The following is a 57,671-nucleotide window of genomic DNA, read 5'->3' on the forward strand; positions in this document are numbered from 1 at the left end:
CTTCCCTTCACTTCTACAAAAAAATAGTAGCACAAACCGTGGCCTTGGTTTGTACTACTAATGTTAGTATGTTTCCGCGGGCATGACTTCAGCCTCCTCGACGAGCAAGCTCGTCTCCGGGGTCTTCAGTTTATGCTATTCCCGTCAGAGTCGCCGCCATCCACTGCAATGGATTAATGTATTTTCATCTGAAAACTCTTCAATTTCTTCTAAACCTAGCATGCATAAGTGAGAAAAAATTCTCAAAACTTACGAAAAAATTATGCAAACTTCACCTAGAGCCTCTGTATACATAGCTAAACCATCATATGATAGTTTTATAAAGAATCGGTAAATCTATTATTCTTGACAGTCCAATTAAAACCTAATTAAAGATAGTATATATGCATTTTTGTACCTAAATTTAGCAATTGTAGTTGAAGATAGTGAATACAAATAAAGATTTACCAATAATGTTTTTAAAATTAACAATGCCAAAACTTATGGAAGATACTATACCTATTAATTGTTCGTATATTTGTTATTACTATCTGGATTTTTTCAGTAATTTGCTGATTGTAATGAAAGCGGCGACTCCTGGGAGATCAGCAAGAACTTTAGACCCTGGACTGAGCAACGCGAAGGAAGCGGCTAAAGCCTTGCCTCCCGGAAAGCGTCCGCTGCAATGGAAATCAGCTACTTTTGCAGTTGCAGTCTGCATGCGAAAAATTGAAATACTTGTACCTATTGATTATTTCATTCAAAGAGATCTTGAAAAATTCGCATGGTTATTTAATTCCTTCACATACTAAATTTATTAGCAGTAGAGTTTTAAAAAACAGGAATTGGGTATTAGAAAAGGTAATCTAAATTAATTAGGACAAAACTCGCATTTTGTCGAATCGTGGTACAGTTCACGCTTTTATAATGGTACAATTAATCTTCAAGATATTGAGTAAAAAGGAGCCTTTCATGTATATTCAATGGACTAAACTTCCACAAATAAACGCGCTCCGTATTTATGGACCTGACTCTCAAGAGACGACGGGCATTTTTTATGACTCGCGTGATGTTAAACCACAATCAGCCTTTTTCTGTATTATTGGTGAAGAAACAGACGGGCATTTGTACATAGAAGAAGCTATTGGAAACGGGGCCACTTCTATTGTTGGTTCCGATCTACATAAATTCGTTGCGATATATGATGCCTATCCACATATCACATTTATTGTTGTTCAAGATTCTCGCCATGCTCTTGCTTATACGTCTGCAGAATATTATGAGCATGCACATGAAGAATTAATCAAGATTGGTGTGACTGGTACGAACGGTAAAACGACCGTCTCTACTTATGTTCGAGATTTATTTAACTTAGTTGGTCTTCCATGTGGACTTATGGGGACGAACGGTATTTTTACATCAAAAGAAAAATTAAATATTAAAAAGAGCACACCGACTACTCCTATGTCTTCAGATGTTCACTCCATTTTTAGACACTTAGTTAATGTTGGCGATCGAGCGGCTTCTATGGAAGTATCTTCAATTGCGCTAGATCAATACCGAGTTGGCGCATTCGAATTTGATGTGGCGATCCACACTAATATTTCTGAGGAACATATGGAGTATCACAAAACGTTTTCTCATTACAAAGCATGTAAACTTCGTTTATTCAAACAAGCTAAAGCTAGTGTGATTAATATGGACGATGAAGGAATGGGACGGGATATTCTCAATTCGATTGATAACGATCACTTAACTTATTCCAATCAAATGGATTCACATGCAGATTTAATCTGGACGAATGTCGAGCATTTTGCGGAAGGAATAACATTTGATTTGTATATTGAAGATCAAGTGCATCACTTAGCAGTGCCAATTTATGGTGAGTTTAACGTAGGGAATTTAGTTGCTGCTATTGGAGCGGCTTTGCTTTCAGATGTTGCTCTCGAAACCATCATTGCCGCTTTGCCAAAAATGACACAGGTTGAAGGTCGTTTCCAAGTGATTCATGGTCCTGAAGATCGTAAAATTGTCTTAGATTATGCCCACACACCGGTTGCTTTAGATGCTATGATGGCTGCGGTAAAACAATTGCCACATCACCGATTAATTACTTTAATCACTGGTATTGGAATTCGTGATTTTGCGAAAATGCCGAAAATGGCCAAAACTGCTCAAGGAAAAGCAGATGTTCTCGTCGTATCGGTCGATCATCCAGGCTATAATGATCCTTGGGAAGTGGTAGATAAGGTTTTAACAGGATTTTCAGAACCTTATTTACAAGAAGTTCTAACTGCACCTTCTCGTAAAGAAGCCGTTATTAAAGCTTTGGAAGCGAGTCTTCCTGGAGATATCGTGTTGCTGACAAGCGGTTGTATAAATGGATGCCAAATTGTTAAAGGGGAATATATTCCTCACTCTGACGAAGACATTATCGAGGATTATTTTAAAAACTTACAGTTACAGGCTAAATAGAGTGTTTAGAAAGGCTTACGACAGTTGTCGTTGGCCTTTTTCATTTCGGTGGATGTTGTTATTCTCGATTTCGCGGGTGTTATTCAAGGATTCATGAGGTGTATTCAAGGATTCGTTGGTGGCATTCTATATTTCGTTCTGCCTATTCAAGACTTCGAGGTGCACATTCTAAAATTCACTTTTTTCACACAATTTGACGCGCAAAAATGGTGTCATTTGGCTAGACCAAATGACACGTTTTCTGTTGGTTTCTTACCACTTCGTTATTGTTGCTTAATAATCCTCGGACTAAATCCTCCAAGCTCTACTAAATCTTGTTTATCTCCATACATCACTGAGTAAATATCTTCTTTATTAGTCAAATAAACCTCTTCGATTTGAATGCCTTTGGCAGCATAATATTGCATGATTTCAGCTCGAGCTAAATTCGATACTGAATTTGGTGATTGTTCATTCGTATGTATGTCACTTTCTTCTACGACTATTTCTTCGTCTTTTTCATTTTGTTTATTCACCAGTTCCTGAAGGAGTTTGATGATCTCACTAAGTCCTATTAGGATTAGTCCGATTACAATATGACCGATGAACAACGAAATAATGAATCCACCATCTACTTGTACATATTCAATTCCATAATCTGTCGTAATCGCTCGATTACTGGCCATAATAATTGAGAGTAAAATCCCTATCACTATGACAATAAAACCTGAGTACAGCAGGATCTTTCCAAGAATGTTTTGCACAGTTACACTTCCCTTCATACAATCTATATTCTTTACACGGATTAACAATTCCTGCCATGTGAATGAATTGTGTGAAAAAGATGAATTTTAGAATAGACCCATCGAATCCTCGAAACACCCTCACCAAATGGAGAATCAATCAAAAAAGCCAGACACTCACAAATTGTGTGAGTACCTGGCACCTTATTATTTATCTTTATTTTTGCGTTTGATTGCTGCATCGATGTAAGCTTTGAAAATTCGTTTTGACGGTTCGCAACCATCCATAGCGAATTCTTCTGGGTGCCATTGGAAGCCGAATACGAATGAGTGCTCCGTGCTTTCTACACCTTCAATGATACCGTCTTTCGCACGAGCCACAATACGAAGTGGTTCCGTTACTTCGTGACACGCTTGGTGATGGTATGAATTCACTTTAAATTCATCTTCTTGTAGCATTTCGTACATGCGGCTATCTTTTTCTACTTTCACTGGATGCGAGCGATGTGTTCGCTCAGCCGTTTGTTTATGCTGCATGACTTCTTCTTCTCTTTGAGAATGGATGGATTGATAAAGTGATCCACCAGTAGCAACATTAAGCATGTGTAATCCACGACATACACCGATATACGGTTTATCTAATTCCAACATTTTTGTAACTAGAGCATGTTCCATCGCATCAAGTCTAGGCGCAATTTTGCCTAAATGGACATGTGGATCTTGTCCGTAATAGCTTGGATCAATATCTTCTCCACCCGTTAAAAAGAGTGCATCAATTTGTTCACACATAGCATCTATATCTTCTTCTGGAATAAGTGGTATAAGCATTGGAATTCCACCAGCTTGTGTTACTGCGTTTGCGTAAACAGGTGGCATGTAATAACTATTATCCTCTTTTACTTCTGCTGTAATCCCAACGATTGGTTTCATCTATATTCTCCATTCTTTTATAAACTTAATTTGTCTAGTAATCATTATACCCATCCCCATTTTTTAAAAACATGTCTGTTAATTCGGATAAATATTTACTCTCCTATCTATTTAGTTTTTAATTTTCGAAGTATAATTAATTCATAATATCGCAAATCGAGGTGATTCCAAGTGAAACTTAAAGTTCAAACTATTTTTATCATCGGAACCTCCATGGTACTCTTCCTTGCTTTCTTAATGGTGACGACTCGTCCTTTATTAATAAAAGATGGGAAACATCTTGATGAAATTCGGATGGAACAAAAGTTAACTCGCTTAGAAAATTATTTGCATCTTGAAGGCGAACGATTACAACGATTGACATTAGACTGGGCTATTTGGGACGACACATATGACTTTATTGCTGGAAAAAAACCAATGTACATTGAGTCGAATTTGCAAATGGACACCTTTGAAAACAATGAAATCGATTATATGTTTTTCTATGATAGAGGCGATGATTTATTATTTGGAAAAGGTACTGAAGTAATTCCAGCACAACTGAAAAAAGTGGTCCAAAATCTAGTGGTTACGTTTGTGGAACAGGACTCAGCTTTTATTATTAATACAACAAAAGGACTTGCCTACGTCGATATTAAAGACACGTACCCTAGCTCTGGAAAAGGCCAACCAAACGGAAAATTAGTGATGGTCCGTTACATAGATGAAGCATTTTTAAATACTTTGGAAAATGCACTATCTTTAGAAATCAAAGACATATCGATTGTTGAGAGAATTGCTTTTCCTTCCCATGAAATCCAGTTGCTGAACGATCAAGAAATGGATGGATCTGTCTTTATTCCAGTGACTACAGAAAATGAATTTGCCCAATTTGTCCTAGTAGATGACCGAGATTATTTCCTTCAAAAGTCTAAAAGTTTGAATGACCTATTTATTATCTTTCTTTTGATGATTTTGTTTTTAGTTGCTCTTATTTACATCTTAATGGACCGACTGATCGTATCTCGGGTGACAAACCTCTCTATTCAATTAAAAGATATTAACAAATCAAAAGATGGATCTCATCGATTGATGCATAGTCGTAAAAACAAGGACGAAATATTTCTGTTAGAACGTACTACCAATGAGCTACTTGAGTCCCTAGAACAATCTCATAAAGAAATAAAGCGTCTTGCTTATCATGATTATTTAACGGGCTTACCGAATCGGTTTAAACTGAAAATGGACTTTGATGAAATGAGTAAAACAGACAATTCGTTTGCTCTGTTCTTTCTAGATTTAGATGGATTCAAATATATTAATGATGGATATGGGCATAGTGTTGGGGACATGTTGCTTCAAGAAGTCGCCTCAAGACTGACAACAAGCATTATTCACGAGAATGCGATTATTTCAAGGTTTGGCGGGGACGAATTCGTCATTTTAGTTCAGCAAGTAAGTTACCTTGAGCTCGAAAAATTGGGTGATTTATTAAATGAAGTCATTTCTGAACCTTATGAAATTAATGGTATTATTGCTCGTATAACGACTAGCATTGGTATTAGTCGCATGCCTGAGGATAGCGAAACTTTTGATCAGTTAATTCAACATGCTGACCAAGCGATGTATGACTCGAAACGTAATGGTAAGAATCAGTTTGCCTTTTATATGAAGCATAACGAAAGCCCTTCGGAATAACCGAAGGGCTTTTCTTTATACTCTTTGTGCGAGCCAGTCTTCAATTTCTTGAATCGGCAATGGTTTTGAATAGTAGTAGCCTTGAATGATTTCGCAGCCGATGTCACGAACCAACTCGAGCTGTTCCTCTGTTTCAATTCCTTCTGTTATGACCCGAAGTTTTAAATGTTTTGCTAGCTCAACAATCGTTTTGACAATCGCAAAACTCTTTGGGTTTTCCACGATTTCGCGAATGAAGTTTCGATCGATCTTTATTTCTTGAATTTGAAAATGTTGCAAATAGACGAACGCAGAGAAACCTGTTCCGAAGTCATCAATACTGACTGAAAATCCTAAGTCACGTAATTCTTTTATTCGACCTTGCACGGCAACATAATCTTTCATTGCCACATTTTCAGTGATTTCAATCATTAATTTGTCTGGATGTATTTCGTATTCTTGTAAACAAGTTTCTAAAAATGGAGCAAGTCTCTCGTGTAAAAAATGACGTGGTGAAATATTTACGGAAAGCGTAAATTGATTTCGCCCTTGTTTTTTCCATTCTTGTAACTGTTTAAACGCTTCTCGAATGACCCATTCCCCAATCGGAAGAATCAAACCCGTTGATTCTGCTAATGAAATGAATTCAATTGGCGGTACGAGGCCCCGCTCCGGATGGTTCCAGCGAATCAATGCTTCAAATCCCATGACTTGATTGGTTTGGCAGTTCGTTTGTGGTTGATAAAACAACATAAATTCGTTGAAATCTAAGCCTTTTCGTAAATTCATTTCCACTTGGAGGTCGGATTTTGAGACCTCTATCATATCTGGAATAAAGGCAGCAGTTACCCCGCGAGACAAATACTTTCGGCCATCATTTAAAGCAATTTGAGCTCTTTGCAAACACTCTTTTGCGTTAAACCCGTGTTTAGGATATTCACTGACTCCGTAACTATAGGTTATGTATACTTCCTGGTTGTCGATTTGCATCGGTTTTTTTAAATCCAGAAGTTGTGTTTCATAATGAGGAACCCAGGTTTTATTGAAACAAACCGCAAAATGATCGAATCCGATTCGAGCCACATGCGCAGGTTCTGGGAAAATGTTGGTCAAACGACTCGCTGTTTGTTTTAACACTTCTTCCCCATATTCAAAGCCCAATACATCTTGAATATTGGAGAATTGGTCTAGTTGTAGATAGGCGAAAATCATGTCTTGGTTCGTATCTAATTCGTCATTGGCTTTTGAAATAAAAGCATTCTGATTTGGCAAGCCCGTTAATTGGTCGATATAGGCTAAATCTCGCACTTGATTTTCGGCTTCAATACGCGAAACTCGCTCATATAGAAACGCAATCATGTCTGCTAATGTTCCGACAAGCGTTTGGTCTAATTCCGTCCATACGCGCTTCGTTAAGGATTCACAACATAATACGCCGCCAATGCCAGTGCTCAGAATAATCGGAGCATCCAGCATCGATTTGATACCGCCCATGCTTTCAAAATATGCCGGGTACAATTCACTGACTCTCAAATCTACCGATACATCATTTACCGCAAGTGCCCTTGAACTTTTAACAGCTTGAAAATAAATCGGGAATTCGAGGATATCTAGATATGCTGCATTCGAATGCGAAGAAAAGCGACGATCATAAATATTTTGTGCGGTTAATACGTGATGATTTTCATCAAATAACCAAATGCCAATTCGCTCACAGTCAATTAATTCACTAACGGTTTCACAAACACTTTGTAAACTATCAACCATCGTTTCTCGCGATATATTACGTGATTTGGCCAATTCAAATAATTTCGTTTGTTGATCTCGTAATTTGATTTCTAATTCGACTGTATGTTCAACGCTTCTTTGTAATAGCGGTGTTAATAAACAAATATATTCGTTTGCATTAAATTGACCAAGTCTCATTTCGAACGTTTGCGAAGCCATTTGTAAATTAAAGTTATTAAAATTAGCAGTATGTATTTTTTGCAAAATAATGTTTTTAATTTCTTCGTTATTAAATGAACTGGTTTTCCCATTATTCATTATATTTGTGATTTCATGCGTAACTGCATTTATATGAAGTACCGTTATAGATCGTTGCATAAGAAATAGTACCCCCTAAGTTCGATTCAACTCTGCACCTAATATACCACCACTTGTCAGAATTTTCATCAAAATATTTCATTTTTCGACATATTGTTTATTTACTAAATAATTACAATTTTTTTTGAAGTTAATCTTTTTTTAGGTTTCATTCGTTAGCTATTTATTACATCTACAGAAAGAGAGAAAGGGTGATCAAGATGAGACAATGTAGCATCTTTTTCGTGTTAGTTTTTAGCTTGTTTGCATATACGTTGACGGCAAGTGCTCATGCTGATCTTTCATCAAGTTCACCTGCTCAAGGTGACGTTCTTGAAACCATGCCAAATGAGGTTTGCTTATCCTTTACAACGTCTATTGATCCTACCGTATTCGAACTTGACGTTCGCACTCAAGGTGGTGGATCTATTCTTAAAGGCGACGCTAAGATTAATTCAAATAAAAATGAATTATCTGCAGCACTTATACCCGACGCATCGGGGCAAATCCAAATCATTTATTCCGTTATTTCTAAGGATGGTCATCCTATTAAAGGTGTCATTGATTTTAGCGTGAATAAAGCAGGTGTAGTTGAGGAGATAGAAACCCCTACTAAGGAAGAAGTAATGACGGAAGAAAAAATTAGTAATGAAGATATGAACATGACGTTAGTTAGTGAAGAAAAATTATCAATAAATGATACGGAGCAAATGACCTCGAGTGTTTCAACTTTATCAGCCATTATAAAATTTATGTATATCACGTCGTTACTGTTGTTATCAGGTCTATTAATTTGGAAATCAAGAGGTTTTCAGACACGCTTTATACCGGCTAGTCAGTTGCTTCATTTAGCTTTACTCTTTTTATTCACATGGTCACAAGCACGTGATTTCTTAACAGTTTTTGACCACCTAACTTGGGGAGATTTGTTTTTACGAACTGAAGTTGGTCAATATTGGACAGCTGCTCTTGTCGTAACTGTAATTGGTTTATATGTGGTTGGACGAAATCGAAGTATAGATCTTTCCTTTGTCGCGCTTCTGCTTTTATTGAAGAGTTTAAACAGCCATGCTGTTGCTTCCGACTTTCCTTGTGTAACGATTGGTCTGAACTTCATACACCTCGGATTAGCGGCGGTGTGGATTGGTGGAATATTCATCCTCTTAACTTTATGGAAACAAGGTGAGGCGAACACTTTCCTTCCTGTATTCTCCCGGGCAGCACTGTTCAGTATTTTGGCTTTGAGTGTCACTGGAACGATCTATGCACTCATCTTAGCACCGTCTATTGATGCTTTATGGACAACTACATGGGGCTACTGGCTATCAGCTAAAATCGTCACTGTGTTCGGCGTCTTTATTGTCGGAGGTTTTATTCGACGAAATATGAGAATTAATAATGATTTCACTAATAAAAAGTTTTTGTATTTCGATAGCGGACTTGCAATTCTCATCCTTCTTATTGTGGGTGTGTTAACTCAGTTGAGTCCTTCTTGATGGTACCTGATACATAAACAATTGTGTTTGTTTACACTTTCGTGAATTTCATGAATGTTTGGGTACCTGGCACTTTGGGAATCATTTGGGTATGAAAATACTCAAGGAGGATGATTTAAATGAAAGAAGAAACGTTAAAAAAAGCCGATGAAAAAACACATGGTCAAACCCAAAATCAGCAGCCTGGTATAGAGGCTGAAATGACTCCCGCTCCGATTTATGATGATCCACAATATAAAGGCTCGGACAAATTGAAGGGCAAAGTAGCCATTATTACGGGTGGTGATAGTGGGATTGGTCGCGCTGTCGCAGTGGCGTATGCGAAAGAAGGCGCAGATATCGCGATTGTTTATTTGAATGAAGATGAAGATGCGGACAAGACGGCGAAATTGATTGAAGGGTATGGCCAAAAGGCATTGAAGATCGCAACAGATTTGAGTAACGATGAAAATTGTCAGGATGTTGTTAATCAAGTGATGAAGGAGTTCGGTCAGGTTAATATCGTTGTGAATAATGCAGGTAAGCAATTCCCGCAAGATGATTTCTTAGCGATTACACCTGATCAGTTACAAGAAACATTCTCGACGAATATTTTCTCCATGTTTTATTTAACACAAGCGGCTTTACCACATATGACAAAGGGTGATGCGATTGTGAACACATCATCGGTCACAGCTTATCGTGGATCGCCAGGATTAATCGATTACTCGGCAACTAAAGGCGCCATTACGTCCTTTACCCGCTCTCTTGCATTGAATCTCGTAGAAAAAGGCATTCGAGTGAACGCAGTTGCACCTGGTCCGATTTGGACACCGTTAATTCCAGCCACTTTCGATGCAGAGAAAGTTGAAAAACAAGGCGAGGACACGCCGATGAAACGACGTGGACAACCAGCAGAAAATGCACCGGCATTTGTCTTCTTAGCTTCAGCCGATTCGACTTATATGACAGGTCAAACCATCCATGTTGATGGTGGAGACTTTGTTGGATCTTAATTAAATTTGAGCCGCAGTGGAATTTGTCCACTGCGGTTTTTTGATGGAGAGATTCATGGCAGATTGATTGTTCGGGGACATTTGTGACGTGGTGAATTGTGTGAAATCGTGAATTTTAGAATGCGGGGCTTGAATCCTTGACTAGGCTTGGTGAGTTATAGAATGGCTGTATCGAATCCTTGAATGTGCCTTGTGAATCCTTTAATGAGGTGCACGAAATGGAGAATGCATCCCCTTCCTTGCCTGTTTATAGACATTACCTTGGTGTCTTTATGAACATGATGAATTGTGTGAAATCGATGAATTTTAGAATGTGTGGCTTGAATCCTTGAATAGGCTCGGTGAATTCTAGGAAACGTTAATCGAATCCTTGAATGACCCCGGTGAATCCTTGAATACACCCTACGAAATGGAGAATACCTCCACTTCTCCCTCTATTCACATTCTAAAAATCTACATTTTTGGATACATTGCTTGTAGGGGGTGTATTCAAATGAAGAATTGGTCGTGGAAGAAAATCGTATTACTCGTCGCAGGTGTTTTATTAACCTTTTCAATCATACTGCTTTCCTGGTTTTATTCCTCCATCAAAAGCACTGCTGTGAATATACATGAACCTCTTCCGTTGCAGGTGAATTCGCGTCAAGTTGAACCACTCTCCGTGAAAGAATTAGAGCCAGTTTCCTTTTTGTTGTTAGGCGTTGATGAGCGGGAAGATGATCGAGGTCGCTCTGATACGATGATTGTCGTTACAGTCAACCCTGAGACTAAAACAACCAAAATGCTCAGTATTCCTCGCGATACGTATGTGCCGATTGCGGGACGACCTAGACATGATAAAATCAACCATTCATACGCCTTTGGTGGCGTTCAAATGTCGCATGAAACGGTTCAAGATTTTTTAGATATTCCAATTGATTATGTGATTTCGCTTAATATGGAAGGATTCGTCGGGCTAATCGATGCTTTAGATGGTGTCCAGGTGACGAATTCGCTCGCTTTCCAGGTAGATGAATTTCAATATCCAAAAGGGGAAATTCAGTTAACCGGTGAAGAAGCTTTGTCCTATGTTCGCATGCGATATGACGATCCAAATGGAGATTTCGGCCGTCAAGAACGGCAAAAAAAGGTCTTGCAGGCGATTGTGAATAAAGCCGCAAGTTTGCAAAGCGTGTTCGCGTATCGAGAGGTTTTAGACTTAGTGAGCGATCATGTTCGGACTAATTTAACCTTTGACGAAATGAAATTCATTCAAAAAAATTACGTAGATTCTTTGAAAGAGGTCGAGTCCCTTTCATTTCAAAAAGGTACTGATGAAATAATGCAGCAGATTTGGTACTACTTAGTGGATCCTGCTGAGTTAGAAGAGCTACAAACCGTCCTTCAAGAACATTTGGACAAAGAAATAACCACTCAATAGAGGTTGAGTGGTTTTGATTCGATTATGCGTTTGCATTGACTCGCTCGTCATACGCCAATAAATCAGTGTAGTATTTGTTCATTGTCGAGGTTGAAACTTTGAAGTGCTCAGCAATTTCTTTCACTGTCCAGTAAGGACCTTCAAACAACTCTTTTTCTTGACCGAAACGAATGGCTCCAGCTGCAATCGCAGCAAATTTACGTGCATTTGGCTGTTGTTCAATTAAAAAGTCTTCCGTGATCTCGATTAACGCTTTTGATTCACGACCACGCTTATCTAAGAAATCCATCGCTTCTAGCAGAACACCCGCTTCGAAATCGGTAAACTCCCCTCCTTGATATCCATCTTTACAAAGTTTCAGCCAGAAATCGAGTATCTGATTCTTCATATATTCGAACGAAGACTCTTCTGTTTGCGCTTCGAATTCCTTCACAAATTCTTGGACCATTTTTGTGTGATCTGTTGGAATAAAGACTAAACTTGAAACTGCTAAATAGTGATCTTCTTTTAACGTCACATCCGGCAAAATAAAACTGAATAAGTGCACGCCAGTCGGGATAGGCTTCGGACTTTCACGGCGTAACTGCAATGTTTTATTCGATAGAATATTTTTCACAATCATATAATCCGTTTCTACTTGAATGACTTCCCCAACTAAACCATCCGGCGTTTTCCACGTTTCTAGTAGATTTTGAACGGCTGGACGTACGGCTTTTTTATGTTGCTTTTCTATATATTGACTCCAAATTTCTGGTTTTGTATGAAAAAAGAATTCATCTATTGCGATGGCTTCAATCATTTCCCCTTCTAAATATGGTTCTAATTGAGCTTTCCACTTCGTGATTACTTCTAATAACGCGGGTAAGTCACTTCGCTCTGGATATTCATCATAGAAAGTTTGTAACACTCTTTCTAATTCTTCGGCTTGAACCGTTTCAATTGTAATAGCTTGTTTTGATTCGCAACATTTTTTAAATTTCTTGCCACTGCCACATGGGCATGGGTCATTTCTTCCTACCATATTTACACGTCCTTTTCCTTACAACATCAGTTGTTTAGTCTACCATATTTGGCGGGCTGGTTGTAGAGGACGAAGGAAATGAAATGAATGGGTTATATTTCTGTCATGAATGAAATAATGCCTATTCTTTTTTTATTCGCAAAAAAACCCCCTCTTTGGAAGGGGATTGGTTACTAGCTTTCTGATTTATGATGGAATGGGCATTTGCCTTGGATTGGTTCGATGTCGTCTCCAATGAAGGATTGTTTCCATTCGTTATGGGTTGGGTCGCCAAAATGTCCGATGTCCGGATGCTTCGGTAGTTGATCCCAAGCTTCCACACGTTTACGAACTTTCTCACGTGACATGATGCCACCTTTTTCAGTTCCTTCTAAGCCTTCGAATATTTTACGAGGTTGGAATCCTAACACCATTGAATTTCCTAGATGACGTGTTTTTCTCTTCTTGTAAGCGGGTGCGTTACCGAATACGAAGATTGGCTCTCCGTCAAATCGGAAATCCCATAAGTAATGATCTGGGTCTCGCGGACTGTCTTCTGGCCATTCTACTTCATCTTGTTCGTGCAAGTATTGAAGGATATCCCAAAATTGCTTGCGGTAATCCTCTATCGAACCTTCTTGTTCAAACGGCTCAACAAATACAAATAGCCCGTGTCGTTTGTAGTTTGGTAATTTAAATAAATCTAAAAAACCAGAGACTGCTGCTGGTAAGTTACTCCAGTCTTCTTGCGTAATGTATGCATAGCGGAGCTCACCTTTTAGTTCGCCACTCATTCCAAAAAAACATGGAAACGTCTTATCCGTCACCGTGTTATGAAATGTTTCGTATTCTTTATATAGCCAGTCTGGTAAGTCGGTTCTATTTTGGAAATCATCTTTCGTTAATAACGCTTTTTCCTTGGTAATCAAGTGATCGCCTCCACTATCCTTCTTTATTTACAAAAATCATATTGGTTAGTCTTTACCCAATCCGAAATTTCATGAAACTATCGTATTCGAAAAACTGTAAGAAATTTTTTCAGAAATAGGTTATGAATTGAAAAATTAAGGGAATAGAAAAGGAATGAGTTTTTGAAATTGGAGGATGAGACATGGAGAAGTTAATACAAGAACAAGCACAGACACATTGTGAAAGTGAATATGGCACACTTCAAAAAGTAGTCTTATGTGAGCCTCAATTCATGGAAATTAAAGAAGTGATTAATGATGTACAAAAAAAATATATGGATGAAAATATCGACCGTTCTCTAGCCATATCACAACACCATCAATTTGAACAAACACTACGTAATGCTGGTGTGGAAGTGATTAAACTACAACCGAGTAAGGATCATCCGGAACAAGTCTTTACGCGAGATATTGGTTTCACGCTTGGCGACCAATTGTTTATTTCAGAAATGGCAAATCCTATTCGCAAAGGCGAAGAAAAAGTTTTAGCAAAGTGGATGAAAGACCATGACTTTGCGTATAAAAAGTTATCTACTCATTCAATTGAGGGTGGCGACGTCATTGTCGACGGTCAACGCGTGTTTATTGGCATAAGTCACCGAACATGTATGAATGCGATTCAAAATTTGCAAAAAGAGTTGCCTGACTTTGAGATACTTCCGATTCCGTTTAATCCAAAGTATTTGCATCTTGACTGTGTGTTCAATATTCTTTCGCCGACTGATGCGTTGATTTTCCCTGCTGCTCTCGATCAAAAAGTCGTCGACCGTTTATCAAAGATGTACAATTTGATTGAAGTGAGCGAAAGTGAACAGTTCTCTATGGGTACGAATGTGTTATCGATTGGTCAAAATCGTGTGCTTAGTTTGCCTGTAAATATTGATGTCAATCATCAAATGAGACAGCGCGGTTATGAAGTGTTGGAAGTCGATTTTTCTGAGATTATCAAATCAGGTGGATCTTTCCGATGCTGTTCGATGCCGATTGTGCGTCATTAAAAATTAGTTGAAACATCTTGTTCTTTCATGGACAAGATGTTTTTTATTGGCAGAAAAAAGCCCTTTAGAAGTATTTTTCTAAAGGGAAGTTCCGTTTTAAAGTTTACGTTTTCTTACGATTAATTCACCAGTTAAAACTTTTTCTTTAATGACTTGAACACGTTCTTCAAATATGGGCACTCGGTATAATTCTTCGTCTGAATTTTCTAGTGTTGTCGATGTCGGTTCTTCGAAATTTACGTGTTCCACATAAATTTCATCATGGTAAATTGGATAGATCGTGTCTTCAGGAACAAATTGATTGTCTTGCGTTACTAATGGACGACTAGTCGTTTCGTTATATGTCGTCTTTGGAAGTTCAGTGTTTGTTGTTTCATAATACGACATCGCCTGTTCTTCGTTTGCATATCCACTGTCCGTCTCATCAGAAAAAGGTTGTCGTGGCGCATCTTCGCTAGCAAGTAAAACTAAATCGCCTTTTTCAATTTTATAGACATAAGAACCAACGTCTTCAGCAGAGACTCCTGCGGATTTTAAGACACTTGCCACACCAGAATGTTGTGTTTCATAGTCTAATGCATAAAATACTTTACTGAAAAACCCAGTGCTATGTGGCTCTGGTTCCCCGTTTTCCGGGATTTTCTCTGCTTGGATCCCTGCTTTATTTACAATCGACTCACTTCGATGTTCGTTTGCTAAAACAAATATCGAATCCTCATTATGGCCAAGTGCTTTAAGCTTATCAATTTCCAATAAAACCGCCGCTTCACTATTATAAATACCTACCACACGTTTTTTCATATACCGTTCCTCCTACCTTATCTTATTGCTATGTTCTTTTTTACCCATAACTCTAGGGTATCTAAACACTTTGATGGACTGGTTTTCGTGGATTCAAGGATTCGAGTGTGTCATTCTCGATTTCGTTGGGGCTATTCAAGGATTCGTGACGTCTATTCAAGGATTCAACGTCCTATTCTCCATTTCGACCCTTCTATTCTAGATTTCACCCAAATTAGACGCGCAAAAGTGCCAGGTACTCAAACATTCATGATTGTTTGTGTACCTGGCACTATTAATTATTGGTATTGTTCCATTTTCTTGATTTGATGTTTAAAGTATGGGATTTCTCTATTTTCTTAAATTCTTTTAGTCTTCTTGCAGCAATTTTAAAAACTAATTCTCTATTTCTTTTTTCTATAGATAGAACATAGACAACGCTTAATACATCTACAATCTGATTAGAAATTCGAAAAATTATTCTTATGCCAGCTTCTCTTAGTTTTATTTCCTTACATCCGTGAAGTCTACCAATCTTTGTATTCCCTAGTACTTTTCCAACTTCATCAGCCCGAAATTCTAGTTCATCTATTGCTTTATTGACCATACGTAAACCAGAGCCTTCTAAATTCTCATATTCTTTAGCAGCATCTTTATCTAAACGTACATCAAATTTTTTTATCATCAGTCATCAGTCAGACTTTCTAACATCTTTCCAAGACAGAGCACTGTCGGGACTTTCTTCAAGTCTCTCGATTCTTTCAGCTATCATTCTAGCTTCTTTATCTTCAAGTTCTTGTAAGCGCATGTACATGGTTTCATAATCCGAATATGCCAACACGACTGTATCTACTTCGCTATTATCTGTAATGAATTGTGGATTAATTTTTGCTTTCCCTCGTATTTTCCCGAAATTTTTGGCAGCTATTGTAGCTGGTACTAACTGATCCGCTGTAAATTTAGGTTTTTCATTCATATTCACACCCACTTTCGACACTTCCTTCCTTTAGAATATGTATTTTCCGAGTAAATATACGTACTATTATACGTATTATAATACGTATAATAGCGTTATTCAACTTTCATTACCGTACATAACGCAAAAGTGCCAGGTACCGAAACATTCATGATTGTTTAAACATTCATGATTGTTTGTGTACCTGGCACCAATTTATTTTTGTCCATATGTTTTAAATTTTTCGGCCATGTGCTGCATTTCTGCGTCGTCTAGTACGACTGGTTCACCAATTGCCTTAGCTCTCGTATAGATTTCGCAGCAGAATTCGATTTCTTCAGCTACGGTAAATGCTGTTGCGATATTCGCTGCTCCAGCAAGTAAGCCGTGATTAGCTAGTAAGACGGCTTGACGGTCCACCATGGCGTCGAAAGCATGGTCAGCGAGTTCTTGTGAACCAAAGCTCGCATACTCAGCACAACGGACGTTCTTGCCCGAGAAAGCGACTAAGTATGATATGGCAGGTAGATCCCAGCGTAAGGAAGCAATCGTCGTGGCAAATGGTGAATGCGTGTGGACGATGGCATTTAAATCACTACGTTTTTTGTAAAAAATCGCATGCATCGGAAATTCACTTGATGGTGTTTTATTGCCATCCACTAAATTCCCTTCTAAATCCACAACTACAACATCTTCAGCGGTCATGACATCATAGTCGATTCCACTTGCACTAATAATCATAAGTCCGGACTCTCGATCGAAAATGCTGATATTGCCGCCAGTCCCTTTCGTTAAGCCCCGCGTCATCATCAACTTACAATAATCTACGATTTGTTGACGTTCCTTCATAAACATATGAATCACCCCAAAAGTTTCGCTAAATTTTCTTTAAATGGTGCACGGACGATCCCCTTTTCAGTCACGATTGCTGTGATATGTTCAGCAGGTGTTACGTCAAATGCTGGATTATACACATTGATATGTGCCGGAGCGGTTAACTTACCGAATCCTTCAATGACTTCTGATTTATCCCGTTCTTCAATCGGTATTTCAGCACCTGTTGGCGTTTGTAAATCGATGGTAGGCGTTGGAGCTGCAATATAGAATGGAATGCCATAGTGCTTCGCTAAGATCGACACTCCGAGGGTACCAATTTTGTTTGCCGTATCGCCGTTTGCTGCCACTCGGTCGCACCCGACGATTACTGCTTGAATTTTGCCTTGCGACATCACCATGCCAGCCATCGAATCGGTAATAACCGTCACATCAATGCCTGCTCTGCTTAACTCTAAAGCGGTTAACGTCGACCCTTGCAAGCGCGGGCGAGTTTCATCCGCAAACACTTTAAAGTCCCATCCTTTTTCTTTCGCCAAATACATCGGAGCAGTTGCTGTTCCGTATTTAGACGTTGCTAACGAACCCGCATTACAATGCGTTAAAATGCCCATCCCATCATTTAGAAGGGTTAATAAGTTTTCTCCAATGGCTCGATTGATTTCTTCGTCTTCTTTATGGATCGCTTTTGCTTCTTCCAATAAAGCCTCTTTAAGACTGTCGCTCTTGACCGCTTTCATACGATCCAGTGCCCAGAATAAGTTAACTGCTGTTGGACGTGATGTTGCTAAATAATCTGCGTGTTTTTGAACTTCTTCTTCTATATTACTCGTGACATCGCTAACGCCAAGGTACACACCGTATGCTGCAGCCACACCAATAGCGGGTGCTCCTCGCACTTTCATCGTGACAATGGCGTCCCATACACTGTCTACGGTCGTAAATTCTTCATAGACGATCTCATTCGGTAATTTCGTTTGATCGAGTAAAACGAGTGCATCGTTTTTCCATTCGATTGGATTTAGTGGTTCATTCATTTCATTTCCTCCTGCAGTGCATTTTGGAGTGCCACAATATAAGCTTCTCCTGTATCGAACTGTGCTTGATTCATAATTAATTCAGTCGCCACGCGCAAGCAAATTCGTTCTGCCTGTAAGCGTTTTTCAAGGGGCTCGATACTCGTAATATCTTTTACTTTCGCTAATCCGACAATGCGTCGTGCGAGTTCTAGTCCCGCCATACCAGCAGTGTCTTGAAGGACTTCATTCAAATAGTCGAGTTTAAAATCCTTGTTTTTTGCCGTTAACTCCGTTGCATAGGTATCCCATGTTGTACAGAATTTATTCGAAAACAATTCAATGACATCAACTAGCGTATGTTCAGTCCAATTGGTGAACTCTTGGTTTTCGTAAGCATGACTACGAGCCCATGCAAAAATCAGATTCGCCATCACATTGCCGATATCGTACCCCATCGGTCCGAAAAAGGCGAATTCAGGGTCAATGACTTTCGTATCATTTTGGTCAATAAAAACAGATCCCGTATGCAAATCTCCATGAATCAAAGCTTGAGCATGATTCATGAATTTGAATTTCAATTTAGCTACATGTACATGTAAATCTGCATCATCATATAAAAGGGTTTGAACAAACGCTTCATTCCCAGGGGTAATTTCATTGCGATTAAACTGGTTATGGAAAGGTTCTGTAAAGACAAGGTCCTCTGAAATCTCACAAAGCTCCGGATTGCTATAAGCTTGAACAAGTGCTTTTTTGTCTTTATGATTCATCACGACGTCCGATGTTCTAACAAGCGTATTCGCTAAAAAATCTGTGATATGTTCTGCAAATTTCGGGAACGTTTCAAAGCGATTGAGTGCCGTCCGCATTATCGTTAAGTGGGACAAATCCTCCATCACACAACAGCTCATCGTTTCGTCTAAAATGAATATCTTTGGCACTAACCCTGGTGCTAGCTCATGCTGTAACTGCAACGCTTCCGTTTCAATCTTATTGCGACTTGTAGATAAGACAAACTCGTCTGAAATGCGCGCAGTTGTACCCGCTTGTTTTACGATGACGGATTCATTCGAGTTTTTATTCACAACTCGGTACACATAATTTAGATTTCCATCCCCGATTTCTTCACAGCTTATCGCGTCTGCATTCACATCTTTAAAAGAATCCACATGCTTCTTCACATAATTCATGACATCTTGGTTATTCATTAAAAAGTACTGATTGAACGTCTGCATATCGTAAGATGCTCCTTTATAAATCTTTTTTTCTATCATACCAAATGCGAGGATTCTTGAGGGAATGACATTCTATATTTTGAGTGTGTTATTAGAGGATTTTTGGGTGCAAATGAAGATTCAACTTATATATTCTCGAATTCGTGCGGTAAATTCAAGGATTCACCTGTTTCAGATGCAAAAGTGCCAGGTACACAAACAATTGCGTTTGTTTAAACAAACGTGAATGTTTGTGTACCTGGCACCGATTTAAAAGATTAAGTGTTTCATATAGAATTTCCAACCTGCATCTTTAACGGAATCCATTGTAGGAAGATCCATTGGCATAGGGAAGAAAATGGCTGGAGCATATCGGTAGTCGCTAATCGATGGTTCATATACGATAACCGATCCGGCTGCTATTCCCTCACTTAAAATCGATCTTGTTTTCCAATCAAATGCAATTTTAACAGGTGTTTTAACAGCAAAGCCATTTGCAGAGACAATATGAGCTATTGCATCCTGTTCAAATCGATCGTATAACCAAGCCGAATTGACTGACACCGCATCTTTCGCTTCATGCACCAATATAAGTGAGTTTGTATTGTTTCCGAAAGGCAATGTTTCAATTGGCTCGTTTGGCTGAACACGTACTTCATAATAAGCTAACGGATTTGCTTGTTCTTTTGGATCTAATGCTTGATACGCTTTCAACCATTCAGAATCTGTCGCCGGTACTTGAGAAACAGAAAGTACAACGCCTTCAACTGATGTTTCTAATCCGTCCGCTTGAATTCTTACGCGATCATTTGCTTGAATGTCTTGCCATTGTTCGTCGGTCGCATACGTCACGATGACTTTCTGCGAGCTATAAAGATCGACAGCTAATTGTCCGTTCTCATCTCGAATTTCTGATACGACGCCTTCGACTGGACTAATAATGGCTGTTGCGCCTTCTTGTGCAAGCTGCGCATCCACCACAACCAATTGTCGATTTACTTCAGCTAGTTCTTGCTCCGCTTGAGAAATGGCTTGGGCAAAGGCACCGTCTTGTTGTACATCAACTTCTACATCCACGTTAATGTCCACTTCGATAGGCTGCTCTTCCGTACCTCCAATAATGCTATCGGTTTGATTGGCATCTGAGGAATTGTCAGATTGCGCTTGTGAGCGGTCTGACTCAAGTGAACTGATCGTACTATTAATATCCGTTAGTTGACGTTCTAATGCTTCACGCTCTGCTTCCCAAATCGCGCGTTGCTCATCTGCAGAAGCCGTATTTAGCTGGGCTAGTTCAGTCCCCGTTTGGACTACATCGCCTTCTTTTACAAGCCAACCATCAACTGTGTTTTCATCTTTGACATACACAGTTGTTATTAGTTCAGGAGCTACTAAAGATTCCTTCGGTAATTGCTCTTCGAATGTGCCTGTTGCTACTCTTTCATAATCATGAACATATAGTGTTTTTGGAATGATGCTTTTCTCACTAAATAATAAAATTGCGTTCGCACCTAAAAATGCTGCAATTGCGATTGAGAGACCAATCGTTACCCATTTATTCAACGTCAGCACCTCCTTCAATAAAACGGACATACCATTCTTCAAATGGAATGAAGCCAACTGCCGCTGTAATAAGTGCCATCAAAACATGCATAACTAGCACTAACAAGAAGATGTGTGAAGATTTGTAATCTGAAAATGCTCGAATGAAACGAACTTGAAGTGCAATAATGAGTGCTGTAAAAATAGTTAACTGATTAAAGAAAAAGATGAAGAATGGTTGTTCTAAAAAGGTCCCTGCTAGAGGTCCAAAAGAAAATAGGGACACTGGCGTGGTGAAACCTAAAAGGACAAAGATGATAAACATTAAAGCTTTTTCTATTAATAGAATGCCAAGTACATATAATTGCAAAACAGCGAGTTTAGATAACTCAATGTGCGTAAGTTTGTTTAATAAAAATGCAATCCCGAAAAAGTGAAATGCCATATAAATGAAAGCCCATATCAATATACCCACTAAAGATAAAATGCGAGCCAAAGTAAATGCGTCACTTCCAGCCACCACGAAAGTTGATGTAAGATTTTCTGTATTCATTCCCCAAAATTCACGTACAGCGAATAATAGAAGACCCAGTAAACCTACCATCCAAACGCGTGTCTTAAAGTCTCTCATTTGTGCATTTGCAAGATTATCGATTAACTCTTGCTGTCTAGAAAAATATCTCCAAAATCGAAAATCAAAAATCATGTCATCGAAATCCCTTCTCATACCTACCATATGCTTTTAATCTTTCTCTACTTTACCAAATAACGACAACGCTTGTAACCTACAAAGGGTCGTATTTTAGCAAATCTGATGAGAAATACTCAGTACATATGTCATACGATGCATAATTTTAAGGGATTTTGACGTTTTTTTACTTTATTAGGAGAAGTGAGACCTAACCCCCCTAGGCTAGGCAGATGGCTTTCTCCCATTCAATTGGCCATGTCTTGCGAATGGGGAAATAGGAATGAGATCTATCGAAATTTGCAAGATCTATGTATGGAATTAGCAATCTCTATAAATCTTCTACCCTAATGAAGAGGTTTATAGCTCATCTTTATTATATAAGGAAGAATCTTAAAATGGAATATATTACCTTAAAGTTGTATTTTGCCACTCCATACGACCCAAATTAGTATTTCGACCATCAAATAGGGCGGAAAATTGAATTTTGCCTATAGTCAATATAGTAATTTTAAAATTATATTAAAAAAACAAGTTTATTTTTTTATTAATATGGGCATTCTTCTTGTAACATTCAGTATTTTAATTCGTACAAATAGATATAAAAGGACCGTTCAATCGGAACAAATTAAGGAAAGGAAGTGACATCATGAACATTGAAAAGTTCTTATCAGTTAATAAAGAAGATATTGTCTTTGGCATTGTAGGTTCAAGTGTTTCCGTGCTGTTGTTATATATAATTTCTTCTATATAGGAGTGATAAATAAATGGAAAAGCCAACATGAAAGCCCTTCCCCGTTAAATGAACCGGAGAAGGGCTTATTTTCATGCTTATTTTGTTTTTACGATTGTAATAGCATCCGTATTTTTCACTTTAAATGTCCACTTCGAACCTTTTGATGTAACAGGAGCGTTTTTCCACTTTCCTTTTTCATCAAGCTCAAACGTTTTCATATGTCGGTGATCGATTGGTTCGCTGAAATTCCATACGAACGATAAATGTCCAGTTAGTTCAATTTCATCACCACTCGCATCTGTCATTTCAAATGCAAATGGATCCACCAATACGGTTTCAGAATGCTTGCCTTTACTACTTTCTACATATTCAGCGTCGGCCGTTTGGTCGTACGTAAATGTGACGGCACCGTCTGCTTCTTGTACTAATTTTGCTACGTGATTTGGATCTAGGTTCACTTCTAATTGTCCATAGTCAAGGACAACATCTTTGCCGGATTCCATTAATGAAGTTAATTTGTCTTCAGAAACAGCAATTGATGTTTCTTCAAATAACTCGTTTTCAGGAATCGTGATACGAACTTCTCCGTTTGTGATTTCCTCTTCCCATTCCCCTTCTTCAACCACACCGTCTGCTGGTTTTTTTAATGAAGTACGAATTAAAATCGGGTCATGGTCAGACGCGCGACCATGCTCTTCCATATAAAGTGCATTGATGTGAATCATATCAATCACTGTTTGATCAGCTAAGTTATTCGTTACTAACACATGGTCAAGAACTTGTGAGTTCCCTTGGTAATAGTAAGAGAAACGCTCTCCTGCTGGTACTTTTTCTACCATGTTTGTTAAAATGCCACCTTTAAGTGCTGCAAGAGCTGGTGTGAATTCGAAATCATTCATATCCCCAGCAACAATTACTTTTAAGTCTGGATTTTGTGCTTGCCCTTTTTTAATAAAGTCATTAATCATCGTTGCTAGTTCAATACGTTCAGCTTCTGAACCAAGATATGGTGGTTGGTTTTTGCCGAATAAAGGCTGGTCCCCACCTTTTGAGTTTAAGTGAGTCCCTATAACCACTACTTTTTCACCTTGGAATTCAAATTGTGCAGCTAATGGCTTACGTGTATTTTGTTGAGGTAAATCAAGAATGCGGCCAGGGTTTAATGTTAACTCCCCATTTTCCCAAGCAACCGCTTCAGTTGAGCCACCTTTTGTTCCTTCAGATAGTGAAACACGCTCTGGATTGTACAAATAGCCTACACGAATGTTACCGCCCGGCTGTCCGCCATCTTGATCATATTCTGGTGCTATGTCAGTCCATTCATAAGCTGGTCCACCTGCTGCAGTGATTGCTGCGATTAGACGTTCATAGCTAGCAGAAGCATCTGAGCTTCCTGAAGCAGTTGGTCCGTCATTATCTTGAACTTCTACTAACGTGATAATGTCTGGTGATTTCATGTTTTCTACGAACGATTTTGCGATTTTTTCCACTTTTTCATCTGGTGTATTGTTTGTATTTGTAGAGAAATTCTCCACATTATAAGCAGCTACCGTTAATTCATCTTCTTTAAATTCAATATCGGTCACGACATCTGGACGTTCTGAAACATTAAGTTCCGGAAGATCTGATTCTTCTGCCCAAAGCTTATAGTTACCAAAACCAAACCCGAATACGCCAACGATTTCTCCCGTATAGAAGTCTCCTGCTTTAGCAATATAGCTTTCATTATCAAAATCAACAACAATTCGTTCTGGGTTGTAATCATTTGCCGATAAATTAATACCGCCAAAGTCGTTGAACGTTGTATTCGAGTCACCTGAAACAACAATTACTTCACCATATTTTTGAGGTCCCACTACTTTTGCATTTGATACTGCAACACGCATTAACTCCACTGATTCATAAAAATCGATTCCATCTTCTGCTGGATCAAATAAAGTTAAACCATCGTTATCGATGATTTCAGTTGGTGGGAAAATGTCTTTATTGATTATTAATGGTGCTGGTAGTTCGTGAGTTCCATTAGCAACAGTAGTTGTTGCTCGAATTCGTGTAATAGGCAAATCATTATCTTTCATATCTGAATAGCCTTCGTAATACCATTCTTCAACAGTACCAGCGACTGTTACAACATCGCCTACTTCCATGCCATTCGCTGTCTTATTTACCATAATCGCTTCCGATGTTGTGTTGTCGTCATCTGGAGTGATGTCTTGAATCACAAAGTTTGCTGAGTTGTATAAATGAGTAACAACACCTGTGATTTCATTTACAGTTGCATCCGTGTAATCCGAGTAATGACCGCTTCCTTGAATATCGCGGATTTGAAGATCATTTACTTTCAACACATTGTAAGTGAATGAGAACACGTCAGACGTTGTATCACTTACAGCAATGGCTTTAATTGTTGTGTCTTTAGTTAATACAATCTTGCCTGTATATTCAGGACTTGCTGTTGTTGGAGTTGACCCATCAACTGTGTAGTGAATTTTGGCTCCTTCAATCGGAGTAATTAAAGCAATTTCAGTTCCTTCAGAAACTGTCCCTGGATAAATATCCGTGTAAACAGCGGGTTTATTCACCAAGTCAAAGCTCTCAAGACCTAAAGTTTTTACTTGATAGGTTGTATTGTATATAGAGGCTATACCTGAGATATTAACAAGTTCGCCTTCCTTATAACGTTGAGCAAATGTAGCATAGTCTAATCCATTACGGTTATCGTTTCGAATAACAACCGATTCACCGTTTTCATGAGTTGCAGTAAACTCGAACGTTCCGTAATCGTTTACTTTTTCTAAGTTAGTAATGACAACATTGTTCAATTGAATACGTTCACCTTGCGTCTCTTCATTGACACCAGCTGGCGTTATTTCTTGTGCAGCTGGTAAAGTGTTTCCTGATGAAAGTTTTGTGATTTTCGATGGTTGAATTTGAAGTTCGCCACTGTAAGGACTTACTTTTCCTTCAAGTTCAACAATGTCTCCTGGATTGACGTCAGCTGCTGTTGTATAAACGTAAATGCCAGCCGTTCCGTCTTGTATATAGAATGCTTTACCACCCCAGAATCCCATTCCTGTTGTAACTGTTCCAGTAACACTGATAAGTTTGTCAGTGTCTGTTACTGCACGAGCAGCAGCGATGTTTTCTAACACCTCAGCTTCAGGTGGAGGTGGTGGTGTCTCACCTTCCGAAATAATTGTAAATGCATTTGCACTTCTTAAACCAGGAACCGTAAAGTATGCACCAAGCGTTCCTGAAATCGTCACTTCGGCTTTGAAGTTTTGAGGGTTATCTACTAAATTGATTCCTGTACGAACTGACCCTGAAGGTAATTGAACAGGAAGAATCTTAGACGCATCCGTTTCATTTGGGTCGTCTGCTAATCCTAAATTAGTAGCGGATGTAAACGGTGCTTCTTGATCATAGCTTGTCCCGCTATTTGCGGTTCCTACAATAAAACCTTTAACCGTAGCCGCTCCCGAATTATTGGCTATAGCCTCTGCCACCGTTATCGGCTCGGCTGCTTGTACATTTGTTGAAGTAATAAATGGTGCGATTGTTGACATGACAAGTAAAAATGAGAAAACGATTTTACTAAAAACGCTTGTCCAATTGCTTTTTTTCATCTACTTCCACTCCTCGACGATTAGTTTTTACACGATCTGATTCTATCAGACGTTTACTATGGGAATATAAATGTTGTGTAAACTTATTGTTATGATTGACTAGAATGAAATATTCCCTATTAAAATAAACTCCATCTACTAGTGTAAATTTTCTGAGAACTTTTTATAAGGCACTCATTACCTTATTTTGAATGCATGCCAAATAGCACGTTAGTTGTAAAAATTCTACAAATAACAACACAAAAACACCTATCGTTTTTTAACATTCGATAGGTGTTTCTACTCAGTATGAAATTTCAATGTCATGGCCTCCACGGTTATTGAATTAGTTTTTGAAACAAGCCTTCATCTCTATTTGCTAGAGCGTAATCTATCATTCGATCACGGTATCCCTCTTCTAAAGAATGAATTGCTTCTCCCGCTTCTTCTAACACGTCGGACATAATTTCTGAATCCTCCATCTTTCCATGTTGCAAAATTGTTTGCAAATGAATATGGATATCTGACACAAGCAATAATTGATAGAGTGGTAAGCGGATAAAGCGATTTCCTTTTTGGAACACAAACACTTCTGACAAATTTTCCACTTGATACGTATTAAGATTTACAATGATTTCTTTTCCTTCTACAGGAATGAAGTGAAATAACTCTTCATCTTTTCGAATTGAGAAATACTGATAGGCAAATACCAGTTTCATTGTTTGACCTTCCTGCTTTGTATAAAACGGTTTCATTAATTGAACATGTAACATTTGTTCCCCCTCCTTTTTTAGCAGAATATTCTGATTACTATTAGTTTATCACACTATACCCTAAAACGTGCAGGATAAATCTAGAAAATTACAGTTTGAAATGAAATAATTTGAGACTATCAAATTATTTATTCCTCACCCCTTATAATCTATGAATCATATTACAAGTTATGAAGAAAGACCATTTAAGTGGATGCCGCTTTAAGATGTTTCCGAGGAGAAACTACAAAATAAAAACAAGTTAATAGGTTCTGAGTATTCCTTTAGAGGTCACTGTGACCTTTTACATTATCAAAATAAAAAAAAACTGTAACCAAGCTACTCAATAAGCGCTTGGTTACAGTTTGACCTACCTTCAATAGACCGAAGTGTGGATGACTTATTTTCCCGGTCTCCCACATGTGAAAAATGCAATTGACTGGGTATGATATTGAATTAAAAATCCGGTTAAAATATTTTTTAATAATGCAGGAATTTGATCATCTAATTTTGAATTACTTTCAAAAGAACAAATACTATTTGTGAAATCAATTTCTAAATTCATTATGGTACAACAATCGAAGTTCATCGTATGTATGATTGTTTTTCCATTCCCCTTACACTGAACGATTGTCGACTTCCTTTTCCCTTTAGGAGTCACATAAACGAGGAACTCCTGACGACCAAACTGATTTCTCTTTGAACTCTTTTCTAATCCCGGTAATTGCACTTCATAGCGTGGGCATACAATCAACCTTTCCGTGGCAAATGTTATTAGTACATTAATAACAAATATTAGAATATTTGTTATATTCAATCATATCAAAAATCCTTTATTTCCGAAATAGAATTTCCATTGTAGAAATAAGAATTTCCAATTCTTCATTTTCGCATTTTAAAGCCATTGTTTTTTGTATGGTTTGTGTTAAAAGGTGGAGATGAAATGGAAATTTATCAACTAATTGTTCAGTACAGAGATATGTCTGGAATGAGTCAGATTGAGGCGGCTAAGGAGTTAAGTATTACCCCTTCTGCATTATCAAAATACGAGAATAACAATGCACAAATTTCAATTAAAATGTTCGTGCAAATGTGTAAGATTTACGGGATTCCAAAAGATGTTTTTGTCAATGCACTTCTCCATCCTGAAGAATTGACGATCAGAAACCTTCCTATTGCTAAGGAAAAATCAGATGATTACGATGAATTTTCTACTGATCATATTTTGGATCTGTATAAGGCCAATCCAATTTACTTTCAATATTTCCATGTATTTAATGAACTACCGGCCGATAAACAAGAGCCTTTTATTCAAATGTTGAAATCATTTATTGCATTTCAACGCTAATTCTTTCCTCATTCATTTACGGATGCACCATTTTACCCGTATAATGAAAGGAAAGTTTTTTTTTGGAGATGTTATCTTTGACGCAATCCTTATTTAATTTAACTGTGCGTTATCAATCGCAATTAGAGCGATGGATGGCGACAATATATGATACATTGCATCCTTCTCATTCGGAAGATGAGGAGCTTGTCCGACGTGCCGCCTTTATTGTTCGCAATGGGGCTATTAAAGTTACCAATTACGACCCTTATAATCATCGAATTGACGGAGTTGTCCAAGATGTCGTTCCTGTACAGGTTCGTCTCTTAATTACCGAAGAAGCGTCATTTTGTTCATGTCCTGCTGATGAGTTTTGCAGACATCGGTTAGCCGTTATTTTTAGTTTGTATCAGCAAAAGTCATCTTTATCCGATTGGCTACAGCAATGGCGTCTTAAGAAAACCGAACAACTATCTTTATTAGCAAATGAACGGACACCTGAAAGTTGGAAGACGGTTGTTGAAGCTACTTTTCACGCAGTCTCTGCAGATGCTAATTGGAAAGAAAGATATCGTATAGACTATTCCATTCAAAACATTCAACAGCGAATTAAAAAATTCACACCTTTTGAACGGGAATGGCAGCCCTTATACCGTCTATTCACTAGTACAGTACTTTTACGAATTCTCCTTACCCAAATCGAAGAAAATGAATTGTTCCATCTAAGAACTACTATTCAATCAGAGATCGAAAACATTCAACATGAAATGCAATCTCTTGCCAATAAACCGCGATTATTTGCAGCTGATCCTTTTTACGACTCACTAGCAAAGCAAATTCGAGAAATTGCACAAAATACGAACGGACTTTTCGCTTTAAGATTTCAGTTAGTGCGCTTATTTTGGGAACATCTATTTACTGAGAAGAAAATGCGTGAAAATGAAATCGCCTTTTTCGAAACGAATCGAAGTGATTCTTCTCTGTATTTAGCGCTCTTCTATGTTCTTCTACAAAAAAAGGATTCACTCGAGACTCTTGTAGAAGACATTAACTCTTCACAGTTAGTCGAATGGATCTATGTAGCAAAACTTGCAGAGTCATTGAACGATCCAGATTCATTGCAAATTTTGTTAACAGCAATTCGTCCTTTTATACACGAATTTGTTAATTCGAGTTTTTCACCTTGGAATCGATCACAGATCATTTCTCAGTTGTATGGTTTATATAAGCAAATTGAAATGCCTGACGATCAGCGAGAAGAATTGTTTTGGCAATTCGGTTCATTTGGATTACGTGCATACTCTGACTTCTTAATTGACCAACAACGTTTTGATGACTGGGTTGCTTTACACCATCGATTCTCCTCGACACTGGATTACGCAGAATCGTGTGGAATGAAAACGGTCATTCAAGAATCGCCTGAGAGTACATTACCTCTTTACCATGTATTAGCTATTAAAGAAGTGCGTGAAAGAAATCGTCATAGCTATAAACAAGCAGTGCGCATATGGAAGAAGATGAAAGCGGCTGCGAAGAAAAGTGGAAAAGTAGATTATTGGAATTCCTATGTACAGGAAATTCAATCAAAATATAAGCGTTTACGCGCACTACAAGAAGAGATACAGAAAGGAAACTTATCATTATGAAAAACAATCCTTCTCGTGTATCACCATTCTTAAAACAACTGCATATCTCGATTGAAACGAGTGACGAAGGCACTTTTACTCTTCATGCATACAACGATGAGGGGATGCGCTTATTTGTGGAGCAATGGGTTCCATTTTTAACATTTCGACATGAAGCTTCCTTTTATGGATTACATCATGATGAAGCGGCTCATTTTACTGCTCTCGATATGATTGAAATGTTTTCAAGTGATACAAAGCACCCATTTGTCCAAGTTAATGGTCATTCACCAAACGATCAAGAACTATTGGCTTCACTTGAGAAAACAGCAAGTGCATGGAATGACGAAAACTTGTGGGATTCCATTACTTTGGATGAGAATCGATTAATCATTGACTATCCTGAGTTATCTGATTCAGGACAATTTGTGTTATCACGTGCTATTCAGCAAAAGCTTTATGGTGCTGGATTAACAATGACGGATATTCCAAGCCTGTTGCCCTTCTTTAAACAAGGTGGCTGGCCAATCAAGTCGAAAAACCAACAATCAGATGTTGTAGTAGCAATTCGATTGAGTGAACCTGAATCACTTTCAGAAGACTGGCAGTTAGAGACTGTTGTACGTGGTAAGAAAAGCTCTGTTCATTGGACTCCGCCATTTAGAAAAAAACAGGCAGATATAGCAGACGCCTTACCTGAGAAATGGAGAGAGTTCGGAACTTTCATTCAAACAACGCAAGAACAAATGATTGATTTGTTAAATATAGAAGCTGATTCAAACAAGTTTCTTTCGAAAACTTTATCAGACTTAGATGTTCGTGCATTTTTAAGGGATGATGCTGCTCGATTACAAGCATTAGGTTTTGACGTAATTTTACCTTCATGGTTGAAAGCTGTTAAAGAGTCAAAACTTCGAGTTAAGTCAAATGCTAATACAACTTCATTTAAAACCACGGCAGGTTTAAATGAAATCCTGACATTCGACTGGCACTTCTCTTTAAATGGCCAAAAGATATCAGAAGATCAGTTTAAGCAAATGGTTGATGAAAATCGCGAATTTATTCGCGCCGGTAATGAATGGTTCAGAATTGATTCAACGTGGATGCATGAAATTAGAGCCTTAATGGATCAAACAGACTCTGAAAACTGGACTGTTAAGGAGTTATTATTCCGCGAATTACCTGAGGAACTAACGCTAAATCCAGATGATTTAGAAGAAGAGGATGATCCGTTATTTCAATTTGAATTAACTCAATCTCTTCAAAGGTACCTAGAACAATTGCAGGATAAAAAAGGATTACCAACGACAACGGTCTCCCCTCTTTTATTAACTGATTTACGTCCTTACCAGCAACAAGGATTTGACTGGCTCGTCTTTATGCGTGAACAAGGATTTGGTGTGTGTTTAGCTGATGATATGGGATTAGGTAAAACCGTACAGCTCATCGCTTATTTGTTGCATATACACCGCACACAATCCGTCCAGGAACCTTCTTTTATTATTTGTCCGACTTCTGTTCTAGGAAATTGGCAGAAAGAACTGGCACGGTTTGCGCCTGATTTACGTGTTCACGTACATTATGGTCAACTTCGTTCTAAGGATGAATCCTTTGCATCTGAGTTAGCACAAATTAAGCCAGATGTCGTTTTAACCACTTACGGAACTGCTTCACAAGATGCTGAATCATTATGCGAAGTAACTTGGGCAAGCGTGACTTTAGATGAAGCTCAAAATATAAAAAATATGCACACGAAGCAATCTCGTGCGATTCGCAAATTACAAGGTGCTCATCACTTAGCACTTACGGGGACACCAGTAGAAAATCGATTGTCAGAGCTTTGGGCTATTTTCGACTTCATTTATAAAGGTTATTTAGGCAATTTCCGTAAGTTCCAAGAAGGGTTTATTGCCCCAATTGAACGAGATGAATCAGAAGAACATAAACGAAAGTTACGTGCCAAGATACGACCATTTTTAATGCGTCGAACGAAACAAGATCCAGATTTGTTATTAAATTTACCAAACAAACAAGAGCAAAGAGAGTATTGTCCATTAACGACAGAACAAGCTGCTTTATATGAAAGTTTAATACAGGAAACGTTGTTTAAACTCGAAACTCTGACAGGATTCGAGAAAAAAGGACTTATTTTAAAGATGTTAAGCAAGCTGAAGCAATTGTGCAATCACCCAGCTTTGTATTTGAAAGAGGGATTTGGGCCAGCCGAGGATATGATGGAGCGATCTGAAAAATTAGCTAGAATTGTTACGCTTGCGGCTGAAATCGCAGCACGCGGTGAGCAATGCCTCATTTTCACACAATATATTGGAATGGGTCATTTACTCCAACATTGTCTATCTGAGCTGTATGACATTGAAACGCCATTCTTAAGTGGAAGTATGCCAAAGCAACAACGAGATAACTTAGTTGAAGCATTCCAAGAAAAAGAATTTCCCGTCTTCCTACTGTCATTAAAAGCAGGAGGAACTGGTTTAAATTTAACGGCTGCAAATCATGTCTTACACGCAGATCGATGGTGGAATCCAGCTGTTGAAAATCAAGCGACTGATCGCGCTTACCGTATTGGACAAACTAAATTTGTTCATGTTCATAAGTTCGTAACGATTGGAACGATTGAAGAAAAAATCGATAAATTGTTAAGTGATAAACAAGCATTGTCTGAAGATCTCATTCAATCAAGTCAATGGATTACAGAACTTGATGACAATGATTTACGTGATTTATTAACATTGGGATAGTTTTATATTTGAAACCGGCCGTGCTTCTATCGGCCGGTTTTCTCTCGATTTAGATGCTATCTTTCTCTCGGAATCGTGATTAAGGGTTCTTGAAGTTGTCTTTCAAGAACTTGGATGCGCTCATTCAAATTCGCTATGATACGAATCATTTGTGTCATATGTAATTCCATTCGAATGAGATGTTCAGGAGAACCTTTCATATTGGATGAATTCCTTTCTTCTTGTATAGAAGTATCGTGCAATTGATTTTCAAAATAACCAGCGGTGCGGTCTACCGCGGTTTTCATGCATTAAGTTATTGGTAATTCACGTTGTTCTTCTTCTGTGAAAACAAAATCATTTGGAAGTTCTATCTCTGGTACTGATGTCGTCGCATCGAGTTTGTTTTCTACTTTTGGTTTTGTGGCTAGGAACTGAACTTCTTCACCGACAACTTCCGTAACAAATACTCGACTCCCGTCTTCTTTTTGATAAGATCTGGATTGTATTCGCCCACTGACTCCAATCAAAGATCCTTTCCCACAATACTTAACGGTGTTTTCGGCCAGTTTACCCCAAACTGTACACAAAACAAAATCGGCATCTTCACCTTTCTGGTTCTTAAAAGTCCTCGTAACAGCTAAAACAAAACTCGCTTGAACACGACCTTCAGACAACTGTCTTAACACTGGATCCTTCGTAATTCTGCCAATCATCCCTACTTGATTCACTTATTCACCTCCCTCCTTCGCTATATTTCGTATCTTATCGACAACCTTAAATTGTGTGCAACTAGGCAAAAATTTGTTTTGCCTAGTTTTCCGCCTCTAATAATTCCATTTTCAGCTATGCTTAAAAAAGGTTTTATTGGATATTCGCACGTGAGAGTAAGGTTAAGTGGTTTTTTGAAATGACGAAGTTACCCAATTCCTCAAGTTTTTTAATCTTGTGATATAATAAACATACTTAACACTACATGAAAGGCTGTGATATTTGGTGAAAACGTTTAAAATGTTGTCTATGACAGTGGTTCATAACGATGAAATTCTTCCGATTCCACTTGTGGATGGCATTATTATTAACCAAGAAAACAGCCATCGAGCGTGGATTTTAGAAATGTATATTGATAAGAACGACAGTACTTTTTTTGAACAATTTGAAGAGTCAAAAGAAGTAATTGATGTAAAAGTAGTTATTTCATATCCAGAAAATGAACCTGCTACCTTCGAAGTCGTAGTATATTCGATCAAAAAAATTGGTGACTATGTTTCCGTATTATTAAAAGGGACTTTAAAAGTCGTAAGACGCAAATATGCAGAACAATTACTAAGTGAACTCATTTCAGACGGATTATCCGGAGACGAACTTGTGTCCCGCTTCGAAGCAGATATGCGCTCTCGACCACAACTAAAAAAAGATTTAGCTAACCAGCAAAAGGCATAACACTCGACATGGTGTTATGCCTTTATTTTTTTCAATAGATAACAATTACAACTGAGATTGAGACAACCAAGATTGCTAGATTCTTAACTGAGCAACTGGCCCACCAACAGAAATACCCGCGGAGCTTTAGCGAGCGGGGCCTTTTTGTTTGGAGATGCTATGTAAGATAATTCACTTTGAACAATTACAACCGAGAATGCTTTTTTTCTAACTGAGATCTCCAATTTTCTAACCAAGAACCCAACAGTTTTAACTGAGCCAGTCATTCATAACTTAAAACACTTGCCCAAAGCTGGCTAGCAGGTCCATACATCTCTTTTGCTCGCCAACTAATGTCATGACTGCTTAAATAGGAATGCACGCTGTGCTTAGCATCCTTTGCTAAATGCCAAATCTTCTTTAACGATCACAATTACAACTGAGATGGCTGTTTTTCTAACTGAGATGGTGAAAATTCTAACTGAGATCCCCAAAATTCTAACCAAGATCGCTAAAATTCTAACTGAGCGACTGCTCACCAACAGAAACACCCGCGGAGCTTTAGCGAGCGGGGCCATTCAAAATCATGATATGGACTGCCAGCTATGCCTGGCAGTCGTTTTTTGTTTGGAGATGCTATGTAAGATAATTCACTTTGAACAATTACAACCGTGAATGCTTTTTTCTAACTGAGATCTCCAATTTTCTAACCAAGAACCAAACAGTTTTAACTGAGCCAGTCATTCATAACTTAAAACACTTGCCCAGAGCTAGCTAGCAGGTCCATACAGCTCTTTTGCTCGCCAACTAATGTCATGACTGCTTAAATAGGAATGCACGCTGTGCTTAGCATACTTTGCTAAATGCCAAATCTTCTTTAACGATCACAATTACAACTGAGATGGCTGTTTTTCTAACTGAGATGGTCATTATTCTAACTGAGATCCCAAATTTTCTAACCAAGATCGCTAAAATTCTAACTGAGCGACTGATCACCAACAGAAACATGATTTAATCTCCGATTACTCAAAAAATGCCACTGAAATTAATTCAGTGGCATCGCTCAATTACTATCCATTATTGATCTTTATCGTCTGCATCACGCGCATCTAAGTCATCTTCAAGAATTTCCTCTTCTTCTGTGTTTTGATCTTGCATCATGTCTTTGTCTTCATCAAGATTTGTATCGTTATTTTCCGGATTTACGTCGGTTCCATTATTATCTTCAGGGACCATTTCTCGTTCTTCTGACATGTCTTCCATTGGGGTTTCATTTGTTTCGGGTAAGTCGTCGTTATTACAACCTACAAGCATGAGTGCACTCATTCCGAATAGGATTGATGCTTTTTTCCACATAAAAAAATTCCCTCCTTTCTCCGGTTCATTCACCACACAGTGTGTGATTCATGGTAGGTTGCCCGGGAAAGGAAGGAACTATCCGATTATGCGTTTTGTTTTTCTTTTAAAAGTGATTCTACGTATGCCGCTTCTGCTTTACACGCATAATCATAGTGAGTGTTCATTTCTTCTTGCATCATTTCAATGTTTGCAATTTGTTGTTCAGACGGTGGCTCATTCAAAATTTTGTCGATGACTTGATTCATTTTTTTAGCAACTTCCTCGTGAAATGCAGGACTTTGTTTGACTTCATCTGATACTTTATCTGTCCATGTTGCAGACTCATTAATATACGTACGCCATGCATGAATGAAATCTTCCATTTGGAATCGATTTTCATCCCATGCGATGGATGCCATATAATTTTCAAAAACCGATGTGATGGAACGAGTGATACTACTCTTTACTCCAGCTGATAATTCTTTATACATGAAGCGTTAACCTCCTACGATGAAAGGCTACACCGTCTGTTGTTAGTATTCCCGCAGACAGCCAGCATTAAACAACTCATAATTATATGTATTTTTATTTTTCTGATTGGACAACAGGTCCAAGTGCGAATAAAATATCAGTTTCGCAAGCGATTTCTCCATCTACAGTAGCGATGGCATGTCCTTTACCCATTGCTCCACGAAGTTTTACAAATTCAACTTCTAAACGAAGTTGGTCACCTGGAACAACTTGGCGTTTAAAGCGGCAATTATCAATTCCTGTTAGAAATGCTAATCTGCCTTTGTTTTCTTCTTTATTTAATAAAGCTACTCCACCTACTTGGGCAAGAGCTTCAACGATTAATACACCAGGCATTACTGGGTATCCCGGGAAATGACCATTAAAGTAATTTTCATTAATCGATACATTCTTTATTCCAACAGCACGTTTCCCATCCTCGATTTCGATGATGCGATCAACAAGTAAAAAGGGATAGCGATGTGGTAAAATCGCTTGGATTTGTTCAGCTGATAACATTGTTATTCCCCCACGATTTTTATTTCATCCAGCATGTGCAAGTTATTTTCACTTGCCTTTCATGATATCTAAAATGTGTTGCCATGTTTCCCATTTAAGGGCGTTCTTTGGTTCACCGTCACCAATATAGCCGTAGCCAATCATCAAGCCGGCTGCAATAGCACCAGAAAGCAGAGCCAATACGAGAAGAATGCGTAGCCAAATCGGAAAGAGACGAATTTGAACCCACCATGTTTTGTTGATCTCGCCCGACTCCGCTTTGGCAGCTTGATGCTGTTTTCGCTTAGACGCGTTTGATGTATGCTGAACCTTTTGTTCGTCCTTTACTTCATCCGTCATTCGTTAGTTCTCCTTATCGAATCCCGTTTATGAGTCCAAGCATTTGATCTGCCATGGTCACTGCACGAGCATTAAATTGGTAAGAGCGTTGCGTACTTATTAATTCTGTAAACTCTTTGGACATGTTGACATTTGATGCTTCAAGCGTTCCATTTTGCATCGCTATTTCAGCACGATCTGCCCCTTGTAAATTTGTTAAGATATCTTGCTCGGTAACACCCAGCTCATCTAAATTTGTAGGCAAGCCAAGATAAGCAGCCGATAAGTTTTCCATGAATTGAGGTTTTTGTAATACGGATACCGCCAACTGCGTTTGCGTTGTTGTGCCATTTGGATAACTAACCGTTAAATTACCACCATCAGAAATTGTGAATTTCGATGCATTTTCATCTAATACAATCGGTGCACCTTCTGAGTCAGCTACCGGATAACCTTCGCCATTAACCAGCATGAGTTGGCCGTTTTCCATAGGTGACATATAGAATGCACCTTGTCTTGTATAGACTGTTTTTGTACCATTTGCTTCGTCTGGCATTAAAATATTAAAATATTGCTTTGGTTCTGAAAAAGCAAAGTCTAATTCACGGCCTGTTGGTTGAAGTGTACCTTGCTTCCAATTCATTTCAGCTTGTCCAAGTACTGCACCTACGCCATATCGAATACCTGTAGGTGATTGACGAGGAGCACGATCCAATTTGTCATTATTGAATTGCTGATACAATAATTCATGGAATTTCACATCGCGCGCTTTGTAACCAGTAGTTGCTGAGTTGGATAAGTTATTCCCGATTGTATCTAACTGCTGTTGCAATTGAGACATTGTATTAGTAGAAGTTATCATCGTTCGAAGCATAAACAATTGCCTCCTTTTCTATAGGTTTTAAACGCGTCCAATTTCGTTCACTGCTTTTTCCATACTGCGATCATACGCTTGAAGAACTTTTTGGTTTGCTTCAAATGCACGATAAGCAGTTAGCATATCCGTCATTGTGCGTGCAGAATCCACGTTGGATCCTTCCAAAAATCCTTGTTGCATAGAGAAGGTTGCTTCTGGTGTTGTATAAGCAGAAGGTAAATTAGTTTCATCTGCTGTTCTAAATAATCCATTATCCTCTTTTAGTAATGCTTGAGGATTTTCTGCAAATGAAATGCCAATTCTATTAACTTCTGCGTCATCTACTAAAATACGTCCATCCGCTTCAACCGAAAAATCATCATTTTGAAGTTGAATACGTGTACCTTCATCGGAAAGAACATACAGCCCTTGAGGATTCACTAAAAATCCTTGACCATCTAATGTGAAATTCCCATTTCGAGTATACGATTCACCTTGTCCTTGGTTTTCTAAGCGAAATAAAAATGCTCCGGGTTTCCCTGTAGCGGGATTCATTGGCACATTTCCATCGATTAGTGCAACATCTGTTGTTAACTCAGTTTCATTTATCTGACCTTGGGTAAATAAAGGGAGAGTTTCTTGCATGTAAACTCCTGCGTTAATGGCACCCACACGATTCATCGTTTTTAATTGAAGTGGATCGTCGGTTGGAATTTGTGTATTTCCTAATCGAGACATTAACATATCTGGAAACGAACGGATGACAGATTGGTCCGCTTTATAACCAGGCGTATTGGCATTTGCCATATTGTTTGTTAATAGTTCAGTTCGGCGTTGTTGAGCAATCATGCCAGACGCCACAGTATAAAATCCTCGGAACAAAATCGTCACCACTTTCGAGTTAGTTATGTTAATTATACAAATAAATTCTTATGCCACACAAGGGCAGTTGGTCATAGTCGGCTTGAAGCTTTTCCGATATTGTCTAACATAATCCCGGTTCCAATCGCCACACAGTCCATAGGATGTTCTGATAGGAAGATTGGTACTTTCAGTTCTTCAGCAAGAAGTAAATCAATTCCGTGCATTAATGCTCCACCGCCAGTCAAAATAACACCGCGGTCGATGATGTCTGCTGATAATTCAGGAGGCGTTTTTTCTAACACATTTTTTGCCGCTTGAACGATCATTGAAATGGATTCTTTCAATGCCTTTTCAATCTCTTCTGAACGAATGGTAATTGTACGTGGAAGCCCCGTAATCATATCACGTCCACGAATATCTAATTCTTCATGACGACTTCCTGCAAACACAGTTCCGACCTTTATCTTAATATCTTCAGAGGTACGTTCACCAATCAAGAGTTTATATTCTTTTTTAATATATTGTAAAATATCATTATCAAAAACATCGCCAGCAACTTTAATCGATTCAGATGTTACGATGTCACCCATTGAAAGAACAGCAATATCCGTTGTTCCCCCACCAATATCAACAACCATATTACCCGTAGGTTGGAAAATATCCATCCCAGCACCAATCGCTGCTACCTTTGGCTCTTCTTCTAAGTATACTTTTTTACCACCAGATTTTTCAGCGGCTTCACGAATGGCTTTTTGTTCTACACTTGTAATGTTCGTTGGACAACAAATCAAAATACGTGGCTTTGAAAGGAAACCTCGAACATTTAATTTATTAATAAAATATTTAAGCATTGCTTCTGTAATATCAAAATCAGCAATAACTCCGTCTTTTAACGGACGAATTGCAACGATATTACCCGGTGTACGACCGACCATTTGTTTTGCTTCATTTCCTACTGCTAATACACGTTTCGTTTTCTTATCAATCGCTACTACAGAGGGTTCGTTTAAGACAATCCCTTTTCCTTTTACATAGATAAGTACATTTGCCGTTCCTAGGTCAATCCCAATATCTTTAGCAAACATGAACCATGTTTCTCCTTCCCAATTTCCCTTTATATGTATAATCTCTTTTTTACGCTACTAACTGAATATTTTATCATAATACTCAATTAAATACATCCTTTTTCCCAGTATTAATAGATTTCTTACACCCTAAATGAACTGCAAAACCGGTAGCATAAGGTTTCTACTCCTTAAATCATTTCCTCCTATATGAATAGATATATAGAATTCTAATGATTCCAACAAATCATACATTCATACTTTCCACATAAAAATGCCATGACGTATATTCCGTCATGGCATTTCTGTTGCGGTTTCTTCTTTTTGCTTCCACATTTGTTTTGTTGCTTCTCCACCTCTTATATGTCGGATTGACTTATGGTAGGCGAGAATTTCACTTACTTCATTTGCAAGACTTTCATTGACCAGTCGAAGTCGTTCGGTTAAATCTTTGTGCACCGTACTTTTGGAATAGCCGGTACTTTTTGCAACTGCCCGAACAGTTAATCCTGTTTCTAACACCATTTCACCGAGTCGCAGGCAGCGGTTTCGAATTTGTTCGTGCACGACCGCATCCTTTCTTTCCTGTACGAACTATTTCTACACCATATGCCTATTTCTCCGTGATTAGAACGCTAAATAGTCTCTAGGATTTACAGCTTCCCCATTTTCAAGTACTTCAAATTGTAAATGGATTCCTGCAGTTGGGTTCCAATCATTTTCAATTGTCGTTGCCATTACTTGACCTTGTTTTACCACATCGCCTTTTTTCACAAGGATCCCACTTAATGAACGATATTTAGTTATTAATCCATTTTCATGCTTAAGAACAACTTCATCACCTGTAAACGGATCAAGATTCACTTCTTCAACCGTTCCAGACAGTGCCGCTAAAACCTCAAAAGGTTGTCCATCCATTGAAATGGATAGTCCACTGTTTGTAGCATACGTTTGATTAAACACGAGTAATGAGTTTTCACGTGTTTCTTCGTCCGCTGTCACATCATAGAAGTCTTGTATTACGGTCATTTGATCTAATAAATCTTCATCAAATGGAAACTTAACTGTTTCATTTTGAGCATTTACCGCTAGATCCGTTTCATCTGATCCGTCGACACCCTCAGTTCTTGGCCAATCTCCAGCCACTTCATCATCAGTGTTTACATACGCATTATAGCCCCAAATCATCCCAACGAATAACAATGAGAACCCTACGTATATTGCCGGCCAAAGCCAACCTTGTTTTTTATTCTTTTTCGGTAGAGAAGGATTATTAGATTTTTCCTCTCGCATGTTCATCACCTCTAATTGCTAGTGTTGTCAGAGGTAACTTATTTTAAACATGCTGAATGCAAAGTTTGGAAATTTTTTATTTCTGTTTGTTGATAGTAGTGAAAGAGTATGTCTTCAGCCTTTTTTCCTTCATTAGCCATAGCGTTTGCACCATATTGACTCATACCAACTCCATGACCATATCCTTTTGTTGTAACGGTAATTAACTCTTCATCTATTGAAATATCAAAATCAGTGGATGGTAATTTTAAAATTTCACGAACTTCACGACCTGTCCATTTATGTTGGTTGGTTTTCATTGTTTGAATTCGTTTTGATTCGTTCTCTTCCAAGACAATCGATTGAAGCTGTTCTGCAGACCATACAAAACCAAAAGCTTTGTTCCATTCGCTCAACGTATATGTTTGTTGTTGTTGAAATTTTGGAGAAATCGAATCTCCTATGCTTTCAGTAGAAGTTAGATAAGGGATTTCAAACCCACTATAATTTTCAGCACTTTCTGTTGCACCATTACTGGTTGAAAAAAACATAGCCGTAATCAGCTGGTTTTGATAGCTCAAGATTTGTGATTCCGTATCTTTTACAGCTTGTATTACCCTTTCGTTATTCGCTTGTTTTTCTTTTGGAATAAACGCTTGATGAGACACAGTTGGTTTAATAGGGGTTTCCCCATAGTTCGTCGTTTTTAAAGCAAATGTTCTCGCTGCAATCGCTTGTGCTTTTAACGCTTCTACATGGAATGAAGAAGGCATTTCAGCACTTACTACACCTACAATATAATCTTCTAGCTCAAGGGGTTCGGCAATTCCTTCTACTTGAATGGAAATTGGGCAAGCATTGGTTGAAATTGTTTGTAGTTCGGGTGAAGTGGGATTTTTCTTTATTAATTGCAGTGGCAGTAAAAAGAGACAGAGGCAGGCTATAATAATGGCTAGATATCTCATATGTGAACTGTATTCACTACTTGCAACAATTATGACTATCTCCCATTTATTTAGTACCCTAGAAAAACTAAATTGACTGGTCGACTTCATTGCTGAGAACGCTTTCCAGGAGGTTACTGAAATCCGTTATGAAATATTGTATTATCAGCGCAAAAAAACCGTCTTCTTATAAGAATAAGAAGACGGTTTTAGGAATAGTATGAATATAAGTGAATTAAACGGTTTGCATTACTTTCTCATCTGTTGATTCAGTATTAACACGTTCAATATCTGCACCTAATGCTTGTAATTTTAAATGGAAGTTAACATAACCGCGATCTAAATGGTATAGCTCAGTAACACGAGTAACGCCTTCTGCAGCTAATCCAGCTAGAATAAGAGCTGCTGCTGCACGTAAGTCCGTTGCTGCAACTTCTGCACCTTGAAGATCTGAAGGACCTTGCATGATCACTGAACGGCCTTCAATTTTTACATTCCCGTTCATGCGACGGAATTCTTCCACATGCATGAAGCGGTTTTCAAATACAGTTTCAGTTACGATACCAGTACCCGTAGCAGTTAGCATCAACGACATCATTTGTGATTGCATGTCTGTTGGGAAACCTGGGTGTGGCATTGTCTTGATATCAACCGAAGTTATTTTACCAGAAGAACGAATTCGTAAGCCCTCTTCTTCTTCATTGATTTTGACACCCATTTCTTCCATTTTAGAAATTAATGCTGCCATATGCTCTGGAACTGCATTTTCAATAATAACGTCACCATTTGTTATTGCTGCAGCTACCATGAATGTACCAGCTTCGATACGGTCAGGAATAATATGATGAACCGCGCCTTCTAGTGCTTCCACACCTTCAATGCGAATCGTGTCAGTTCCTGCACCAATTACGCGACCACCCATTTCGTTAATGAAGTTCGCTAAATCGACAATTTCCGGCTCTTTTGCTGCATTTTCAAGAATTGTAACTCCCTCTGCAAGTGCAGCTGCTGTTAAAATGTTCTCTGTCGCTCCAACACTTGGGAAATCCAGATAAATTTTAGCACCTTTTAATCTACCTTCAGATTTAGCTTCAACATAACCATGTCCAAATGAGATTTCAGCACCCATAGCTTCGAATCCTTTTAAATGTTGATCAATTGGACGTGAACCGATTGCACAACCACCTGGAAGTGCTACTCGTGCAAAACCGTTACGCGCTAATAAAGGACCCATAACTAAGATTGATGCACGCATTTTTCGAACATACTCGAATTGTGCTTCACTTGATAATGTAGCTGATGAATCAATCACCACTTCGTTTTGCTTTGGAAAGTATTGAACATCTGCATTCAAACTTTTTAAAACTTCATGAATCGTATAAACATCTGCTAAATTAGGTACGTCACGAATGATATTTTTCCCTTTTGAAGCAAGTAATGCTGCAGCTAAAACCGGTAACACCGCATTTTTTGCACCTTCTACTCGCACTTTACCTTTTAACTTTTGTCCACCTTTTACAACTATTTTATCCACCGTTTGACCCTCCAACTTCTTTGTAATTTTCTATTTATTCTCTCAATTTTCAACTTGTATGATGTCATTAATTAGGAATTAAAACATTTCCAATGTTACAGGCAATTCATTTTTTTAACAAGGACCGATGCCCTTATTTTTTTAATTTTTTTTGTCGATTTCCCTGCCTTATATGATACGTAAGTCATAGGATGTTTGTGTCGGTACATTCCCAATTCTAAAAAACTATCTATCTATGCGCGCATGCATTATAATAATCTGTTCCCTACCAATACATATGCGAAACCTATTTCGACAAATTATTTCCCGGGTAATACAAGTTTTCTTCATGTCCTTACATACGACTCCCTTCATATGCCTGGACATGAAGAGAACTTTATTGAAATAAATAAGGTAATTGGTTAGACCAACCCGATATCGTTAAAAAGAAATTCGAGACTGATGTCCCAATCAAAATACTCAAAAATATATATAGCAGCTGAGCTTGAAAGACATGATTCTTTTTAATGAATTTATCAATCATTAATGCTTGTAAAGCGTAAAAGGATACACCAATAAAAAATACATGAGATATGATACCAAGTACTGCTTGTTGTCCCATTGCTTCAAACATATAGACCCCTTCTTTCATTCATAAATATTCAGGAAATACTTTAAGTAAATCTTGTTCCTTTTTCCGAACGAACCAGCTATTTTTCATTTTCGACAATCATGAACTTCACAATCTGTTTTAACGGAAGTTGAATTCAAAATAACAAGCCAAAGCGTTCACTTGATTATTCATGGTACTACTGAAATCAATCGTCGTTAAAAAAATCAAAAAAAACGGGCAAAAGGAAGTATTCCTCTGCCCGTTTTTAGCTTAAAGATTAGATGTTACCCTCATTAACGTTGATACGATTCATTGCGCGTTTTAACGATAATTCCGCACGTTTGAAATCGACGTCGTCTTGTTTTGATAAGTTTAGACGTTCTTCTGCACGTTTCATTGCTTCTTTAGCACGGTTGATATCAATCGTACTAGAGACTTCAGCTGATGGAGCAAGGATAGAAACCTGATCTGGACGAACCTCAAGGAACCCGCCACTAACTGCGACGATGTCTGTTTGATTGTCTTTTTTCAATCGAATAGCACTCACTTCTAGAGGAGCTACCATCGGAATGTGACCAGGTAAAATACCGATTTCACCAGTAGTAGTATTAGCAATAATCATGTTGACTTCTGAATCGTATACCGGGCCGTCGGGAGTGACAATATTGACTTTGATGGTCTTCATTTTTTCCCCTCCTGGTCCCTGTTATTAAACTTCAACGCCCATGCTTTTCGCTTTTTCGATTACTTCTTCAATACGACCCACTAAACGGAATGCATCTTCAGGTAAGTGATCATATGTTCCTTCAAGAATTTGTTTAAACCCTTGAATTGTTTCTTTAACTGGAACGTAAGAACCTTTTTGACCTGTAAATTGCTCAGCTACGTGGAAGTTTTGTGATAAGTAGAATTGAATTCGACGTGCACGGTTAACCGTTAACTTGTCTTCATCAGATAACTCATCCATACCAAGGATCGCAATGATATCTTGTAATTCTTTGTAACGTTGAAGTGTAGATTGAACTTGGCGAGCTACTGAGTAATGTTCTTCACCAACGATTTCAGGTGACAATGCACGTGAAGTCGAAGCCAAAGGATCTACCGCTGGGTAGATACCCATTTCAGATAGTTTACGCTCTAAGTTAGTTGTTGCATCTAAGTGAGCAAATGTCGTTGCAGGAGCTGGATCCGTATAGTCATCGGCTGGTACGTAGATTGCTTGAATCGACGTTACTGAACCTTTGTTCGTAGACGTAATACGCTCTTGTAATTGACCCATTTCTGTAGCAAGAGTTGGTTGGTAACCAACGGCTGAAGGCATACGACCTAGTAAGGCAGAAACCTCAGAACCTGCTTGTGTGAAACGGAAGATATTATCGATGAACAATAGTACGTCTGCACCTTGGTCATCACGGAAATACTCAGCCATTGTTAAACCAGTCAAGGCAACACGCATACGTGCACCAGGCGGCTCGTTCATTTGTCCGAATACCATTGCTGTTTTCTTAATAACGCCTGAATCGCTCATCTCATGGAATAAGTCATTTCCTTCACGCGTACGCTCACCAACACCTGCGAATACCGAGATACCACCATGTTCTTGAGCGATGTTATTAATTAATTCCTGGATTAAAACTGTTTTACCAACACCGGCACCACCGAAGAGACCGATTTTACCACCTTTAATATATGGTGCTAATAAGTCTACTACTTTGATACCTGTTTCAAGAATTTCAACTTCAGTTGAAAGATGCTCGAAAGTTGGAGCTAAACGGTGAATCGGGTCACGGCGTAATTCAGCCGGAATTTCTTCACCTAAGTCAATTACTTCACCAAGTACGTTAAATACACGACCTAATGTGATATCACCAACTGGAACTGTAATTGCAGAACCAGCGTCTGTTACGTCAGCACCACGTTTTAAGCCATCAGTAGATGACATCGCAACTGTACGTACAGAGTCGTCACCAAGATGTAACGCAACTTCAAGAGTTAACGTTGTAGGTTCTTGGTTTGGACGTTCAATCGTAACTGTCAAAGCATTGTAGATTGCTGGTAAGTGTCCATTGTCAAACTTAACGTCAACAACGGGACCCATTACTTGAAGAACGTGTCCTTTGTTCATACTTGTACCCTCCTGTCCTACTTAATACTTCTATTCTAGAGCCGCTACGCCGCCTACGATTTCCGTAATTTCTTGGGTAATCGCTGCTTGTCGTGCACGGTTAAATTGTAATGTTAATGAACTAATTAATTCACTAGCGTTATCGGTTGCACTCTTCATTGCTGTCATACGTGCAGCATGTTCACTTGCTTTACCGTCAAGTAGAGCACCGTAGATCAAGCTTTCCGCATATTGTGGAAGCAGTACTTCAAGAATTGCATCGCCAGAAGGCTCGAATTCATATGAAGCAGTTGAACTTGATGTTTCGATGTCAGTTAAAGGTAGCACCTTTTTCTCTGTAACGTCTTGTTGAATGGCGCTAACAAAATGGTTGTAGTACATATAAAGTTCATCATACGTACCTTCTGTGAACATACCAACAGCCTTGCGCGCAATTTCCTTAATATCAGCAAATGAAGGTTGGTCAGGCAATGCGACCATACTTTCAATTACTGAAAATCCGCGTTTTGTGAAAAAATCACGGCCAACACGGCCAACTGCAAAGATGACAAATTGATCATTTGATGTATGACGTTCACGGATAGCATTTGTAACAACGCGTAACACGTTACTGTTATATGCTCCGGCAAGTCCACGATCAGATGTAATAACAAGGTATGCAGTTTTTGCTACAGGACGAGAAGTTAACATTGGATGTCCACTGTCTTGTGTACCTGATGCAATTGCGCCAACGACTTCTTGAATTTTTGCCATGTAAGGTACGAATGATTTCGCATTCAACTCTGCACGGTTTAATTTTGAAGCCGACACCATCTGCATTGCTCTTGTAATTTGACTTGTCTTTTTAGTCGATGTTATTCGGCTTTTTATGTCGCGTAATGATGCCACTGGTATTTCACCACCTTATCGTTTTTTATTCATCCAAAAAGATTATTCTGATTTAGCAAATGTCTTCTTAAACGCAGAGATCGCGTTTACTAAGTCTTCGTCAGCAGGAAGATCTTTTGTTGTACGGATGTGATCAATAACGTTAGTGTGGTTTGAATCTAACCAGCTATATAATTCGTTTTCGAAACGAACGATATCTTGCACGGCAATATCATCTAAATGACCACGTGTTAGAGCGTATAGAATGACAACTTGTTTTTCAACCTTGATTGGTTTGTTCAAGTCTTGTTTCAATACTTCTACTGTACGTGCACCACGATTTAATTTAGCTTGAGTTGCTTTATCCAAATCAGAACCAAATTGTGCGAATGCTTCAAGTTCACGGAATGCAGCTAAGTCAAGACGTAGTGTACCCGCAACTTTTTTCATTGCTTTAATTTGAGCTGAACCACCAACACGTGATACTGAAAGACCCGCGTTGATTGCTGGACGAACACCTGAGAAGAATAAGTCAGATTGTAAGAAGATCTGTCCATCTGTAATCGAAATTACGTTTGTTGGAATATAAGCAGAGATATCTCCAGCTTGCGTTTCAACGAATGGAAGAGCTGTAATCGAACCTGCTCCAAGTGTTTCATTCAATTTCGCAGCACGCTCTAATAAACGGCTATGAAGGTAGAATACATCCCCTGGATATGCTTCACGACCTGGAGGACGACGAAGTAATAGTGAAAGTTCACGGTAAGCCGCAGCTTGTTTAGATAAATCATCATAAACAACTAATACGTGCTTGCCTTCGAACATGAACTCTTCCGCCATTGTGATTCCTGTGTAAGGAGCAAGGAATAGCAATGGAGCTGGTTGAGATGCTGAAGCAGTAACAACGATTGTGTATTCTAAAGCGCCGTTTTTACGAAGCGTTTCAACTACGTTACGAACAGTCGATTCTTTTTGACCGATTGCTACGTAAATACAAATCATGTTTTGGTCTGCTTGGTTAAGAATAGTATCAATCGCAACAGATGTTTTACCTGTTTGACGGTCACCGATGATCAACTCACGTTGACCACGACCGATTGGCACAAGTGCATCAATCGCTTTAATACCTGTTTGTAATGGCTCATGAACCGATTTACGTGCCATAACACCTTGTGCTGGGCTTTCGATCGGGCGAGTTCTTGTTGTGCTGATTGGGCCTAACCCATCAACTGGTTGTCCAAGTGGATTGACTACACGGCCAATCAATTCTGGTCCAACTGGTACTTCCATAATACGGCCTGTACGACGTACTTCATCGCCTTCTTTGATATCTGAATATGGTCCTAGAATAACGATACCAACATTGTTAGCTTCTAAGTTTTGTGCCATACCCATAACACCGGTAGAGAATTCAATTAACTCTCCAGCCATGACGTTGTCGAGACCATGAGCACGAGCGATACCGTCACCAATTTGGATAACTGTACCAACATCGCTAACTTTCATCTCAGATTGATAATTTTCAATCTGCTGCTTAATCAGAACACTGATTTCTTCAGCTTTGATGCTCATGTATGTCACCTCTTTCATTTCATAATATTAACCAATAAGTTGTTTTTTCAAGCGGTCTAGCTTCGTGCTAACACTGCTGTCAAAGATACGGTTACCGATTTGAAGACGCATGCCACCAATAAGTGATGGATCAATTTCGTTTTCAATTCGTAAAGATTGCTTGCCTACTTTGTGCGCAAATGCAGAAGATATAGCTGCACGCTCATCATCCGTTAATGGACGAGTTGAGAATACTTTTGCATCTTCAACGCCTTGAGCTTCGTTGGCAAGTTTAGCGAATTCAGTTGCAACTGCAACAGTTTCGTTAATTCGGCTACGGTCAATCAATACTTGAAGTGTATTTACTACAAGTGGATTGGCTTTCGCGAATAGTTCACGGATAATTTCTTTCTTGCGAGTTAAAGAAAGTTTCGGTGTTGCAAGCAAAACTTGCAATTCACGATTTTCTTTAAATACCACTTTCACTTCACGAAGATCTTCTTCAATAGAAGCTAATTGGTTATGTTGTTGTGCTAATTCAAACAATGCTAAAGCATAACGTTTGGCTGCAGTTGATTTACTCACCCTACATCGCCTGCCTTCGCAATCGTTTCTTCGATTAACGCACGGTTATCTTCCTCAGAAATTTCTTTCCCAAGAACTTTAGATGCTGCAAGAACAGAAAGAGTGACAACTTCTTCGCGAACTGCTGCGATTGCTTTCTCTTTTTCTGTTTCGATTTCACGGACAGCTGATTCTTTCAAACGGCTAGCTTCAGCGCGTGCAACAGTGATGATTTCTTCACGTTGTACGTCACCTTGTTTCTTCGCGTTTTCAACAATCGCTTGTGCTTCTGTACGTGCTTCTTTCAACAAACTACGTTGTTCCTCTAATAATTGCTGTGATTCTTGACGGCTAATTTCAGCTGCTTCGATTTCACTCGCAATCAAATCTTCACGTTGCTTCATTATTCCCATCAACGGGCCCCAAGCGAATTTTTTCAAAAGGAGCATCAAGATGATGAAAATAATTAAAGTAGCAAAGATGTCACCTGTGTTCAGGAATTGACCAGCAGATGCATTCAATACGAGATAATCCAAAAACACGATTGTTTCACTCCCTTCAAGAGCTTCATTCTATGTGTGAATCTAATTAGATGTATTTCCAATTTAAAGTTACTAAATAGTATCTTTTCATAAGAGAATGGCGAAGGATCAACTTCGCCATTTTATAAAACCGACTACAAATTAAGCGTTTAAAGCGATGAACGCGATAACTGCAGCGATGATTGGAAGTGCCTCAACTAATGCAACCCCGATGAACATTGTTGTTTGAAGCGTGCCACGAGCTTCTGGTTGGCGAGCGATACCTTCAACTGTTTTTGAAACGATTAATCCGTTACCAATACCTGCACCAAGTGCACCTAAACCGATTGCGATAGCTGCTGCTAATAAACCTACTGAACCTGTCATAATAAAATTTCCTCCTTGGAATATGTGTTTTTTTGTGTTAATTGTTCAAATGAATGAACAGTATATTAATGGTCGTGACTCACTTTGTGAGCCATATAAACCATCGTTAACATAACGAAGATAAACGATTGGATTGCTCCAACGAAAATCGAGAAACCTTGCCAAGCTAGTGTTGGTACAATAACTCCGAAGAAGCCTAAGAAGCTTGCTCCACCTATACCAGCTAGTAAGCCGAGTAGGATTTCCCCTGCATAAATGTTTCCGTAAAGACGAAGACCGAGTGTCAACGTATTCGCGAACTCTTCAATTACTTTCAAAGGTGCTAAGAATGGAAGTGGACGTAAGTAGTCTTTTCCGTATTCTTTCAAACCTTTCATTTGAATCGCATAGTAGTGTGTTAAAACAACCACCATTGTTGCAAGTGTCATAGCTACTAGTGGATCAGCTGTTGGTGATTTCCACCATAACTCTCCGTTAACTATGATAGCGAATGGAAGACCTAACATGTTTGCCACGAAGATAAACATAATTAGTGTAATTCCAAGTACATGGAAACGACCACCTGTGTTCCAGTCCATGTTGCTCTTGATAATACCTTTTACGAAGTCCATAACCCACTCCATAAAGTTTTGCATACCAGTTGGTTTTAAACTCAATTTACGTGTAGCAAACACAGCAATTAAGAAAACAATTAGTGCGGTAACTGATAGCATCAAAACGTTAGACAGATTGAACGTAAGTCCAAGCCATGTAACCGTCGGATTCTCATGATGCACGATGCATTCACCTCTCTTTCACAATTCGATTAATGGTGTTTCACATGGTATACAATTCTGTCTACAAGTAAGTAAACATACGGAATCATCAACCCAATGACCGTGCTTCCTAAATGAAATTGTTCAGGAACAGACATCGCAACCGCCACAGCCGCTATTCCAGAGGCGAACCTCATAGCAGTGCCGAGTGATTTGACTTTCTTCCCTTCATTTAAAGAGCGGTCGAATTTTTCCAATCTCCGTACGAGGAGCCAAAAGTTATACAACCCAAAGAGGGCGCCTAATGCTAAGCCAGCAAACACAGTTTGGTTTGGAGTAAAACCCCAGCCAAGTGCACAGAATGCGAGCAAAAAAAATATAAGTTTCTTTTGCCTTTGATATACTTGCTGTAAACCATGCATAGATTATGTATCTCCTGAATCGTATTTTCGAATGGACAGAATTACGGCTGTAACACCAGCAGCGAGGCCAATGAACAGACATAGCACTAAAAATAACGGGGTGGTGCCTATTTTGCTGTCGAGCCACATACCTGTGTAAACACCGATTAAAATAGAACCAACAAGTTGTGAGACAATAGCCGAATAAAGGGCCATTGCGTGTAAAGGACGTCGATTTGGACGCATGATGATCCTCACGTTTTTTGCAAGTTTTGTAAAAACCGCGAATCTAGTAGAAAGCAGATATAACAAGGTTTCTTCACATGATTTCTCTATGAAAGCCCTCTCATTCATACCCTTTGTAAGCATACAATAGGGGTAATTTGATGTCAATTGATTCCCGTGAAAAACTTCACAAACTACAATGGCTCGACATATTGTCGACAAATTTTAGGCACAGCAGGATGAGTTGTTATATTTTCTATAAAATATCTCTCATAAAACCTTTGATTTTCATTTCGACGGACGCTTTCCGCGGGCACGACTTCAGCCGCTTCCCTCGCTTTGCTCAGTCCAGGGTCTTCAGTTCGTGCTGATTCCGCTGGAGTCGCCGTCTCCATTTCAATCATTAGAAGTTGAGATAAATATAAATAATATTCATTTTTTCTCATATCAAGTTAAACACTTTTAAAATAATTACTTTCAACTACATCATTAGTAAGGCACTATTCTTTTAACCAGAAGCGCAGCGAAAACCAAAACCATTCAAATAGATGCCATTTCGCTGGTCGCACTATTGAGTTGGCAGATCACCTAGTTAACTTGGCTACGAAACGCGATTGATTGATAAATCGCCCAGTTTGATTGATAAATCGTCAGATTGATTGATAAATCTCTAATTTGATTGATAAACCCTTCAGTTTGATTGATAAATTCACAAAACCAATACTACTGTAGAAAAATCGTCTCATTAATCAAGTGAATTTTGTATTGAAATGAACTTCTTTTAAATAGAAGCGCAGCGAAAATCAAAACATTCATATAAACGCCTTCTACCAATCCACTCAAGCAATTTCCAGCGTTTACTTGTTTACAAACGAAAAGGAACTGCAAATGCAGTTCCTTTTTCATTTAGTTTTTAGTTAAATAATCTTTTAAAGCTACAACAATTCTTCTAGAAGCTTCGCCATCGCCGTATGGGTTAGAGGCTTTTGACATTAAAGCGTATGCCGCTTCGTCAGTTAATAGCTCTTTGGCCATTCCGTAAATAGTTTCTTCATCTGTACCTGCTAACTTCAGTGTTCCTGCAGCGATTCCTTCAGGACGTTCTGTTGTATCACGTAATACAAGAACCGGTTTTCCTAATGATGGAGCCTCTTCTTGAACGCCACCAGAATCCGTCAAAATAATAAATGAACGTGCTGCGAAGTTATGGAAATCTAAAACTTCAAGCGGTTCAATTAAATGAATTCGAGGATCGTTCCCTAAAACTTCATTGGCAACTTCTCTTACAGCAGGATTCATATGCACAGGGTAAACCACTTGCACATCGTCATGCTCTTCAATTAATTGTTTAATTGCACGGAACATATTTCGCATAGGTTGTCCTAGGTTTTCACGACGGTGAGCCGTTAACAAAATCATGCGGTCTGAACCGATTTTGTCTAGTACAGGATGCGTATATTCATCACGTACAGTTGTTTTCAGTGCATCAATTGCCGTATTTCCAGTAACCACGATGCAATCTTCTGGTTTATTTTCTCGGCGTAAATTATCTGCAGAAACTTCTGTCGGTGAAAAATGTAAATCAGCCATGACACCAGTCAGTTGACGATTCATTTCTTCAGGATAAGGTGAATATTTGTTAAATGTACGTAATCCTGCTTCCACGTGACCCACAGCGATTTGATTATAAAATGCAGCCAAGCTAGCAATAAACGTCGTTGTTGTATCCCCATGAACTAAAACGATATCCGGTTTGGATTCTTTCATAACTGCATCCAAACCTTCTAATCCACGTGTTGTAACGTCTATTAATGTCTGACGATCTTTCATAATATTTAAATCGAAATCCGGAGTAATTCCAAAAGTCTCTAAAACTTGATCAAGCATTTGACGGTGTTGGGCTGTTACAGTCACAATCGATTCAATGTCGTCTGCATGCTTTTCCAGTTCAAGAACTAGTGGTGCCATTTTAATGGCTTCCGGTCGTGTTCCGAAAATCGTCATTACTTTCCATTTTCTATTCATTTATCACACACATCCTTACTTATTTCGTACCGAACAGACGGTCACCAGCATCGCCTAGTCCAGGAACAATATAACCATGATCATCTAATTTTTCATCAAGTGCCGCAATGTAAATGTCTACGTCAGGGTGAGCTTCTTGAATCACTTCTACTCCTTCAGGCGCAGCAATTAGGCACATAAATTTAATATTTTTTGCTCCGCGCTTTTTCAATGAATTGATAGCTTCTAGTGCAGATCCGCCTGTTGCAAGCATTGGATCAACTAGAATAAAGTCACGTTCTTCAACATCAGCAGGTAATTTCACATAATACTCGATCGGTTTAAGAGTTTGTGGATCACGATATAGACCGATATGACCTACCTTTGCAGCTGGAATTAATTTCAGAATCCCATCAACCATTCCGATACCTGCACGCAGGATTGGGACGATACCAAGTTTTTTACCAGACAACACTTTTGCTTTTGCTGTTGTTACCGGTGTTTCAACATCAACTTCGTCAAGTGGCATATCACGTGTAATTTCAAATGCCATTAATGTAGCAACTTCGTCTACAAGTTCACGAAATTCTTTAGTACCAGTTTTCTTATCTCGAATATACGTTAATTTATGTTGGATCAATGGATGATCAAAAACGAATACTTTTCCCATTCCGTTCATCTCCTTATGTTCAAACTTCATCTATTATAGCAGAAAAACACAGCGGGGCTAGATGCCGGACTGTGTTTTTTACATTACAATTGAAGACGCAATACTTCGTCAACTTCATTTACTGGCATCGGTTTAAAGAAATAATATCCTTGCCCGCTCTGACAGCCCATTAACTTTAAAATCGTTAATTGTTCGACCGTTTCAATTCCTTCCGCGATCGATTCCATATTTAAGTTGTTAGCTAACTGAATAATTGTGCGGACAATTGCAAGAGTTCCTTCATGGTCAATTTTAGATATAAAACTTCGATCAATCTTTATTTCCGTGAATGGAAGTTGTTGAATATAACTTAATGAAGAAAAGCCCATTCCAAAGTCATCTACTGAACTTTCAAATCCTGCTAATCGAAGTTGTTCAAATATAAGTTTTGCCAGTTCAAAATCTACTAATCCGATACTCTCTGTAATTTCAACTCGAATATATTGAGGCTCAATCTTATAATCTTTTACCGTATTCACTAGGTCATTTATAAAATCAGGATGAAAAAAGTGATCTGTCGATACATTAATCGCCACTTGGTATAGTTTTTGTCCTTCGAGTTTTCGGTTAGAAAGCCAATTTAAAACTTTATGAAGAACTTGCATTTCTATACTTCTGATTTTCCCTGCGTTTTCAGCAGCTTGAATAAATACACTTGGAGGGATAACCCCTAAATCAGGTGAAGTCCACCTTGCTAATGCTTCAAAAGAGAAAATTTCTCCAGTGGATAAATTCACCTTTGGTTGTAAATGAATATCGAATTCTTGTCTTTGAATAGCATGGGACAAATGGTTAAAAATCGTCATCTCATGTTTCGCTGCTACATCTTGTGTTGATTCAAAGAAAGAGATGGAATTGCCCATTCGTTTTTTTGCATCTGACAAAGCAGTATCTGTGTAACGAATAAGTTCATCTGCTGATTTGTCTTGTTTTGTAAAAGTCATGACACCCATTTTAAGCGTAATAAATACCTCTGCATCCGCTACTAAAAAGGGATCCGTTGCAATCTGGGCGATTTTAGCAGCATAAGATTCTACGTCTTTTAATGGAAGAACACTAGCAAAAATCAGGGCAGAACTAGCAAATCTGGCTATGACATCGTGAGTTCCATTACATGTTCTGTGAATTCTTTGCCCTAACTGTTTTATGAGGTCATCACCAGCGTGCCTGCCATATATATCAACAATCTTTGCAAATTCACTAGGTTCAAGAATAGCAATGCAACCGGTTTTTCTTTCTAGTAAAATATCCTTCAGTTCATTCGTAAAATAGTGGCGATTAGGCAAATCTGTATCTGAATCTATATAAGCCAGTCTTAATATTTCATCTTGATGCTCCGCATTCTTAATTGACAACGAAATAAGTGGAATGAGACGCTGAATAAATTCTAAATCTACTGCACGAGGTTTATTAATAGTAGAAAAATAAGTAGCAAATGTTCCTACAATTTTATTATCAGAAGTCAAAATCGGCATTGACCAGCATGCTCGTAAGCCATGTGGCAAAGCGATCTCTTTATAGTTTGTCCACAATGGATCAGTTGCTATATCCGTTACAATAATTGGTTTTTTCAAGTAGGCAGCCGTTCCACAAGACCCAGCATTCGGTCCAATTTTTCGACCATGAATTGACTGATTGTATTCGGTAGGCAATGACTTAGCGGCTGCTACTACTAAGCGTTCATTTTCATCAACTAATAACACGGAACATTTCGTTCCTTGTTGGAAAAAGCTTTCAGCTAAATCACAAATTTTTTGTAAAAGAATCGTTAAGGCATACCCTTTATCGATTCCTTGATAAATTTCTTGTTGGACGAGAAAAAGTGCCTCTGTTTGTTTGCGATTTGTTACATCGAGTTGCAAACCGATATAAAATAATAACGTTCCTGCTTCATCTCTCAGTGGTTGAATAACGAGTTCATTCCAAAAAGGGGTACCATCTTTGCGATAGTTTAATACTTCAGTGTGTACGGGCATTTCTTTATCCATTTTAGATTTCAGGAATTTCACTGAACCTATGTCGGTATCTGGACCTTGTAAAAACCGACAATTTTTACCGATTAGTTCGTCTTGATCGTAACCAGACATTCGAATGAAAGCATCGTTTACGTAGACTAGTGGATTATCTGGTAGATCAGGATCTGAGACGACAAAGCTAGTTTGATATTGCTCACCTAAACGACGCAACCATGCAAATAACATTTCTTTGCTCAACTCTTTTGGATAATTCGTCTGCATACCTATCACCCCTAAAGTTATAGTCATACTTATATCCTATTAGATTCTATTTAAAAAAGCTACTTTCGAATGGTAAAATTAGTGAAAATTTAGAATAATCTATATTCTTATCTTTTCCCAATTTTTATTGGTCCTAGTAGAACCCCACGCCTTTCCTATCCTACTATCTAAATACTCATAATTTCTAATAAAAAAAAATCTGCTTCATTCTTCATACGAAGAATTCCACAGACTTTCTTTCTAGTAATTATCTAACTCTTTATTTATATAATGGGTATTTAGAAGTCAGTGCCGCTACTCGCTCAGCTACTTCTTTCTTCACTTCACTATCTTCATGGTTCTTCAATAATTTAACCATAATTGTCGCAATTTCTTTCATGTCCTCTTCTTTAAATCCGCGAGATGTAACTGCAGGTGTTCCAATACGGATACCTGAAGTAACAAATGGGCTTTCTGTGTCAAAAGGAATTGTGTTTTTATTAACCGTAATACCAACTTCGTCTAACACGTGCTCAGCTACTTTACCTGTAAGGTTTAATGAGCGAAGGTTTACAAGCATTAAGTGATTGTCTGTTCCACCTGATACAATTTCAATCCCTTCAGCCATGAATGCTTCAGCTAGCGCTTTTGCATTTTTCACGACTTGTTGGATGTATGTTTTGAACTCAGGTTGTTGCGCTTCACCGAATGCGACTGCTTTAGAAGCAATTACATGCATTAAAGGTCCACCTTGAATTCCTGGGAAAATCGTTTTATCAATTTTCTTAGCGAACTCTTCTGTACATAAAATAAGTCCTCCGCGAGGTCCACGTAATGTTTTATGTGTAGTAGATGTCACAAAATGTGCATGTGGGACTGGGTTTGGATGTTCACCAGTTGCCACTAAACCTGCAATATGAGCCATATCCACCATTAAATACGCACCGACTTCGTCAGCGATTTCACGGAACTTAGCAAAATCGATCACACGAGAGTAAGCGCTAGCACCAGCAACAATCATTTTAGGTTTGTGTTCTAAAGCTTTAGAACGAACATCTTCGTAATCGATCATTTCATTGTCTGGATTCACACCATATTCAACAAAGTTGTATTGAATTCCACTGAAGTTCACATGACTACCGTGTGTTAAATGACCACCGTGAGATAAGTTCATCCCTAGTACGGTATCCCCTTGTTCAAGTGCTGTCATATAGACCGCCATATTTGCTTGTGAACCAGAGTGTGGCTGTACGTTTGCGTGATCCGCTCCGAAGATTTCTTTTAAGCGATCGCGTGCAATATTTTCAACAACATCCACGTGTTCACAACCACCGTAGTAGCGTTTCCCTGGATATCCTTCAGCGTATTTATTCGTTAGCACTGATCCTTGCGCTTCCATTACTGCTTCAGAAACGAAGTTTTCAGATGCAATTAGTTCAATATTCGCTTCTTGACGTGTCTTTTCAGCTTGCATCGCTTCAAATACTGTATGATCTTGTTCGGCAATTTTTTTCATGAGTCCATATCCCCTTTATGTCTTCTTGATGTGATAGATTGCACGTGTTCCGCCAATC

Annotated in this window: 57 protein-coding genes (1 of these 57 running past the window's edge); 11 read left to right on the plus strand and 46 right to left on the minus strand. The window is 38.5% G+C overall.

Annotated elements, in window-relative coordinates:
• The first annotated feature begins 425 nt into the window (after positions 1 to 425).
• Both ACHUE4_RS11660 and ACHUE4_RS11665 read left to right on the plus strand, forming a co-directional pair.
• Entirely contained in the window at positions 426 to 791 is a 366-nt protein-coding gene (locus ACHUE4_RS11660; RefSeq protein WP_394190204.1) for a hypothetical protein, read from the plus strand.
• Between the two features lie 160 nt (positions 792 to 951).
• Positions 952 to 2,454: a UDP-N-acetylmuramoyl-L-alanyl-D-glutamate--2,6-diaminopimelate ligase gene (locus ACHUE4_RS11665; RefSeq protein ID WP_394190206.1), complete on the plus strand. Its 1,503-nt coding sequence runs from the start codon at positions 952 to 954 to the stop codon at positions 2,452 to 2,454.
• 263 nt (positions 2,455 to 2,717) lie between these two features.
• Here the strand turns inward: ACHUE4_RS11665 and ACHUE4_RS11670 are convergent, their stop codons facing one another.
• Both ACHUE4_RS11670 and ACHUE4_RS11675 read right to left on the minus strand, forming a co-directional pair.
• Positions 2,718 to 3,197 carry a hypothetical protein gene (locus ACHUE4_RS11670; RefSeq protein WP_394190208.1) on the minus strand — a complete coding sequence of 160 codons (480 nt, stop codon included), beginning with the start codon at positions 3,195 to 3,197 and terminating at the stop codon, positions 2,718 to 2,720.
• A gap of 186 nt (positions 3,198 to 3,383) precedes the next feature.
• Positions 3,384 to 4,106 (minus strand): gamma-glutamyl-gamma-aminobutyrate hydrolase family protein, encoded by a 723-nt coding sequence (locus tag ACHUE4_RS11675; protein WP_394190210.1) that lies wholly within the window; start codon positions 4,104 to 4,106, stop codon positions 3,384 to 3,386.
• A 171-nt stretch (positions 4,107 to 4,277) separates the two neighbouring features.
• Between ACHUE4_RS11675 and ACHUE4_RS11680 the strand changes: the two genes are divergently transcribed.
• Positions 4,278 to 5,783, plus strand: a complete 1,506-nt coding sequence (locus ACHUE4_RS11680; protein WP_394190212.1) for a sensor domain-containing diguanylate cyclase — start codon at positions 4,278 to 4,280, stop codon at positions 5,781 to 5,783.
• Between the two features lie 15 nt (positions 5,784 to 5,798).
• On the opposite strand, the gene ACHUE4_RS11685 is transcribed toward ACHUE4_RS11680, so the two are convergent.
• Entirely contained in the window at positions 5,799 to 7,868 is a 2,070-nt protein-coding gene (locus ACHUE4_RS11685; RefSeq protein WP_394190214.1) for a putative bifunctional diguanylate cyclase/phosphodiesterase, read from the minus strand.
• 200 nt (positions 7,869 to 8,068) lie between these two features.
• Between ACHUE4_RS11685 and ACHUE4_RS11690 the strand changes: the two genes are divergently transcribed.
• From ACHUE4_RS11690 to ACHUE4_RS11700, 3 genes are all read left to right on the plus strand, one after another.
• Entirely contained in the window at positions 8,069 to 9,343 is a 1,275-nt protein-coding gene (locus tag ACHUE4_RS11690; RefSeq protein ID WP_394190216.1) for a copper resistance CopC/CopD family protein, read from the plus strand.
• 119 nt (positions 9,344 to 9,462) lie between these two features.
• Positions 9,463 to 10,338 (plus strand): SDR family oxidoreductase, encoded by an 876-nt coding sequence (locus tag ACHUE4_RS11695; RefSeq protein WP_394190218.1) that lies wholly within the window; start codon positions 9,463 to 9,465, stop codon positions 10,336 to 10,338.
• Between the two features lie 493 nt (positions 10,339 to 10,831).
• Complete coding sequence (locus ACHUE4_RS11700) at positions 10,832 to 11,758, plus strand: LCP family glycopolymer transferase (RefSeq protein WP_394190220.1); 927 nt, start codon at positions 10,832 to 10,834, stop codon at positions 11,756 to 11,758.
• A 22-nt stretch (positions 11,759 to 11,780) separates the two neighbouring features.
• On the opposite strand, the gene ACHUE4_RS11705 is transcribed toward ACHUE4_RS11700, so the two are convergent.
• Positions 11,781 to 12,779 (minus strand): YecA family protein, encoded by a 999-nt coding sequence (locus tag ACHUE4_RS11705; RefSeq protein ID WP_394190222.1) that lies wholly within the window; start codon positions 12,777 to 12,779, stop codon positions 11,781 to 11,783.
• 173 nt (positions 12,780 to 12,952) lie between these two features.
• The gene (locus ACHUE4_RS11710; RefSeq protein WP_394190224.1) at positions 12,953 to 13,687 is read right to left on the minus strand and encodes a YqcI/YcgG family protein; all 735 of its coding nucleotides are present in this window, start codon (positions 13,685 to 13,687) and stop codon (positions 12,953 to 12,955) included.
• A 182-nt stretch (positions 13,688 to 13,869) separates the two neighbouring features.
• Between ACHUE4_RS11710 and ACHUE4_RS11715 the strand changes: the two genes are divergently transcribed.
• Positions 13,870 to 14,724 carry a dimethylarginine dimethylaminohydrolase family protein gene (locus ACHUE4_RS11715; protein WP_394190226.1) on the plus strand — a complete coding sequence of 285 codons (855 nt, stop codon included), beginning with the start codon at positions 13,870 to 13,872 and terminating at the stop codon, positions 14,722 to 14,724.
• A gap of 96 nt (positions 14,725 to 14,820) precedes the next feature.
• Here ACHUE4_RS11715 and ACHUE4_RS11720 read toward each other — a convergent pair whose 3' ends face one another.
• From ACHUE4_RS11720 to ACHUE4_RS11765, 10 genes are all read right to left on the minus strand, one after another.
• Entirely contained in the window at positions 14,821 to 15,525 is a 705-nt protein-coding gene (locus tag ACHUE4_RS11720) for a general stress protein (RefSeq protein ID WP_394190228.1), read from the minus strand.
• A 274-nt stretch (positions 15,526 to 15,799) separates the two neighbouring features.
• Entirely contained in the window at positions 15,800 to 16,189 is a 390-nt protein-coding gene (locus ACHUE4_RS11725) for a hypothetical protein (protein ID WP_394190230.1), read from the minus strand.
• Positions 16,190 to 16,195: 6 nt separating this feature from the next.
• On the minus strand, positions 16,196 to 16,480 hold the full coding sequence (locus tag ACHUE4_RS11730) for a hypothetical protein (RefSeq protein ID WP_394190232.1): 285 nt from the start codon (positions 16,478 to 16,480) through the stop codon (positions 16,196 to 16,198).
• 195 nt (positions 16,481 to 16,675) lie between these two features.
• Positions 16,676 to 17,314, minus strand: a complete 639-nt coding sequence (locus tag ACHUE4_RS11735) for an L-fuculose-phosphate aldolase (RefSeq protein ID WP_394190234.1) — start codon at positions 17,312 to 17,314, stop codon at positions 16,676 to 16,678.
• Between the two features lie 5 nt (positions 17,315 to 17,319).
• On the minus strand, positions 17,320 to 18,330 hold the full coding sequence (gene mtnA / locus ACHUE4_RS11740; protein WP_394190236.1) for an S-methyl-5-thioribose-1-phosphate isomerase: 1,011 nt from the start codon (positions 18,328 to 18,330) through the stop codon (positions 17,320 to 17,322).
• A complete protein-coding gene (gene mtnK, locus ACHUE4_RS11745) occupies positions 18,327 to 19,547 on the minus strand; it encodes an S-methyl-5-thioribose kinase (RefSeq protein WP_394190238.1) in 1,221 nt (406 codons plus the stop codon). Before mtnK ends, mtnA begins: the two co-directional genes overlap by 4 nt.
• A 249-nt stretch (positions 19,548 to 19,796) precedes the next feature.
• The gene (locus ACHUE4_RS11750; protein ID WP_394190239.1) at positions 19,797 to 21,089 is read right to left on the minus strand and encodes an efflux RND transporter periplasmic adaptor subunit; all 1,293 of its coding nucleotides are present in this window, start codon (positions 21,087 to 21,089) and stop codon (positions 19,797 to 19,799) included.
• The gene (locus tag ACHUE4_RS11755) at positions 21,082 to 21,774 is read right to left on the minus strand and encodes a hypothetical protein (RefSeq protein WP_394190240.1); all 693 of its coding nucleotides are present in this window, start codon (positions 21,772 to 21,774) and stop codon (positions 21,082 to 21,084) included. The genes ACHUE4_RS11750 and ACHUE4_RS11755 overlap by 8 nt, the downstream gene beginning before the upstream one ends.
• 813 nt (positions 21,775 to 22,587) lie before the next feature.
• On the minus strand, positions 22,588 to 26,118 hold the full coding sequence (locus tag ACHUE4_RS11760) for a DUF6359 domain-containing protein (protein ID WP_394190241.1): 3,531 nt from the start codon (positions 26,116 to 26,118) through the stop codon (positions 22,588 to 22,590).
• A 317-nt stretch (positions 26,119 to 26,435) separates the two neighbouring features.
• Positions 26,436 to 26,870, minus strand: a complete 435-nt coding sequence (locus ACHUE4_RS11765) for a transcriptional regulator (RefSeq protein WP_394190243.1) — start codon at positions 26,868 to 26,870, stop codon at positions 26,436 to 26,438.
• A gap of 922 nt (positions 26,871 to 27,792) precedes the next feature.
• On the opposite strand from ACHUE4_RS11765, the gene ACHUE4_RS11770 reads away from it, so the two are divergent.
• The 3 genes from ACHUE4_RS11770 (at position 27,793) to ACHUE4_RS11780 (ending at position 32,560) form a co-directional block, all read left to right on the plus strand.
• Positions 27,793 to 28,197 carry a helix-turn-helix domain-containing protein gene (locus tag ACHUE4_RS11770; RefSeq protein ID WP_394190245.1) on the plus strand — a complete coding sequence of 135 codons (405 nt, stop codon included), beginning with the start codon at positions 27,793 to 27,795 and terminating at the stop codon, positions 28,195 to 28,197.
• A 68-nt stretch (positions 28,198 to 28,265) separates the two neighbouring features.
• Positions 28,266 to 29,822, plus strand: coding sequence for a hypothetical protein (locus tag ACHUE4_RS11775; protein WP_394190363.1), 1,557 nt, complete (start codon positions 28,266 to 28,268; stop codon positions 29,820 to 29,822).
• Positions 29,819 to 32,560 carry a DEAD/DEAH box helicase gene (locus ACHUE4_RS11780; RefSeq protein WP_394190247.1) on the plus strand — a complete coding sequence of 914 codons (2,742 nt, stop codon included), beginning with the start codon at positions 29,819 to 29,821 and terminating at the stop codon, positions 32,558 to 32,560. The genes ACHUE4_RS11775 and ACHUE4_RS11780 overlap by 4 nt, the downstream gene beginning before the upstream one ends.
• 56 nt (positions 32,561 to 32,616) lie before the next feature.
• On the opposite strand, the gene ACHUE4_RS11785 is transcribed toward ACHUE4_RS11780, so the two are convergent.
• Together ACHUE4_RS11785 and ACHUE4_RS11790 are read right to left on the minus strand one after the other, a co-directional pair.
• Positions 32,617 to 32,847 (minus strand): hypothetical protein, encoded by a 231-nt coding sequence (locus tag ACHUE4_RS11785; protein WP_394190249.1) that lies wholly within the window; start codon positions 32,845 to 32,847, stop codon positions 32,617 to 32,619.
• A 3-nt stretch (positions 32,848 to 32,850) separates the two neighbouring features.
• A complete protein-coding gene (locus ACHUE4_RS11790) occupies positions 32,851 to 33,270 on the minus strand; it encodes a single-stranded DNA-binding protein (protein WP_394190251.1) in 420 nt (139 codons plus the stop codon).
• A gap of 265 nt (positions 33,271 to 33,535) precedes the next feature.
• Between ACHUE4_RS11790 and ACHUE4_RS11795 the strand changes: the two genes are divergently transcribed.
• Positions 33,536 to 33,982, plus strand: coding sequence for a YwpF family protein (locus ACHUE4_RS11795; RefSeq protein WP_394190253.1), 447 nt, complete (start codon positions 33,536 to 33,538; stop codon positions 33,980 to 33,982).
• Positions 33,983 to 34,807: 825 nt separating this feature from the next.
• Here ACHUE4_RS11795 and ACHUE4_RS11800 read toward each other — a convergent pair.
• The 29 genes from ACHUE4_RS11800 to ACHUE4_RS11940 form a co-directional block, all read right to left on the minus strand.
• Complete coding sequence (locus ACHUE4_RS11800; protein WP_394190255.1) at positions 34,808 to 34,969, minus strand: hypothetical protein; 162 nt, start codon at positions 34,967 to 34,969, stop codon at positions 34,808 to 34,810.
• A 69-nt stretch (positions 34,970 to 35,038) separates the two neighbouring features.
• Positions 35,039 to 35,317, minus strand: coding sequence for a hypothetical protein (locus ACHUE4_RS11805; RefSeq protein WP_394190257.1), 279 nt, complete (start codon positions 35,315 to 35,317; stop codon positions 35,039 to 35,041).
• 86 nt (positions 35,318 to 35,403) lie between these two features.
• On the minus strand, positions 35,404 to 35,790 hold the full coding sequence (locus tag ACHUE4_RS11810; protein WP_394190259.1) for a hypothetical protein: 387 nt from the start codon (positions 35,788 to 35,790) through the stop codon (positions 35,404 to 35,406).
• A 94-nt stretch (positions 35,791 to 35,884) separates the two neighbouring features.
• Complete coding sequence (gene fabZ / locus ACHUE4_RS11815) at positions 35,885 to 36,328, minus strand: 3-hydroxyacyl-ACP dehydratase FabZ (RefSeq protein ID WP_394190261.1); 444 nt, start codon at positions 36,326 to 36,328, stop codon at positions 35,885 to 35,887.
• A 48-nt stretch (positions 36,329 to 36,376) separates the two neighbouring features.
• Positions 36,377 to 36,667 carry a DNA-directed RNA polymerase subunit beta gene (locus ACHUE4_RS11820; RefSeq protein ID WP_394190263.1) on the minus strand — a complete coding sequence of 97 codons (291 nt, stop codon included), beginning with the start codon at positions 36,665 to 36,667 and terminating at the stop codon, positions 36,377 to 36,379.
• A gap of 13 nt (positions 36,668 to 36,680) precedes the next feature.
• A complete protein-coding gene (locus ACHUE4_RS11825; protein WP_394190265.1) occupies positions 36,681 to 37,520 on the minus strand; it encodes a flagellar hook-basal body protein in 840 nt (279 codons plus the stop codon).
• Positions 37,521 to 37,547: 27 nt separating this feature from the next.
• Positions 37,548 to 38,384 (minus strand): flagellar hook-basal body protein, encoded by an 837-nt coding sequence (locus tag ACHUE4_RS11830; protein ID WP_394190267.1) that lies wholly within the window; start codon positions 38,382 to 38,384, stop codon positions 37,548 to 37,550.
• A 71-nt stretch (positions 38,385 to 38,455) separates the two neighbouring features.
• Positions 38,456 to 39,451, minus strand: a complete 996-nt coding sequence (mreB, locus tag ACHUE4_RS11835) for a rod shape-determining protein (RefSeq protein ID WP_394190269.1) — start codon at positions 39,449 to 39,451, stop codon at positions 38,456 to 38,458.
• A 273-nt stretch (positions 39,452 to 39,724) separates the two neighbouring features.
• Positions 39,725 to 39,997: a sporulation transcriptional regulator SpoIIID gene (locus ACHUE4_RS11840; protein WP_394190271.1), complete on the minus strand. Its 273-nt coding sequence runs from the start codon at positions 39,995 to 39,997 to the stop codon at positions 39,725 to 39,727.
• A gap of 60 nt (positions 39,998 to 40,057) precedes the next feature.
• Complete coding sequence (locus ACHUE4_RS11845; RefSeq protein ID WP_394190273.1) at positions 40,058 to 40,723, minus strand: peptidoglycan DD-metalloendopeptidase family protein; 666 nt, start codon at positions 40,721 to 40,723, stop codon at positions 40,058 to 40,060.
• 38 nt (positions 40,724 to 40,761) lie between these two features.
• Positions 40,762 to 41,757, minus strand: a complete 996-nt coding sequence (gene spoIID / locus ACHUE4_RS11850; protein ID WP_394190275.1) for a stage II sporulation protein D — start codon at positions 41,755 to 41,757, stop codon at positions 40,762 to 40,764.
• 124 nt (positions 41,758 to 41,881) lie between these two features.
• The gene (gene murA / locus ACHUE4_RS11855) at positions 41,882 to 43,180 is read right to left on the minus strand and encodes a UDP-N-acetylglucosamine 1-carboxyvinyltransferase (protein WP_394190277.1); all 1,299 of its coding nucleotides are present in this window, start codon (positions 43,178 to 43,180) and stop codon (positions 41,882 to 41,884) included.
• A gap of 376 nt (positions 43,181 to 43,556) precedes the next feature.
• On the minus strand, positions 43,557 to 43,793 hold the full coding sequence (locus ACHUE4_RS11860) for a DUF1146 family protein (protein ID WP_394190279.1): 237 nt from the start codon (positions 43,791 to 43,793) through the stop codon (positions 43,557 to 43,559).
• Between the two features lie 256 nt (positions 43,794 to 44,049).
• Positions 44,050 to 44,457, minus strand: coding sequence for a F0F1 ATP synthase subunit epsilon (locus ACHUE4_RS11865; protein ID WP_394190281.1), 408 nt, complete (start codon positions 44,455 to 44,457; stop codon positions 44,050 to 44,052).
• A gap of 24 nt (positions 44,458 to 44,481) precedes the next feature.
• Entirely contained in the window at positions 44,482 to 45,897 is a 1,416-nt protein-coding gene (atpD, locus tag ACHUE4_RS11870) for a F0F1 ATP synthase subunit beta (protein ID WP_394190282.1), read from the minus strand.
• Between the two features lie 30 nt (positions 45,898 to 45,927).
• A complete protein-coding gene (atpG, locus tag ACHUE4_RS11875) occupies positions 45,928 to 46,785 on the minus strand; it encodes an ATP synthase F1 subunit gamma (protein ID WP_394190283.1) in 858 nt (285 codons plus the stop codon).
• A 42-nt stretch (positions 46,786 to 46,827) separates the two neighbouring features.
• Complete coding sequence (atpA, locus tag ACHUE4_RS11880; RefSeq protein ID WP_394190284.1) at positions 46,828 to 48,336, minus strand: F0F1 ATP synthase subunit alpha; 1,509 nt, start codon at positions 48,334 to 48,336, stop codon at positions 46,828 to 46,830.
• Positions 48,337 to 48,363: 27 nt separating this feature from the next.
• Positions 48,364 to 48,900 (minus strand): F0F1 ATP synthase subunit delta, encoded by a 537-nt coding sequence (locus ACHUE4_RS11885; protein ID WP_394190285.1) that lies wholly within the window; start codon positions 48,898 to 48,900, stop codon positions 48,364 to 48,366.
• On the minus strand, positions 48,897 to 49,421 hold the full coding sequence (atpF, locus tag ACHUE4_RS11890) for a F0F1 ATP synthase subunit B (RefSeq protein WP_394190287.1): 525 nt from the start codon (positions 49,419 to 49,421) through the stop codon (positions 48,897 to 48,899). The genes ACHUE4_RS11885 and atpF overlap by 4 nt, the downstream gene beginning before the upstream one ends.
• Before the next feature lie 141 nt (positions 49,422 to 49,562).
• Positions 49,563 to 49,787, minus strand: coding sequence for a F0F1 ATP synthase subunit C (gene atpE, locus ACHUE4_RS11895; RefSeq protein WP_394190289.1), 225 nt, complete (start codon positions 49,785 to 49,787; stop codon positions 49,563 to 49,565).
• A gap of 65 nt (positions 49,788 to 49,852) precedes the next feature.
• Positions 49,853 to 50,563 (minus strand): F0F1 ATP synthase subunit A, encoded by a 711-nt coding sequence (gene atpB / locus ACHUE4_RS11900; protein ID WP_394190290.1) that lies wholly within the window; start codon positions 50,561 to 50,563, stop codon positions 49,853 to 49,855.
• A 29-nt stretch (positions 50,564 to 50,592) separates the two neighbouring features.
• Complete coding sequence (locus tag ACHUE4_RS11905) at positions 50,593 to 50,964, minus strand: ATP synthase subunit I (RefSeq protein WP_394190292.1); 372 nt, start codon at positions 50,962 to 50,964, stop codon at positions 50,593 to 50,595.
• Positions 50,965 to 50,967: 3 nt separating this feature from the next.
• Entirely contained in the window at positions 50,968 to 51,189 is a 222-nt protein-coding gene (locus ACHUE4_RS11910) for an AtpZ/AtpI family protein (protein WP_394190294.1), read from the minus strand.
• A 173-nt stretch (positions 51,190 to 51,362) separates the two neighbouring features.
• A complete protein-coding gene (locus tag ACHUE4_RS11915; RefSeq protein ID WP_394190295.1) occupies positions 51,363 to 51,614 on the minus strand; it encodes a hypothetical protein in 252 nt (83 codons plus the stop codon).
• A 460-nt stretch (positions 51,615 to 52,074) separates the two neighbouring features.
• Positions 52,075 to 53,193 carry a non-hydrolyzing UDP-N-acetylglucosamine 2-epimerase gene (gene wecB / locus ACHUE4_RS11920; protein WP_394190297.1) on the minus strand — a complete coding sequence of 373 codons (1,119 nt, stop codon included), beginning with the start codon at positions 53,191 to 53,193 and terminating at the stop codon, positions 52,075 to 52,077.
• A 19-nt stretch (positions 53,194 to 53,212) separates the two neighbouring features.
• A complete protein-coding gene (gene upp, locus ACHUE4_RS11925) occupies positions 53,213 to 53,842 on the minus strand; it encodes a uracil phosphoribosyltransferase (RefSeq protein ID WP_394190299.1) in 630 nt (209 codons plus the stop codon).
• Positions 53,843 to 53,925: 83 nt separating this feature from the next.
• Complete coding sequence (locus tag ACHUE4_RS11930; RefSeq protein WP_394190301.1) at positions 53,926 to 56,118, minus strand: bifunctional diguanylate cyclase/phosphodiesterase; 2,193 nt, start codon at positions 56,116 to 56,118, stop codon at positions 53,926 to 53,928.
• A gap of 259 nt (positions 56,119 to 56,377) precedes the next feature.
• Positions 56,378 to 57,613, minus strand: a complete 1,236-nt coding sequence (gene glyA, locus ACHUE4_RS11935; protein ID WP_394190303.1) for a serine hydroxymethyltransferase — start codon at positions 57,611 to 57,613, stop codon at positions 56,378 to 56,380.
• A gap of 15 nt (positions 57,614 to 57,628) precedes the next feature.
• A protein-coding gene (locus ACHUE4_RS11940) for a TIGR01440 family protein (RefSeq protein WP_394190305.1) crosses the window boundary here: on the minus strand, positions 57,629 to 57,671 show its 3' portion. 515 nt of this gene lie beyond the right edge of the window; only the last 43 of its 558 coding nucleotides appear in the window; its start codon lies off the right edge, out of view; the stop codon is at positions 57,629 to 57,631.

Source organism: Paenisporosarcina quisquiliarum, from assembly GCF_043641925.1.
GTDB classification, from domain to species: domain Bacteria; phylum Bacillota; class Bacilli; order Bacillales_A; family Planococcaceae; genus Paenisporosarcina; species Paenisporosarcina quisquiliarum_A.

Coding starts and splice junctions, on each gene's coding strand:
- ACHUE4_RS11665 (WP_394190206.1), top strand. CDS start 952: ATGTATATTCAATGGACTAAACTTCCACAAATAAACGCGCTCCGTATT.
- ACHUE4_RS11675 (WP_394190210.1), bottom strand. CDS start 4,106: ATGAAACCAATCGTTGGGATTACAGCAGAAGTAAAAGAGGATAATAGT.
- ACHUE4_RS11685 (WP_394190214.1), bottom strand. CDS start 7,868: ATGCAACGATCTATAACGGTACTTCATATAAATGCAGTTACGCATGAA.
- ACHUE4_RS11690 (WP_394190216.1), top strand. CDS start 8,069: ATGAGACAATGTAGCATCTTTTTCGTGTTAGTTTTTAGCTTGTTTGCA.
- ACHUE4_RS11695 (WP_394190218.1), top strand. CDS start 9,463: ATGAAAGAAGAAACGTTAAAAAAAGCCGATGAAAAAACACATGGTCAA.
- ACHUE4_RS11700 (WP_394190220.1), top strand. CDS start 10,832: ATGAAGAATTGGTCGTGGAAGAAAATCGTATTACTCGTCGCAGGTGTT.
- ACHUE4_RS11705 (WP_394190222.1), bottom strand. CDS start 12,779: ATGGTAGGAAGAAATGACCCATGCCCATGTGGCAGTGGCAAGAAATTT.
- ACHUE4_RS11715 (WP_394190226.1), top strand. CDS start 13,870: ATGGAGAAGTTAATACAAGAACAAGCACAGACACATTGTGAAAGTGAA.
- ACHUE4_RS11720 (WP_394190228.1), bottom strand. CDS start 15,525: ATGAAAAAACGTGTGGTAGGTATTTATAATAGTGAAGCGGCGGTTTTA.
- ACHUE4_RS11725 (WP_394190230.1), bottom strand. CDS start 16,189: ATGATAAAAAAATTTGATGTACGTTTAGATAAAGATGCTGCTAAAGAA.
- ACHUE4_RS11730 (WP_394190232.1), bottom strand. CDS start 16,480: ATGAATGAAAAACCTAAATTTACAGCGGATCAGTTAGTACCAGCTACA.
- ACHUE4_RS11735 (WP_394190234.1), bottom strand. CDS start 17,314: ATGTTTATGAAGGAACGTCAACAAATCGTAGATTATTGTAAGTTGATG.
- mtnA (WP_394190236.1), bottom strand. CDS start 18,330: ATGAATGAACCACTAAATCCAATCGAATGGAAAAACGATGCACTCGTT.
- mtnK (WP_394190238.1), bottom strand. CDS start 19,547: ATGCAGACGTTCAATCAGTACTTTTTAATGAATAACCAAGATGTCATG.
- ACHUE4_RS11755 (WP_394190240.1), bottom strand. CDS start 21,774: ATGATTTTTGATTTTCGATTTTGGAGATATTTTTCTAGACAGCAAGAG.
- ACHUE4_RS11760 (WP_394190241.1), bottom strand. CDS start 26,118: ATGAAAAAAAGCAATTGGACAAGCGTTTTTAGTAAAATCGTTTTCTCA.
- ACHUE4_RS11765 (WP_394190243.1), bottom strand. CDS start 26,870: ATGTTACATGTTCAATTAATGAAACCGTTTTATACAAAGCAGGAAGGT.
- ACHUE4_RS11770 (WP_394190245.1), top strand. CDS start 27,793: ATGGAAATTTATCAACTAATTGTTCAGTACAGAGATATGTCTGGAATG.
- ACHUE4_RS11775 (WP_394190363.1), top strand. CDS start 28,266: ATGTTATCTTTGACGCAATCCTTATTTAATTTAACTGTGCGTTATCAA.
- ACHUE4_RS11780 (WP_394190247.1), top strand. CDS start 29,819: ATGAAAAACAATCCTTCTCGTGTATCACCATTCTTAAAACAACTGCAT.
- ACHUE4_RS11785 (WP_394190249.1), bottom strand. CDS start 32,847: ATGAAAACCGCGGTAGACCGCACCGCTGGTTATTTTGAAAATCAATTG.
- ACHUE4_RS11800 (WP_394190255.1), bottom strand. CDS start 34,969: ATGTTTCTGTTGGTGATCAGTCGCTCAGTTAGAATTTTAGCGATCTTG.
- ACHUE4_RS11805 (WP_394190257.1), bottom strand. CDS start 35,317: ATGTGGAAAAAAGCATCAATCCTATTCGGAATGAGTGCACTCATGCTT.
- ACHUE4_RS11810 (WP_394190259.1), bottom strand. CDS start 35,790: ATGTATAAAGAATTATCAGCTGGAGTAAAGAGTAGTATCACTCGTTCC.
- fabZ (WP_394190261.1), bottom strand. CDS start 36,328: ATGTTATCAGCTGAACAAATCCAAGCGATTTTACCACATCGCTATCCC.
- ACHUE4_RS11820 (WP_394190263.1), bottom strand. CDS start 36,667: ATGACGGATGAAGTAAAGGACGAACAAAAGGTTCAGCATACATCAAAC.
- ACHUE4_RS11825 (WP_394190265.1), bottom strand. CDS start 37,520: ATGCTTCGAACGATGATAACTTCTACTAATACAATGTCTCAATTGCAA.
- mreB (WP_394190269.1), bottom strand. CDS start 39,451: ATGTTTGCTAAAGATATTGGGATTGACCTAGGAACGGCAAATGTACTT.
- ACHUE4_RS11845 (WP_394190273.1), bottom strand. CDS start 40,723: ATGCGAGAGGAAAAATCTAATAATCCTTCTCTACCGAAAAAGAATAAA.
- spoIID (WP_394190275.1), bottom strand. CDS start 41,757: ATGAAGTCGACCAGTCAATTTAGTTTTTCTAGGGTACTAAATAAATGG.
- ACHUE4_RS11860 (WP_394190279.1), bottom strand. CDS start 43,793: ATGTTTGAAGCAATGGGACAACAAGCAGTACTTGGTATCATATCTCAT.
- ACHUE4_RS11865 (WP_394190281.1), bottom strand. CDS start 44,457: ATGAAGACCATCAAAGTCAATATTGTCACTCCCGACGGCCCGGTATAC.
- atpD (WP_394190282.1), bottom strand. CDS start 45,897: ATGAACAAAGGACACGTTCTTCAAGTAATGGGTCCCGTTGTTGACGTT.
- atpA (WP_394190284.1), bottom strand. CDS start 48,336: ATGAGCATCAAAGCTGAAGAAATCAGTGTTCTGATTAAGCAGCAGATT.
- atpE (WP_394190289.1), bottom strand. CDS start 49,787: ATGACAGGTTCAGTAGGTTTATTAGCAGCAGCTATCGCAATCGGTTTA.
- ACHUE4_RS11905 (WP_394190292.1), bottom strand. CDS start 50,964: ATGCATGGTTTACAGCAAGTATATCAAAGGCAAAAGAAACTTATATTT.
- ACHUE4_RS11910 (WP_394190294.1), bottom strand. CDS start 51,189: ATGCGTCCAAATCGACGTCCTTTACACGCAATGGCCCTTTATTCGGCT.
- ACHUE4_RS11915 (WP_394190295.1), bottom strand. CDS start 51,614: ATGAGAAAAAATGAATATTATTTATATTTATCTCAACTTCTAATGATT.
- wecB (WP_394190297.1), bottom strand. CDS start 53,193: ATGAATAGAAAATGGAAAGTAATGACGATTTTCGGAACACGACCGGAA.
- upp (WP_394190299.1), bottom strand. CDS start 53,842: ATGGGAAAAGTATTCGTTTTTGATCATCCATTGATCCAACATAAATTA.
- ACHUE4_RS11930 (WP_394190301.1), bottom strand. CDS start 56,118: ATGCAGACGAATTATCCAAAAGAGTTGAGCAAAGAAATGTTATTTGCA.
- glyA (WP_394190303.1), bottom strand. CDS start 57,613: ATGAAAAAAATTGCCGAACAAGATCATACAGTATTTGAAGCGATGCAA.